Source organism: Pseudoxanthomonas sp. (assembly GCF_027498035.1).
Lineage (GTDB): Bacteria > Pseudomonadota > Gammaproteobacteria > Xanthomonadales > Xanthomonadaceae > Pseudoxanthomonas_A.
Window position 1 is genome coordinate 1,268,113 of record NZ_CP114978.1, and the last position, 57,671, is coordinate 1,325,783.

Annotated in this window: 45 protein-coding genes and 2 pseudogenes (2 of these 47 only partly in view); 24 read left to right on the forward strand and 23 right to left on the reverse strand. The window is 65.4% G+C overall.

Annotated elements, in window-relative coordinates; genetic code table 11:
* The 5 genes from O8I58_RS05525 to O8I58_RS05545 all read left to right on the forward strand — a co-directional run.
* Nucleotides 1–2,757 carry the 3' portion of a TonB-dependent receptor gene (locus O8I58_RS05525; protein WP_298321365.1) on the forward strand. 321 nt of this gene lie to the left of the window's left edge, so 2,757 of the gene's 3,078 nt are visible here — the last part of the coding sequence; its start codon lies off the left edge, out of view; the stop codon is at nt 2,755–2,757.
* A gap of 115 nt (nt 2,758–2,872) precedes the next feature.
* The gene (locus O8I58_RS05530; RefSeq protein ID WP_298321368.1) at nt 2,873–4,441 is read left to right on the forward strand and encodes a tetratricopeptide repeat-containing sulfotransferase family protein; all 1,569 of its coding nucleotides are present in this window, start codon (nt 2,873–2,875) and stop codon (nt 4,439–4,441) included.
* Entirely contained in the window at nt 4,441–6,012 is a 1,572-nt protein-coding gene (locus O8I58_RS05535; protein WP_298321369.1) for a tetratricopeptide repeat-containing sulfotransferase family protein, read from the forward strand. Before O8I58_RS05530 ends, O8I58_RS05535 begins: the two co-directional genes overlap by 1 nt.
* Nucleotides 6,013–6,156: 144 nt before the next feature.
* Nucleotides 6,157–6,834, forward strand: coding sequence for an energy transducer TonB (locus O8I58_RS05540; RefSeq protein ID WP_298321371.1), 678 nt, complete (start codon nt 6,157–6,159; stop codon nt 6,832–6,834).
* Nucleotides 6,835–7,139: 305 nt separating this feature from the next.
* Nucleotides 7,140–9,905, forward strand: coding sequence for a TonB-dependent receptor (locus O8I58_RS05545; RefSeq protein WP_298321373.1), 2,766 nt, complete (start codon nt 7,140–7,142; stop codon nt 9,903–9,905).
* A 121-nt stretch (nt 9,906–10,026) separates the two neighbouring features.
* Here the strand turns inward: O8I58_RS05545 and rlmH are convergent, their stop codons facing one another.
* The 9 genes from rlmH to O8I58_RS05590 all read right to left on the reverse strand — a co-directional run bounded on the left by rlmH (nt 10,027) and on the right by O8I58_RS05590 (nt 17,418).
* Nucleotides 10,027–10,497 (reverse strand): 23S rRNA (pseudouridine(1915)-N(3))-methyltransferase RlmH, encoded by a 471-nt coding sequence (gene rlmH / locus O8I58_RS05550; RefSeq protein ID WP_298321375.1) that lies wholly within the window; start codon nt 10,495–10,497, stop codon nt 10,027–10,029.
* Between the two features lie 13 nt (nt 10,498–10,510).
* Nucleotides 10,511–10,921: a ribosome silencing factor gene (gene rsfS / locus O8I58_RS05555; RefSeq protein WP_298321377.1), complete on the reverse strand. Its 411-nt coding sequence runs from the start codon at nt 10,919–10,921 to the stop codon at nt 10,511–10,513.
* A gap of 31 nt (nt 10,922–10,952) precedes the next feature.
* Nucleotides 10,953–11,612 carry a nicotinate-nucleotide adenylyltransferase gene (nadD, locus tag O8I58_RS05560; RefSeq protein ID WP_298321379.1) on the reverse strand — a complete coding sequence of 220 codons (660 nt, stop codon included), beginning with the start codon at nt 11,610–11,612 and terminating at the stop codon, nt 10,953–10,955.
* 40 nt (nt 11,613–11,652) lie between these two features.
* On the reverse strand, nt 11,653–12,684 hold the full coding sequence (gene holA / locus O8I58_RS05565; RefSeq protein WP_298321381.1) for a DNA polymerase III subunit delta: 1,032 nt from the start codon (nt 12,682–12,684) through the stop codon (nt 11,653–11,655).
* On the reverse strand, nt 12,684–13,292 hold the full coding sequence (gene lptE / locus O8I58_RS05570) for an LPS-assembly lipoprotein LptE (protein ID WP_298322773.1): 609 nt from the start codon (nt 13,290–13,292) through the stop codon (nt 12,684–12,686). Before lptE ends, holA begins: the two co-directional genes overlap by 1 nt.
* 101 nt (nt 13,293–13,393) lie before the next feature.
* The gene (gene leuS, locus O8I58_RS05575) at nt 13,394–16,027 is read right to left on the reverse strand and encodes a leucine--tRNA ligase (protein ID WP_298321383.1); all 2,634 of its coding nucleotides are present in this window, start codon (nt 16,025–16,027) and stop codon (nt 13,394–13,396) included.
* Nucleotides 16,028–16,121: 94 nt separating this feature from the next.
* Nucleotides 16,122–16,745, reverse strand: a complete 624-nt coding sequence (locus tag O8I58_RS05580) for a DUF998 domain-containing protein (protein WP_298321385.1) — start codon at nt 16,743–16,745, stop codon at nt 16,122–16,124.
* Nucleotides 16,742–16,957, reverse strand: a complete 216-nt coding sequence (locus O8I58_RS05585; RefSeq protein WP_298321388.1) for a helix-turn-helix transcriptional regulator — start codon at nt 16,955–16,957, stop codon at nt 16,742–16,744. The genes O8I58_RS05580 and O8I58_RS05585 overlap by 4 nt, the downstream gene beginning before the upstream one ends.
* Nucleotides 16,954–17,418, reverse strand: coding sequence for a hypothetical protein (locus O8I58_RS05590; protein WP_298321391.1), 465 nt, complete (start codon nt 17,416–17,418; stop codon nt 16,954–16,956). The genes O8I58_RS05585 and O8I58_RS05590 overlap by 4 nt, the downstream gene beginning before the upstream one ends.
* A 137-nt stretch (nt 17,419–17,555) precedes the next feature.
* Here O8I58_RS05590 and trxA point away from each other — a divergent pair, with 137 nt between their 5' ends.
* Nucleotides 17,556–18,416, forward strand: coding sequence for a thioredoxin (gene trxA / locus O8I58_RS05595; protein WP_298321393.1), 861 nt, complete (start codon nt 17,556–17,558; stop codon nt 18,414–18,416).
* Nucleotides 18,417–18,632: 216 nt separating this feature from the next.
* Nucleotides 18,633–19,109 carry a DUF4442 domain-containing protein gene (locus tag O8I58_RS05600; protein WP_298321395.1) on the forward strand — a complete coding sequence of 159 codons (477 nt, stop codon included), beginning with the start codon at nt 18,633–18,635 and terminating at the stop codon, nt 19,107–19,109.
* 30 nt (nt 19,110–19,139) lie between these two features.
* On the opposite strand, the gene O8I58_RS05605 is transcribed toward O8I58_RS05600, so the two are convergent.
* Nucleotides 19,140–20,441 carry a hypothetical protein gene (locus O8I58_RS05605; protein WP_298321397.1) on the reverse strand — a complete coding sequence of 434 codons (1,302 nt, stop codon included), beginning with the start codon at nt 20,439–20,441 and terminating at the stop codon, nt 19,140–19,142.
* A 61-nt stretch (nt 20,442–20,502) separates the two neighbouring features.
* On the opposite strand from O8I58_RS05605, the gene O8I58_RS05610 reads away from it, so the two are divergent.
* The 6 genes from O8I58_RS05610 to O8I58_RS05635 all read left to right on the forward strand — a co-directional run bounded on the left by O8I58_RS05610 (nt 20,503) and on the right by O8I58_RS05635 (nt 28,687).
* Nucleotides 20,503–21,174 (forward strand): DUF502 domain-containing protein, encoded by a 672-nt coding sequence (locus O8I58_RS05610; protein WP_298321399.1) that lies wholly within the window; start codon nt 20,503–20,505, stop codon nt 21,172–21,174.
* Nucleotides 21,171–21,950 (forward strand): queuosine precursor transporter, encoded by a 780-nt coding sequence (locus O8I58_RS05615; RefSeq protein ID WP_298321401.1) that lies wholly within the window; start codon nt 21,171–21,173, stop codon nt 21,948–21,950. Before O8I58_RS05610 ends, O8I58_RS05615 begins: the two co-directional genes overlap by 4 nt.
* 201 nt (nt 21,951–22,151) lie before the next feature.
* Nucleotides 22,152–22,937 carry a murein L,D-transpeptidase catalytic domain family protein gene (locus O8I58_RS05620; protein ID WP_298321403.1) on the forward strand — a complete coding sequence of 262 codons (786 nt, stop codon included), beginning with the start codon at nt 22,152–22,154 and terminating at the stop codon, nt 22,935–22,937.
* 34 nt (nt 22,938–22,971) lie between these two features.
* Nucleotides 22,972–24,018, forward strand: coding sequence for a L,D-transpeptidase (locus O8I58_RS05625; protein ID WP_298321405.1), 1,047 nt, complete (start codon nt 22,972–22,974; stop codon nt 24,016–24,018).
* Between the two features lie 202 nt (nt 24,019–24,220).
* Nucleotides 24,221–25,111: an ABC transporter ATP-binding protein gene (locus tag O8I58_RS05630; protein WP_298321407.1), complete on the forward strand. Its 891-nt coding sequence runs from the start codon at nt 24,221–24,223 to the stop codon at nt 25,109–25,111.
* Between the two features lie 3 nt (nt 25,112–25,114).
* Entirely contained in the window at nt 25,115–28,687 is a 3,573-nt protein-coding gene (locus O8I58_RS05635; RefSeq protein ID WP_298321409.1) for a M1 family aminopeptidase, read from the forward strand.
* 47 nt (nt 28,688–28,734) lie between these two features.
* On the opposite strand, the gene O8I58_RS05640 is transcribed toward O8I58_RS05635, so the two are convergent.
* Both O8I58_RS05640 and O8I58_RS05645 read right to left on the reverse strand, forming a co-directional pair.
* A complete protein-coding gene (locus O8I58_RS05640; RefSeq protein ID WP_298321411.1) occupies nt 28,735–29,193 on the reverse strand; it encodes a DUF2214 family protein in 459 nt (152 codons plus the stop codon).
* Between the two features lie 64 nt (nt 29,194–29,257).
* Nucleotides 29,258–30,856 (reverse strand): phytoene desaturase family protein, encoded by a 1,599-nt coding sequence (locus O8I58_RS05645; RefSeq protein ID WP_298321413.1) that lies wholly within the window; start codon nt 30,854–30,856, stop codon nt 29,258–29,260.
* A gap of 182 nt (nt 30,857–31,038) precedes the next feature.
* Between O8I58_RS05645 and O8I58_RS05650 the strand changes: the two genes are divergently transcribed.
* The 5 genes and pseudogenes from O8I58_RS05650 to O8I58_RS05670 all read left to right on the forward strand — a co-directional run bounded on the left by O8I58_RS05650 (nt 31,039) and on the right by O8I58_RS05670 (nt 39,574).
* A complete protein-coding gene (locus O8I58_RS05650) occupies nt 31,039–32,658 on the forward strand; it encodes a CHASE2 domain-containing protein (RefSeq protein WP_298321415.1) in 1,620 nt (539 codons plus the stop codon).
* A 156-nt stretch (nt 32,659–32,814) separates the two neighbouring features.
* Nucleotides 32,815–34,890 (forward strand): M13 family metallopeptidase, encoded by a 2,076-nt coding sequence (locus O8I58_RS05655; protein ID WP_298322775.1) that lies wholly within the window; start codon nt 32,815–32,817, stop codon nt 34,888–34,890.
* A 125-nt stretch (nt 34,891–35,015) separates the two neighbouring features.
* A pseudogene (locus tag O8I58_RS05660) lies at nt 35,016–37,104 on the forward strand (M13 family metallopeptidase).
* A gap of 123 nt (nt 37,105–37,227) precedes the next feature.
* Nucleotides 37,228–37,449, forward strand: coding sequence for a hypothetical protein (locus O8I58_RS05665; protein ID WP_298321417.1), 222 nt, complete (start codon nt 37,228–37,230; stop codon nt 37,447–37,449).
* Between the two features lie 97 nt (nt 37,450–37,546).
* Entirely contained in the window at nt 37,547–39,574 is a 2,028-nt protein-coding gene (locus tag O8I58_RS05670) for a M13 family metallopeptidase (RefSeq protein ID WP_298321419.1), read from the forward strand.
* 94 nt (nt 39,575–39,668) lie between these two features.
* Here the strand turns inward: O8I58_RS05670 and O8I58_RS05675 are convergent, their stop codons facing one another.
* On the reverse strand, nt 39,669–40,364 hold the full coding sequence (locus tag O8I58_RS05675) for a rhomboid family intramembrane serine protease (protein WP_298321421.1): 696 nt from the start codon (nt 40,362–40,364) through the stop codon (nt 39,669–39,671).
* Between the two features lie 210 nt (nt 40,365–40,574).
* Nucleotides 40,575–40,922, reverse strand: a complete 348-nt coding sequence (locus tag O8I58_RS05680; RefSeq protein ID WP_298321423.1) for an MGMT family protein — start codon at nt 40,920–40,922, stop codon at nt 40,575–40,577.
* A gap of 177 nt (nt 40,923–41,099) precedes the next feature.
* On the opposite strand from O8I58_RS05680, the gene O8I58_RS05685 reads away from it, so the two are divergent.
* Both O8I58_RS05685 and O8I58_RS05690 read left to right on the forward strand, forming a co-directional pair.
* Complete coding sequence (locus tag O8I58_RS05685) at nt 41,100–41,417, forward strand: hypothetical protein (protein ID WP_298321425.1); 318 nt, start codon at nt 41,100–41,102, stop codon at nt 41,415–41,417.
* A gap of 95 nt (nt 41,418–41,512) precedes the next feature.
* Nucleotides 41,513–41,791, forward strand: coding sequence for a hypothetical protein (locus O8I58_RS05690; RefSeq protein ID WP_298321426.1), 279 nt, complete (start codon nt 41,513–41,515; stop codon nt 41,789–41,791).
* 149 nt (nt 41,792–41,940) lie between these two features.
* Here the strand turns inward: O8I58_RS05690 and O8I58_RS05695 are convergent, their stop codons facing one another.
* Together O8I58_RS05695 and O8I58_RS05700 are read right to left on the reverse strand one after the other, a co-directional pair.
* The gene (locus O8I58_RS05695) at nt 41,941–43,065 is read right to left on the reverse strand and encodes an inorganic phosphate transporter (protein ID WP_298321427.1); all 1,125 of its coding nucleotides are present in this window, start codon (nt 43,063–43,065) and stop codon (nt 41,941–41,943) included.
* Between the two features lie 142 nt (nt 43,066–43,207).
* Complete coding sequence (locus O8I58_RS05700) at nt 43,208–43,834, reverse strand: DUF47 domain-containing protein (protein WP_298321429.1); 627 nt, start codon at nt 43,832–43,834, stop codon at nt 43,208–43,210.
* Between the two features lie 277 nt (nt 43,835–44,111).
* On the opposite strand from O8I58_RS05700, the gene O8I58_RS05705 reads away from it, so the two are divergent.
* Nucleotides 44,112–45,428 (forward strand): hemolysin family protein, encoded by a 1,317-nt coding sequence (locus O8I58_RS05705; RefSeq protein ID WP_298321431.1) that lies wholly within the window; start codon nt 44,112–44,114, stop codon nt 45,426–45,428.
* On the forward strand, nt 45,409–46,053 hold the full coding sequence (locus O8I58_RS05710) for an exopolysaccharide biosynthesis protein (RefSeq protein WP_298321433.1): 645 nt from the start codon (nt 45,409–45,411) through the stop codon (nt 46,051–46,053). Before O8I58_RS05705 ends, O8I58_RS05710 begins: the two co-directional genes overlap by 20 nt.
* 40 nt (nt 46,054–46,093) lie before the next feature.
* Here O8I58_RS05710 and O8I58_RS05715 read toward each other — a convergent pair.
* The 3 genes and pseudogenes from O8I58_RS05715 to O8I58_RS05725 all read right to left on the reverse strand — a co-directional run bounded on the left by O8I58_RS05715 (nt 46,094) and on the right by O8I58_RS05725 (nt 49,974).
* Nucleotides 46,094–48,218: pseudogene (locus O8I58_RS05715) on the reverse strand (EAL domain-containing protein).
* Complete coding sequence (locus O8I58_RS05720; RefSeq protein WP_298322780.1) at nt 48,215–49,102, reverse strand: phosphate/phosphite/phosphonate ABC transporter substrate-binding protein; 888 nt, start codon at nt 49,100–49,102, stop codon at nt 48,215–48,217. The pseudogene O8I58_RS05715 and the gene O8I58_RS05720 overlap by 4 nt, the downstream one beginning before the upstream one ends.
* Nucleotides 49,103–49,185: 83 nt before the next feature.
* Nucleotides 49,186–49,974: an RNA methyltransferase gene (locus O8I58_RS05725; RefSeq protein WP_298321435.1), complete on the reverse strand. Its 789-nt coding sequence runs from the start codon at nt 49,972–49,974 to the stop codon at nt 49,186–49,188.
* Between the two features lie 217 nt (nt 49,975–50,191).
* Here O8I58_RS05725 and O8I58_RS05730 point away from each other — a divergent pair, with 217 nt between their 5' ends.
* Entirely contained in the window at nt 50,192–51,028 is an 837-nt protein-coding gene (locus O8I58_RS05730) for an inositol monophosphatase family protein (protein ID WP_298321437.1), read from the forward strand.
* Between the two features lie 172 nt (nt 51,029–51,200).
* Here the strand turns inward: O8I58_RS05730 and O8I58_RS05735 are convergent, their stop codons facing one another.
* Entirely contained in the window at nt 51,201–52,223 is a 1,023-nt protein-coding gene (locus O8I58_RS05735) for a zinc-binding alcohol dehydrogenase family protein (protein ID WP_298322783.1), read from the reverse strand.
* A 109-nt stretch (nt 52,224–52,332) separates the two neighbouring features.
* On the opposite strand from O8I58_RS05735, the gene O8I58_RS05740 reads away from it, so the two are divergent.
* Nucleotides 52,333–53,319 carry a LysR family transcriptional regulator gene (locus tag O8I58_RS05740; RefSeq protein ID WP_298321439.1) on the forward strand — a complete coding sequence of 329 codons (987 nt, stop codon included), beginning with the start codon at nt 52,333–52,335 and terminating at the stop codon, nt 53,317–53,319.
* Here O8I58_RS05740 and murD read toward each other — a convergent pair.
* The 3 genes in view from murD to O8I58_RS05755 are tightly spaced (each overlapping or abutting the next) and all read right to left on the reverse strand, a layout consistent with a single transcriptional unit that may run on beyond the window.
* Nucleotides 53,232–54,620 carry a UDP-N-acetylmuramoyl-L-alanine--D-glutamate ligase gene (gene murD / locus O8I58_RS05745; protein ID WP_298321441.1) on the reverse strand — a complete coding sequence of 463 codons (1,389 nt, stop codon included), beginning with the start codon at nt 54,618–54,620 and terminating at the stop codon, nt 53,232–53,234. The genes O8I58_RS05740 and murD overlap by 88 nt on opposite strands.
* Complete coding sequence (murL, locus tag O8I58_RS05750) at nt 54,601–55,965, reverse strand: UDP-N-acetyl-alpha-D-muramoyl-L-alanyl-L-glutamate epimerase (RefSeq protein ID WP_298321443.1); 1,365 nt, start codon at nt 55,963–55,965, stop codon at nt 54,601–54,603. The genes murD and murL overlap by 20 nt, the downstream gene beginning before the upstream one ends.
* A protein-coding gene (locus tag O8I58_RS05755) for a bifunctional aspartate kinase/diaminopimelate decarboxylase (protein ID WP_298321445.1) crosses the window boundary here: on the reverse strand, nt 55,958–57,671 show its 3' portion. The gene runs 884 nt beyond the window's last position; 1,714 of the gene's 2,598 nt are visible here — the last part of the coding sequence; the start codon falls outside the window, past its right edge — the gene reads right to left on this strand; its stop codon occupies nt 55,958–55,960. Before O8I58_RS05755 ends, murL begins: the two co-directional genes overlap by 8 nt.

Genomic DNA, 57,671 nt, shown 5'->3' on the forward strand with positions numbered 1-57,671 from the left:
TCGAGCGCCAGTTCGAGTGACGCCAAAACCCTTGACGCGGTGACAGTGCGTGGCTCGAAGATGGTCAACCCCATCGACGTTTCGTCTGTCGAGTCAGCCACGATCCTAACCGCACAGCAGTTGGCCAAGATTCCTGTCGCCCGCGACACCACCTCAGTAGCCCTGTTGGCGCCTGGCACGGTCAAGGGTGACGGCGCCTTTGGCAATCTGGCTTCGTTCGGCGGCTCTTCGGTTGCGGAAAACCAGTACTACGTCAACGGCTTCAACATCACCAACTCCTTTCAGAGCCTGAACTTCGCCAAGATCCCCTTCGAGGCGATCGCCGAACAGCAAATCAAGACCGGCGGCTATGGTGCGGAATTTGGACGCTCCACCGGTGGCGTGGTGAACATGATCACCAAGAGCGGCAGCAACGAGTTCCATGCTGGCGCGAATGTGTTCTGGTCGCCCAAGGGCCTGCAGGCAGAAAAGGAAAGCTATTACTACAACAATCCGCTCGTCCCGAGTGACAACGGAAAGTTGGTTTACGACAACTCCGATGTCAGCACCAACGACACCGTAGGAACCGTGTGGGCTAGCGGTCCGTTGATTAAGGACAAGCTCTTCGGTTACGCCCTGGTGGCCTATGACAAGACCGACAACGTCCGAAGCTTGAGCAGCCTCGACAGCCAGAATGGCGAAAATGAAACTATCAAAAACCCGACTTGGCTGGTCAAGCTGGACTGGAACATCAACGACAACAACAAGCTCGAATTCACCGGTTTCAACGATAAACAGAAATACACCACGGACTACACGTCGTATCAGACTGGGGAATACGTCGGCAAGGGATTCAAGGAAAACGGCGGCACCAATCTGATTGGTAAATACACCGGCTATCTGACGGATACGTTTACCGTCTCGGCACTGTACGGACATGGGGAATTCGCCCGCAGCGAGCACCTGCAGACACTTGACGGGCAGCGCGTGGCCTACAGTGGAAATCTGCAGGAACCTGCCACTGGCTGCCCGATCATCACTGACGGACGTCCCGGCTATCGCCAGGATATTACGGGTGCATATGGTTCGACCTGCAACATTACTGGCGCTTCGCTTGAACGCGAAGACGCCAAGGACACTCGTGACCAGTGGCGCATTGACGCTGAATGGGCCTTGGGCGATCACCTGATCCGCTTCGGTTACGACGCTGACAACTATGAGTCCGTTGCAGGCACCTCATACGAAGGCGGCCATTCCTACCGTTATTCCACCAACAATGGTCCGGATGGTTTGCCGGACACCGGGGACGAGTTCGATATCGTTCGTGAGCGCATCGTCAATCAAGGCTCCACCGTCAAGGTCAAACAGCACGCTTTTTATGTCGAAGACAGCTGGCATATCACGGAAAACTTCATTGCATACCTGGGCGCTCGCTGGGACACGTTCGAAAATCTGAACGGCCAAGGCCAGAGCTACGTCAAGATCAACAATCAATTCGGCCCGAGGCTTGGCTTCACGTGGGACGTCAATGGCGACTCGAGTCTCAAGATCTACGGCAACGCCGGTCGGTACGCACTGCCATTGACGCCTTCGGTCGCCGTGCGTGGTGCAAGTGCTTCGCTGTTCACCCAGCAGAACTACTTGTTCACCGGCGTTGACCCACAGACCGGCGCCCCGTTGAACACCACCCCCCGAGGTGGCCTGCAGTACATCAACGGCGAGTTTGGCGAACCCAAGAATCCGCAGACCATCGCGGCCACCAATCTCGACCCGATGTATCAGGACGAGTTCATTCTTGGCTTCCAGAAGCAGATCACCGACAACCAGAACATCGGCGCGCGAGGCATTTACCGCAAACTGAAGGCTGCTATCGATGACAACTGCGACTACACCGCAATCCTGACGACCGAAGGCTTCACTCAAGGAGATGATGGGTCTTGGAGCAAGGATGGCCGCACGGCCGATTTGCCGAATTCAGGCTTCCCCTATTGCCGCCTGTTCAATCCCGGCAAGGATGCTGTATTCCTGACGGATCTTTATGGCGATGGGACGCTGAAAGAAACCACGGTTGCATCCGACCTTCTTTCTCCTCAGGCAAAACGCACATACAAGGCGCTCGAGCTGTTCTGGGACGGCAACTGGGAGAAGTTCTGGTTCCAGGCTTCCTGGACCATGGCTTGGAACAAGGGCAATACCGAAGGCGGCGTGAAGTCGGATATCGGCCAGAGTGACACGAGCACTACGCAGGATTTCGACTACAAGGAATTGATGGTCGATGCTTATGGCTACCTGCCGAACGATCGCCGTCATGCATTGAAAGTCTTTGGCAACTATCAGATCTCAGACGAATGGTCGGTTGGCGCCAATCTGATCGTTCAGTCCGGTCGCCCGAAGAACTGCCTGGGAACCTACTATCCGTATAACGGTGGAATCCACCCCTATGGATCGTCATTCTTCCGTTGCGCCACTACCGAAGCCGGTGGCGGCCCCGTGTCTGACGACGATGCCACGCCAAATCCTTACGCGGTTATTCCGCGCGGCAAAGCAGGTCGACTGCCATGGACCAACAGCATCGACATCAACATTGCGTATGCACCCAACTGGGCCAGTGGACTCCAGTTCAAGGTGGATGTGTTCAACGTGTTCAACAACCAGAAGGTCACGTCACTCAACGAAGTTCATGAGTTGAACGATGGGCAGAACTCTGCCAGCTATGGCCTGTACCACACCACTCAGGCGCCTCGCAGTGCACGTTTCATGGTGCAGTACGACTTCTGATTGCGATACGCTTTAGATCAGGTTCGACAAGGGACGGCTGCCGCAAGGCGGCCGTCCTCTTTTATGGGCCCTGGATCGCTATGATCTCGCACTCAAATACCAACATCTGAACCCCATGCAGCAGACACTGGATTCCCTCTGGAACGAAGGTCAGGCGCTCGAATCGGAGCGTAACCTTACGGGTGCCCGAGCGAAATATGAGGCTATCGTCGCCATCGACGCACGCCATATTGCAGCCCAATTGCGCATATCGCGGTTTGCACAGTTTTCTGACGACTATCGGCTGGCCCACCGACATGTATTGGATGCAGCCGATGCGATCCGCGCTGGCGCAAGCACGAAGCTTCTAGGATTCGTGACACAGCGGTTGCTGGATTTCTCCGAAGACAACGAAGTCGCGGCGCTGATCCTGTCGACAGACTGGAACGATCCAGAGGTACTCCGCCAATCACCCGCACTTTCGCAACATCTGTGGTTATGCGGCCGTTATCAGGATGCGCTTCGCTTCCTTGATGCGATCGAGCCAAAATTGGCTCCCAACGCGCTACTGGTTTTCACACGCGCCAGTGTGCTTCGATACTTGGGCCGGATGGAGGAAGCACTCACACAGTATGAGCGCGCGATTGCACTCGACCCGGCACTCGTCGATGCACATTGGGCATTGTCCACACATTCATACGATCCGCATCCGCCCCGCAGGCTTGAACGAATCCAGCAAGTAGCAGCCCATCGCCGACCCGCAGACCCCGATATTGCGCACTTGCACTACGCGCGCTTCCGTGAGCTGGAGCATTCGGGGCGACATGAGCAGGCGTGGGATGCATTGCAGGCCGGTGCTCGCATCATGCAGCGAACTACCAGGCACTCGGCCGCCGAAGATCGGTCGGCCCTCGAACGCCTGCGAATGCTCGGATGTGAGCCGACCCCGCATCCAGTATGTCAAGTCGAACAGCCTATTCCCATCTTCATCGTCGGCCTTCCCAGGACCGGCACGACCCTGCTAGATCGGATCCTTGGAAACCATGGTTGGGTCAGCAGTGCAGGCGAGCGCAATGATTTTTCCGCCGCCGTCAGCGAAGTTTCCAATCACTTCTTCAGCACGCTACTGCCAGAAGCCGATCCGGCAGCCTTTCTCGAAATCGACCTATCGATGGTTGGGCGACTGTACCTGCAGCGGCTTAAACGGCACGTTTCTGCCACCGCATTCGCAATCGACAAAAACCCCCAGAACTTGTTCAACATACCCCTGATCGTCCGTGCATTACCCCAGGCCCGCATCCTGATACTGGAACGCGATCCAATGGACACGGCGTTTTCAAACTATAAGGAGTTGTTCCAAGGTGGCGCCTATCCATATAGCTACGATGCTGCGTCACTCGCAGTGCGGGTGCGTGGCGCCACACGGCTGATGCATTGGTGGCAATCACAGAATCCTGAGGCTATCCGCGTGGTTTCCTACGAACAGCTGGTTCAATCACCGGACACCGCAATCGGGGATGTACTTTCCTTCATCGGCTTACCCCCAGCGCATGGCCTGACTGCCCTAGAGTCGAACAAGAGCGCAGTGGCCACGGCCAGCAGCTCGCAAGTGCGCGAGCCGATCAACACACGTAGCATCGGTGCTTGGAAACGTTATGCCACTCAGCTTGAGCCGCTACGCAAGCTACTGGATGGCGGAAACTGATGAACGGCATCCCACCTGCCAGCGTTTTTTCCGTCTTGCTCGAACGCGCCGAGGACTCTGCAACACGCGGCGATATTGCCCATGCCACGCAGCTCTACAGCCAAGCCCTCGATGCCAGGCCCGAGGATCCTTATACGCTGGTGCAACTGTCCTACATGCATTCGCTTTCCGGCCACTATCGGCAGGCCCAGGACTTCGCACTTCGCGCCCACGCGACAGCCACATGCGCTCCAAAAGTATTGCTTGAGTTGATCGCCCGGCTCCGCACCTTCAACGCCGTGCCTGAGTTGCTGGAATGCGTCGAGCGCATGCTTCCTGCCTCAAGGATGCCCATCCCACTGCTGATCAATACCGCCGCACACCTGAGCTATGTCAATCTTCCAGGGCAGGCTATCAAGCTGCTCGACGAAGCCAGGCGTGCCGATCCTGACTATCCGACCACACTGCTCGCGCGTACACAGGTCCTCACCTATCTGGGGCGCTTCCACGAGGCAGAACAGGATGCAGCGCGGGCGTTGAAACGCGCCCCAGAAATCGCACAGGGCTGGTGGCTACAGGCTGCGTTGAGGAAGCAACAACCAACCTCACACCACGTCAATGCCATCCGGGCCCAGCTCAATCGCCCGAACCGGGACCCAAGCGATATCGCTCTTCTCGCCTTCGCACTGCATAAAGAGTTGGATGATCTCGGCGACGTGACGGGCGCCTGGGAAGCTTTAATGCTGGCATGCAGGGCCAAGCGCTCAACGCTGCGCTACGACATCTCTGAGTCGCGCCAGCTCATGCAGGCATTGGCCGCATTCGAGCCTAGCGAAATTCCAACCACACCGAAGAAGGCAACCAGCGCGCCCACGCCGATTTTCATCGTGGGCATGCATCGCTCCGGCACCACCTTGCTTGAGCAACTGCTGGATGGCTCACCCAACGTGCACGGTATCGGCGAGCTGTACGACTTCACCAGCGCCATGCGCCACGTGACCGACCACCACTGTCGCGGCGTGGTGGACACCACTATCGCGGAGCGCGCCACCGGGGTCAATCTGACCGAAGCCGGACAGCGTTACCTGCACGGAATTGCATGGCGCCTGAGGGGAGAAGCATTCTTCACCGACAAGCTGCCTTCGAATTTCCTCAATATCGGCTTCATCGCATCAGCGTTGCCGAACGCGAAGATCCTGCACATGGTGCGCGATCCAGTGGAAACCTGTTTTTCCAACCTTCGGGAGCTTTTCTCGGACGCCAACCCCTATAGCTACGACCTGCAGGAACTTGCCGCTTACCATCGTCAATACAGGGCGCTGATGGCACATTGGCATCGGCGTTTCCCCGGGCGGATCCTGGACGTGGATTATGCGCACCTGGTACGTAAGCCAGAGGAAGTGCTGCGCAAGATCTGCGGCTTCTGTGGGCTAGACTTTGACCCGGCCATGCTCGAGCTTGCAGGGCGCCGACGCGGCGTCGTGACCGCAAGCGCGGTGCAGGTCAGAAACCACATTGAAGCACGCGAGGTGCCCAAATGGGCACCTTATGCGGAGTTTCTCGCGCCGCTCATCCAAGCCTTGGGCCCCTAGACCTGAGCGATGAGCCGCCAGCTTGCACGGCAGCTGGCGACGGTGCATCGTCGAACCTGCGTGGAAGGCGATTGGTGGCATAACCCCATTCGAATGCCCTCGCACGTTCGTCCTTGAAGCATGTCCCTACAACGGAGGTGGTCCATGGTTCGCACTCTGCCCTACGGCCCGGAAACTGGCCTCAATCCCGCCCGCATCGCTGGTATCTCGGTGGCCATCCTGGTCCACGTGGCGGCATTCCTGTTGCTCCTCATCCCGGCTACGTTGCCACCGCTGGTCCAGCACCTTGATGTGCCCAAGCCCCAGTTCGAGATCATCGAGAAACCCAAGCCAAAGCCGATCGAGGTGCCGATCGACACGTCGAAGCTGATCCAGCCACCTCCGCTCGTGCGTCGTCAGGAAAAACCGCAGGCACCGGTCGCTCCTCCGACACCCATCACCATCGACACACCCAGCAGCATGCCCGCGATTGCCGAAGCAGTGGTGCCAAGCGAGCTTGGACCGGTCACGGACAATGCTTCGATCACGGCGCCCACCGGGCCGATCTCGGCCTCGCATCTGGCTTACGTGCGGGCACCGGCTCCGGCGTATCCACGCTCGGCGATCATGGCGCACGCAGAAGGAACGGTCATCCTGCGGGTACTGGTGGATGTCGATGGCACCCCGCTTGAAGTCGTCATCGAAACCAGCAGCGGCAACCGCGAGCTGGACCGCGTGGCGCGTACGCAGGTACTGAAGAGCTGGAAGTTCCAGCCCGCCATGCAGGATGGTCGCGCCGTGCAGGCATATGGACGTGTACCGGTGGATTTCAGCCTGCGCTGACGCTCCGCCGCATTGCTGCGTCACCCCGAAGCGCCAGCCTGTGCTGGCGTTTTTTTTCGTCTTCCGTTTGAAATTCAGCGCACTGGCGCATGCGTAACGGATCACATTGGTCCTTCCCGGGCTGCAGAAAAATAACAAATACATACACACGCCTGAATGCACCTGATGGAACTCACACTCCATCACATGAATGGCGAATCTTTACCTCCCGGTCACGCGCGAAGAACTTTCATGCAGCATCCGGCATACGTGTCGGTATCTGCAATCTTTAGCGGTTCTTGAAGTTCTTACGTAGGAGAGAGCAAGTGAACACCAGCCTTCATCCGCGCCCGCGGCTCCGTCGGCGTGCGCTCAGCATCGCCATTCCCTTCGCCCTCTGCGCCGCACTCCCCCTTGCCGCGCAAGCACAGGAAGACACCTCGCAGGACGCCACCAATCTCAGCAAGATCACGGTGACCGGCTCCAATATCCCCCGCACCAGCACCGAAACCGCATCGCCCGTGCAGGTGATCAGCCGCCAGGAAATCGACCGTACCGGCAAGACCTCGATCGGCGAATACCTGCAGAGCCTCACCGTGGATGGCGCCGGCTCGGTGCCCAAGACGTTTGGCAACGGCTTCGCCATGGGCAGCACCGGCATTTCGCTGCGCGGCCTGGGCGCAGGCTCCACGCTGGTCCTGATCAACGGCCGTCGCATCGCTTCGTACGGCCTTGCCGATGACGGCCAGAAAGTCTTCACCGACCTATCCAGCATCCCGATGGATGCGGTCGAGCGTGTGGAAGTCCTCAAGGACGGCGCTTCTTCGATCTATGGTTCCGACGCCATCGCCGGCGTGGTCAACGTGATCCTGCGCAGCGATTTCGAAGGCGCCATTTTCACCGGCTCCTATGGCACCTCGGGCGATACCGACGGCAACACCCGCAAGGGCACACTGACCGCCGGTACCGGCAACCTGGACAAGGATGGCTGGAACGCGTTCTTCAGCCTGGATGTCAGCAAGACCGATGGCATCAGGGTCAGCGACCGCAGGAATCGCAAGTGGATCGGTACTGGTGACATCCGTCCGTGGGGCTATTCGTCGGCCAATGGCGCAAGCCAGTACCTGGGCGGCGGCCTCAATGGCGGCCTTCCGACCAATGCCCCGGATGGCGCGTATGAGAATGCCGACGGTAGCTGGACACGCCTGGGCGGCTGCGAGCAGTTCAGCAGCGTGCCGCAGGAAGGCAACAACACCTGCCTGTGGGACCTGGGCCAGTTCCGCGATCTGACCCCGGACGAGAAGGCGATCAACTTCTTCAGCCGCGGCACGTTCCGCATCAACGACAGCGCCGATCTGTACACCGAATTCGGCTACTCGAAGAAGACGGTCGACTTCCAGAACACCCCATCCGGCACCTCGGGTGCCTGGGGCTATCCCGGCGGCCCGGTCAATGCGTCCAGCGGCGATGGCGCGATCGTGCTGGGTCCGGATCATCCACAGAACCCGACCGGCCAGGATGCGCGCCTGCGTTACTCGGCCTTCGATGTCGGCCCGCGCCAGACCCACAACGAGAACGAGTTCATGCGCTTCCTGGTCGGCGTCAAAGGCAGTGCCGGCGATTGGGACTACGACGTGGGCTACCTGCATTCGCAGAGCGAGTTGACCAATACGCGCAAGGGCTTCCTGAGCTACAGCGCGGTGCGATGCGCGCTGGAAGATCCGAACTGCGCCGGTGGCACCTGGTTGCTGGGAACACGGGCAGGCGAAAATCCACAGTCGCTATATGACTTCATCTCACCCACGATCAGCGCACGCGCCAAGAGCCGCCTGGACATCATCGATGCCAGGGCCAATCGCTCGCTGATGGATCTGGGCGGCGGTTCGCTCGGCCTGGCGGTCGGCGCCGAATTCCGCCGCAACGAAGTCTCGCTCACACCGCAGACCGGCACCGAAACCGGCGACATCATCGGCCTGGGCTACTCGGCCTATGACGGCGTGGAGAAGACCAGCGCGGTCTATGCAGAATTGGTGGCACCGTTCACCGATACCTTCGAAGCCACGGTGGCCGGCCGTGTCGATCACTACCAGGGTGGCGATACTGCCTTCACACCAAAAGTCGGCCTGAAATGGACGCCGGCCGAATGGATCGCGCTGCGTGCCACGTATGCAGAAGGCTTCCGCGCACCAAACCCGGCTGAATCGGGCAAAGGCGGTTCGGCGGGTTTCTCCAACATCGTCGATCCGGTGCGCTGCGCAGCCGATGCCACGCTGTGCGGCGCGCAGAGCGTAGCCATCATCACCACGCCCAATCCGGATCTGGATCCGGAGAAATCCAAGAGCTACACCTTCGGCATCGTGCTGCAACCGACGTCCAGCACGACGCTGACGCTGGATGCTTGGCAGATCAAACGCACCGACGAGATCGGCGGTGGCGACCCTCAGCAGGCCATCGCGGCTGGTGACGTGATCCGTGGCGACAATCTGGTCAACGGCATCCCGGGCACCGGCCAACTGCTGGCCATCAACACTGCCTACGTCAATGCGGACTCGACCAAGGTCAACGGCCTGGACCTGGATGTCCGCCAGCGCTTCGATCTGGGTGAAGCCGGTCAGCTGCGCCTGGACCTGCAATGGAGCCACATCAACAAGTTCGAGAAGACGGTCGGCGACACCACCTACGAGTACGCCGGCACGCATGGCAACTGCGATGTGACCAACTGCATCGGCACGCCGAAGGACCGCATCAACTTCGGTGCCACCTGGGACATCAACGACTTCAGCATCAGTGCCGTGGCCAACTACCGCAGTTCGATCGACAACAAGACCGCCAAGGGCGAAGACTGCGCGAGCAACTACGCCGATGGCAGCCCCGCGCCGGGCGGCTGCAAGCTGGCCTCGTTCACCACCGTGGACCTGTCGGGCAACTGGCAGGCGACCGATGCGTTCTCGGTGTTTGCTTCAGTACAGAACGTGGCTGACCGCATCGCGCCGCTGGACCCCCTCAGCTACGGCGGCTTCAACTACAACCCGCTGGACTACAGCGGCGCCATTGGCCGCTTCTTCACCCTGGGTGCGCGTTACACGTTCTAAGCGGAACGCAACACAGGCCCGCATCTACAAAGACGCGGACTGCAACAGCAGGAAAGCCCCGGTGCGATGCATCGGGGCTTTCTTCGACGTGTTGCTGGTACGTCCGGCAAAGCCGGTAGCGTCAGGCGCGGTGGTACGGATGATTGGCCAACATCGCCGCGGCGCGGTAGAGCTGCTCGGCCACGATCAGGCGCGCCATCATGTGCGGCAGGGTCAGTGGACCAATGGACCAGGTTTCATGCGCGGCGGCGAGCACCTCGGGCGCGTGGCCTTCCGGGCCGCCGATCAGAAACGCAAGGTCGCGCCCCTGCCCACGCCAGTGCTCCAGGCGCTGGGCCAGCTGTTCGGAGGAATGCTGCCTGCCGGTGACTTCCAGCGCGACGATGTGCGCGTTCTTGGGCAACGCGGCCAGCACGCGCTGGCCTTCGTCCTCGATCGCACGCTGGGCGTCGCGGTTCTTGCCGCGCAGGCCAGGCGTGACTTCCACCAGTTCGAACGGCAGCCAGTGCGAGAGCCGCTTCTGGTATTCGGCAAACCCCTGCGCGACCCAGCTGGGCGCGCGTTCACCGGTCGCGATCAGGCGGGCTTTCATCGCCCCGCGCCGATCAGCGCGACGCGTCGTCGGATTCGTCTTCCGGTGGCTGGTCGCCGACGGTCCACAGGCGCTCCAGCGCGTAGAACTCGCGCACACGCGGCAGCATGACGTGGACGATGACATCACCCAGGTCGACCAGCACCCACTCCGCTTCGCGCTCGCCTTCCACGCCCAGCGGCATCACGTCGAGCTTCTTGGCGAACTTCACCACTTCGTCGGCAATCGACTTCACGTGGCGGGTCGAGGTGCCCGAAGCGATCACCAGGAAATCGGCGACGCTGGACTTGCCGCGCACGTCGATCTCGACGACATCCTTGGCCTTGAGTTCACCCACAGCCGCATGCACGGTGGCAAGCAGGTCCGGAACGGACGGCGGCGGGCTGGGCAGACGGGTCTTGATGACTTGGGCTTGGCTGGACAAAAGAGCAACTTGATAAGCGGACAGGCCGCGATTATAGCCCCGTCGCCCCATACAGGCCGTGGCCGGTGATGAATGCGGCGACGGGCGGCGGCACCAGGCTCTGCCAGGACGCGCCCGAGGCGATCCGCTGGCGCACGTCGCTGGCCGACTCCGACTGCAGCGGCTGATGCAGGCAGAGCACCCGCCCAGCCGGCGAATGCTTCAGGGCATCGGCTTCATCGGCCCAGCACGCGGCCACGCGCTCACCCAGTGCCGGCGGCAGTTGACCCAGCAAGCTGCCGAAGCGATCGGCCACCACGAAGTGGGCCAATCCGAATAGATCCTCCCAGGCATGCCAGGTGGGCAGGCCCAGGAAACTGTCGGCGCCCAGCACCAACGCCAGCGGCGCCTCGGGACCGAGTTCGGCGCGCAGGCTGCGCAGGGTGTCGACCGTGAAGGAGCGCCCGGGGCGGTCCAGTTCGCGCCGATCCACGCGCAGGCCGGGCTCCCTGGCAACGGCGGCTTCCAGCATGGCCAGGCGCTGCTGCGCATTGGCGCCCGGCGGCGGGCGATGCGGCGGATCGGCGGCGGGGATCAGGGTGACCGGCACCGCCAGCGCGGCGCCCGCCAGACGCGCGATGGCCAGATGCCCGTTGTGGAACGGATCGAAGGTGCCGCCGTAGATCAGGGTCAGCGCGCGCGGAGATGACATGTTGGACACAGAGCGCGTCGGCCGCGGGATCAGGCGTGGCTCACGCCACCAGCTTCACCGCGGACGCATCAGCGATGGCCAGCAACAGGCGCTCCAGCGCCACCCAGGCATCGCCATCGGCGCGCCCCTTGGCCATGCGGTCGATGCGCGAGGCCTCGGCCACGAACCGGTCCCAACGCGCGGAACTGGCATGGCGCTGCAGCGCGCGCTTGAACGGCGCCTGCCGGCTCTCCCAGATGCCCTGCCCCTTCATTTCCGCGGCTACATTGCCGCCACGTTCGGCGACCCGCGCCAGCTGCGCGGTGCTCAGGACATTCCTGACCACCATCGGCATCAGGGCCGCGACCACTTCGCCCTCGGCACGCAGGCCGACCAGCATGCGCGAGGCCTGGGTGGCGTTGCCGGACAAGGTGGTCTCGATCAAGCGGAACACGTCGAAGCGCGCCGCATCGGCGACCAGCGACTGCATCGTGGCCAGGTCCAGGGCCTGGCCATCGGCCAGCAGGGCGAGCTTGTCGATTTCCTGCGCGGCCGCCAGCAGGTTGCCTTCCACGCGCTCGACCAGCAGCGCGATGGCGTCGCGATCGGCGCGCAGGCCGCGCGAACGCAACCGCGCCTGAACCCAACCGGAGAGTTCGTGCGGCTTGATCGCCCAGGCCACCGACAGCACGCCGATGCGCTCGATGGCGTCGGCCCACTTGCCGCGATGGGCCTTGCTCCACTCGCCAGCGGTGATCAGCAGCACCACATCGTCCGGCGGGCGCGCGCAGAAGGCGCTGATGACCTCGGCACCCTCCTTGCCTGGCTTGCCGGTGGGCAGGCGCACTTCGACGATGCGACGGGCGCTGAACAGGCTGGGGGCATCGAAACTGGCCTGCAATCCGGCCCAGTCGATATCGCGCCCTTCCAGGTCGAAGACTTCACGCTCGGCGATGCCGAGTTCACGCCCGCGGGTCCGGACGGCATCGGCCGCCTCCAGCACCAGCAGGGTTTCCGGCCCGGCGATCAGGTAGGCCGGCGCCAGCGCAGCATCGGCAATCTGCGCAGCCAGCCGGTCAGGAGCCAGTTCCATTACGGGGTGGTGACAGGCGTGGTCGTCGCGGGCGTGAGGGCGTCATCCGTCGCGGGCGCCGGATCAACCGGCGCCGTGGACGTGGCCGGATCCCTGGCGCCGCCAGGGCGGCCAACGCCACGCACGACGCCATCGATACGGCGCAGGATCGACGCAGCCATCTCACGACGCAGCTCGTCGGCCAGGATCTCGCGTTCGGAAGTCGTACCGGTCAGGTTGGTCGACTGGGAGACGTAGTCGCGGGACAGCTCAACGACCTGCTGCGGCACCAACTCGGAACCATCGGCGCGGCGAAACTCGAACACGGTGGCGTAGCGCAGGCTGTATTCCAGCGCGCGGCCGTTCTGATCCAGCGCAATCGCCCGATCGCCCCAGCGCTCGGACTTGATGTCCAGGGTCGCCACGTCCGTCGTGGCGTCTTCCGCTGCCGGGGTGGCCCCTGCCGCCTTCAAGCCGACGGCCAGGTCTTCCGCCAGGGGGCTGTAACGCGTCTTGGACACGACCCGGACCGGGCCCAGATCCGCCGGCAGCGCGATCTTGCTGCGCAGGTGGAATCCGCAGGCGGAAAGCGAGACGGCCAACAGGGTGACGGCCAGCAGCCGCAGCATCGGGGTTGGATTCATGGCGGGGAGTCTGGACGAGGCCGGCGGGTGCGGCAACTGGACGGCTGCCGAGCCTGCATGATCGCGCGTGAACGCCGCTTGAGACTTCACGCGGCGACCAGGTTGACGATCTTGCCCGGCACGACGATGACCTTGCGGATCTCCATGCCTTCCAGGAACTTGGCGGTGTTCGGCTCGGCCTTGGCCAGCGCTTCGATCAGGTCCTTGGGCGCATCGGCCGCCACTTCGATCGTGCCGCGCAGCTTGCCGTTGACCTGGACCGCCAGCACCACCGAATCACGCACCATCGCCGCAGCGTCGGCCTGCGGGAAGCTCAGGTCTTCCAGCAGCGTCTCGCCGTGGCCCAGCAGCTGCCACAGCGCGTGGCTGGAATGCGGGGTGATCGGGTTGAGCAGGAGTGCCGCGGCCTCCAGGGCTTCCTGGCGCACGGCGCGGGCCTGCTCGCTGGCGTCATCGAACTTGCCCAGCGCGTTGGACAGCTCCATCACCGCAGCGATGGCGGTGTTGAAGCCATGCCGCTTGCCGTAGTCGTCGCCGACCTTGGCGATGGTTTCGTGGGTCTTGCGGCGCAGCGCCTTCTGCTCGGCGCTCAGTGCGGCCACGTCCAGCGCCGGTGCGGCACCGGCGTCGGCATGCTTCTGCACCTGGGTCCACAGGCGGCGCAGGAAACGCGACATGCCTTCCACGCCGGCTTCGTTCCACTCCAGCGACTGTTCCGGCGGTGCGGCGAACATGGAGAACAGGCGCACAGTGTCGGCGCCGAACTTGTCCACCATCGACTGCGGGTCCACGCCGTTGTTCTTGGACTTGGACATCTTTTCGACGCCGCCGATCTGCACCGGCTGGCCATCGCTGGCCAGCACCGCACCGGTGATGCGCCCGCGCTCGTCACGCTGCACGTCCACCAGGGCCGGGTTGATCCAGTCCTTGGAGCCGTTGGCGTTCTCGCGGTAGTAGGTTTCGGCGATCACCATGCCCTGGGTCAGCAGGTTGGTGGCCGGCTCATCGCTGTCCACCATCCGCGCGTCGCGCATGAGCTTGTGATAGAAGCGGAAATACATCAGGTGCAGGATCGCGTGCTCGATGCCGCCGACGTACATGTCCGCCGGCATCCAGTAGTTGGCGCGCTTGTCGACCATCGTCGCCGCGCCCGGGCTCGTGTAACGCGCCACGTACCAGCTGGACTCCATGAAGGTGTCGAAGGTGTCGGTCTCGCGCTCGGCCGCGCCGCCGCAGTCCGGGCAGCGGGTCTTGCGCCATTCCGGATTGGCCTTCAACGGCGACTTCACCCCGTCCAGGGCCACGTTTTCCGGCAGCAGCACCGGCAACTGGTCGTCCGGCACCGGCACCGCGCCGCAGTTATCGCAATGGATCACCGGGATCGGGCAGCCCCAATAGCGCTGGCGGCTCACGCCCCAGTCGCGCAGGCGGTAATTCACCCGACGCTGGCCCTGGCCCTTGCGCTCGAAACGCTCGGCCAATGCTTCGAAAGCACCGCGGAAATCCAGCCCGTCGAACTCCGCAGAGTTGATCAGCTGGAACTCGCGCGCCTTGTCCGAATACCAGTCCTGCCACACGCTCGCGTCGTAGCTCGACTCGGCGTCGTTGCGCGGCTCCTTGAGCTGGATCACCTGCACGATCGGCAGCGCGTATTTGTTGGCGAATTCGAAATCGCGCTGGTCATGGCCGGGCACAGCCATCACCGCGCCGGTGCCATAGCCCATCAGCACGAAGTTGGCGACCCACACCGGCACGGTTTCGCCGGTCACCGGATGCACCGCCTTCAGGCCGGTGTCCATGCCGCGCTTTTCCTGGGTTTCCAGTTCCGCTTCGGACACGCCGCCCAGCTTGAGCTGCTCCAGGAAGGCCGCCAGCTCGGGGTTCGATGCCGCAGCCTTCAGCGCCAGCGGGTGCTCACCGGCAATCGACACGAAGGTCACGCCCATCAGCGTGTCCGGGCGCGTGGTGAAGACCATCAGTGGCTCGTGGCCACCTTCGACGTTGAACTGGATTTCCAGGCCTTCGGAACGGCCGATCCAGTTGCGCTGCATGGTCTTGACCGAATCGGGCCAGCCTTCCAGCGTGTCCAGGCCGTCCAGCAGCTCCTGCGCATAGTCGGTGATGCGCAGGAACCACTGCGGGATCTCGCGCTTTTCCACCAGCGCGCCCGAGCGCCAGCCACGGCCGTCGATGACTTGCTCGTTGGCCAGCGTGGTCTGGTCCACCGGGTCCCAGTTCACCACCGAGGCCTTGCGGTAGGCGATGCCCTTGCGCAGCAGGCGGGTGAACATGCGCTGCTCGTGCACGTAGTACTCGGGCGAACAGGTGGCGAATTCGCGGGTCCAGTCGATCGCGTAGCCAAGCGACTTCAGCTGGGTGCGCATGTGTTCGATATTGGCGTAGGTCCACTTGGCCGGCGCGGTCTTGTTCTTGATCGCGGCGTTCTCGGCCGGCAGGCCGAAAGCATCCCAGCCCATCGGCTGCAGCACGTTGTGCCCGGTCATGCGCTTGTAGCGGCTGATGACGTCGCTGATGGTGTAGTTGCGCACGTGGCCCATGTGCAGGGCACCGGACGGGTACGGCAGCATCGACAGGCAGTAATACTTGGGCTTGTCGGAGGTTTCGCTGACCTCGAAAGCCTTGCTGGCGTTCCAGAACTGCTGCGCGGAGGTTTCGACCGCTTTGGGGTCGTAGGCGTGGGTTTCGGGAACGGCGGACATGGCAAAGGGCTGCGAAGGCGGCTACAAAGCCGCGAAGCGTACCGCAGCGCACCACTGGCTGCACCCCGCGCGGCCTCCGCACCGGGTCCGGCGATCAGCCGTGCAGGGTGGCCGCCAGTGGCCGCGGCGGGCCGCTGATCCCCGCCAACGCGCACCAGCCGAACCAGGCCAGCACCGAGATCCGCTGCGACAGCCCATCGGGCAGGAACGCCGGCAGCACCAGCGCGAAGGCCACCACCAGCGCCGCCAGCACCGGACCAGCCAGGGCCAGCCCGCGCCATTCAGGCTGACCACGCAGGCCAACGGCCAGCAGCAGCGCAGACGCCAGGCTGGTCGCCCACCACAGGCCCCAGGCCGTGGCGTGCAGCTGGGTTTGGGTGCCGCGCAGCTGCTGTGGTTCCAGCTGGAACAGGCCCATCGCCGCCAGCCCCAACGCCGACAGGAACATCAGCTGCGCGCCGATCCGTTGCGGCCAACCAGCCTTCAATGGCAGCCGCAGGCGCAGCCCCAGCGCGACCATCGCGCACAGCGCCCCCGGCAGCACGAAACCCAGCAGGTTGAACAGCTGCGCGTTCGGAATGCCCTGCGCACCCAGCAGCGCGATCGGATGGATCAGCTGCGAATAGCCCTGGTCTTTCAGCGCCGCGCCAAAGCCCAGCACCGCGCCCAGCCAGAGCAGGACGGCCACCGGCGCACACCAGCGCCACCAACGCTTCAAGATTCTTTCCAACGGAAGACTGCCTCCAAGCCAACACCAAAGACACGTGCAATACGGAACGCCAACTCCAACGAGGGTGCATAACGCTCCGCCTCGAGCGCAATGATGGTCTGGCGGGTCGCACCACAGGCGTCAGCCAGCGCTTGCTGGGTCATCTCACCATGCTCGAAGCGAAGTCGACGGATCTCGTTGACGACGGGAGTACCGGTCACCTGCGATCCCGCCAGTAAGCATGCACGCGGACCGCACTCATCACCACGAGTGACGCCCCCAGACACAGCAGCAGGCAGTTGGCGAGCCAGATCGGCGGCACCAAACGAAAAAAGTCTTGATAGGTCTTCAGCCCCGCCACCGTCGAGGCCAGTACCACCAGAATGCCCAGCAGCGCGAACCCCGCCTCAAGGCCTTTGTGCGTGATCGCACGGTCGCGCTCATCGACGTAGACCCCACGGAATCGATGCTTGAGCCAGATTGCCGCAGCCGTAAAAAACAGGAAGAAGCGTGCCGCGACCTTGTTGACATGCGCGGCATGCGACGACTCGAAACGGTGTTCTGAAAAGAACACCTGCCAGAATAGATATCCAGTCACCCAAAAAAATATCGCCAAACCCAGGTAGGCCAGCCGCTCCTGCGCTTCCATCCTTCTGACGACTGCCGGCAATTCCATGTTCATGTCAAAAACCCCTTCCTTTATGTAAAAAATGTCATACATCCGCATCTTCAATTAGATGTCAACTATTTTTTACATCACTCTTGCGCCGTCCAAGTTTGCCACCATGTCTGGCCGAGCCTCCCAAGAAACCAATTTCGATGTCCGAGCTGCCCCACGTCTTCACCGCCACCACCGACACCTTCGAAACCGAAGTCCTGCAGAAATCCATGACCACCCCGGTGCTGGTGGACTTCTGGGCGACCTGGTGCGAGCCGTGCAAGACCCTGGGCCCGATCCTGGAAAAGCTGGCCGGCGAGTTCAATGGCGCGTTCGAACTGGCCAAGGTCGACGTGGATGCCGAACAGCAGATCGCCGCGGCGTTCCAGATCCGCTCGGTGCCGACCGTGTTCCTGGTGCGCGACGGGCAGATCGTCGATGGCTTCCCCGGCGCGATGCCCGAAGGCCAGCTGCGCGCCTTCCTGCAGCAGCACGGGGTGGAGCCGGCCGAAGCCGCCGCCAACGAAGAACCCGAAACCCTGGCCCCGCTCAGCCCGGCCGAGCAGGTCGCCGCCCTGCGCGAAGCCATCGCCGCCGAACCGGACAAGGACGAGCTAAAGCTCGACCTGGCCCTGGCCCTGCTGGGCACCGGCGAGGCCACCGAGGCCGAAGCCCTGCTCGATGCCCTGCCCGCCAACCTGTCCACCGACGACCGCGCGGTGAAGGCCCGCGCCCGCCTGGGCTTTGCCGCGCTGCTCAAGGGCGCACCGGCGCCGCACGCGCTGGAGGCCAACCTGGCCCAGGACGAAACCGACCTGCGTGCCCGCCACCTACTGGGCGTGCACAAGCTGGTCGCCGGCGATGCCGAAGGCGGCCTGGAGCAGTTCATCGAACTGCTGCGCCGCGACCGCACCTGGGAAGACAACCTGGCCAGGAAATCCCTGATCGATGCCTTCCGCGTGGTCGAGGACGAAGACCTGGTCGGCAAGTACCGCCGCAAGATGTCCGCGCTGCTGTTTTGACCGGCCACACCGATTTTTTGTAGAGCGGAGCTTGTGGCAATCCCCTTTTGGGGACTCCGCTGGGGCTTTCGATGCGATCTGGCCGAAGAGCAGCGGAGCAAGCTCCGCTCTACAGAGAAGCGCCGCACTGATTATGGGATTGCCGACCGGCCAATCCATCCATACCCATCCGTATGTTAGCCTCGCATCCCGCCTGCCCACGCGATGCGCCTGCCCATGAAACCTTTCACCCTGCGCCACGGCCTGAACCTGTGGCCGCCGTTCCTGTTCACCGGCATCCATGTGGCGGCGATCGACAGCGACTGGCGCTACGCGCGGGTGGAACTGCGCATGCGGCCCTGGAACCGCAACTACGTCGGCACCCATTTCGGCGGCAGCCTGTTCGCCATGACCGATCCGTTCTGGATGCTGCTGGTGATGCAGGTGTTGGGGCGTGATTATTTCGTCTGGGACAAGGCCGGCGAGATCGAGTTCGTCAAACCCGGGCGTGGCACCGTGACTGCCGACTTTCGCCTGGACCAGGCCACGCTGGACGCGGTGCGTGCCGCCACTGCCGACGGCGCCAAGCACCTGCAATGGTTCGACCTGGATGTGATCGACGCCCAGGGCGACACCGTCGCCCGCGTGCGCAAACAGCTCTACGTGCGGCTCAAGCCCGAGGCCCGCGCCAAGGCCGGAACAACAACCACCTGACCCAAGCTGCACACGCAGTAACGGCCCCGGTCAGCGCGCGGTGCGAAGCCGCGGGGCCGGCAGCGGGATTTCCCAGCGGTCCTGCCCGTCCTGCGGCGAAAACAGCGCCATCGACAGCGTGCCGCGTTCGCTATCCAGCGTCAGCGGACGCCCGCGCTGCAGCTCCGGTGGCAGGTCATCCAGCCCGGCCTTCGGGTGGGTGCGCAGCCACAGCGCTACCGAGACCAGACGCAGACGCGCCATGCCATCCTGCCCGCGGCGGCTGTAGTCATCGAAATTGGAAGGCCCCATATCGGCCAGGGTGCAACCCACCGCATTGGCGAGACAGCGGAACTCCCACCTACCGCCCTGCACGGCCGGCGTGGTGACCGGCTGGTCCGCGGCAACCTGGGCCTTGCCCCCTTCCTCGCACGGCCAGGCCGTGCCCACGGCCATGCGCGCGACGGTCTTGTCCCGGTTGAACAGCCAATGCCCCCGGGTCGCACCGGTGCCCTGCACCGATTGCCAGGCGCTGTCGCCCACCCCGGACTGCACGAACGCGAACTCGCGCTGCATCACCTTGCAGACGTTCGCCGCGTCCGTCGGCAGCGGTGCGAACGCAGCAACGCATTCATCGGGAAGCTTCGCGTCGTCGGGCAGTGCGGCCAGCATCTCGGTGAACAGGTTAGCCGTGCCCCGCAGCATCGCCAGCGAGATCATGCCGCCGATCAGGTAATCCGGGTCCTTCCCCAGCATGCGTGCGGTGCGGGCATCGCGGCAGACGCCGGCCAGCGCCTCCTGGCGATGTCCCCGCACGAACGTCAGCGCATGTCCGGTCTGCGGCGCGGACAACAACTGATAGGCAGGGAACGGCAGCATCGGGTCCAACGGAAATGGATTTCGCACGTAGCCCGCGTCGTGAAGCGCCTCCACGCGCGCCGCCAGCGGCGCATTGCTCGCCACCGCTGCGGCATATCCGGCCTGGTTGCCGCGGACCCGTGCCAGGCAGTCCTGGTCCTTCCAACCGCACAGCTGCAGGCCCGGCGGGTCGACCAGGCCCTCGCGCGGCCAGCGATCCTCGGCGGTCGACTTGAATGCACCGGGTGCCTTGGCGAAGCGGGCCAGATCGGCCTTCAGCACCGCCGCCTGCGCATCGGCCGGCACCGCATAGGGCAACAGCCACAGCTGCGTGAATCCATTCGTGCCGGTCGGCGGCTTGCCCGGCTGCAGGGCCTGCAGGGCTTGCTGCTCGGCCTTGGTTGGCCCCATCGCCCGCGACAGCCCATAGACCGCCACCAGCGCGAACCCGATCGCCAGCACACCCGCCGCGAACCACTTGAACACACGCACCATCGAACCGCTCCTTTCTCCAAGCGACCCTCCGTCCCGGATGGTCGCGCCCTACAATAACGCCATGTCCAGTCCCTCCCCCCGCCCCTCCCTGCAGAGCCTGTTCCTGACCGGCCTGCTGACCCTGCTGCCGATCTGGCTGACCTGGGTGGTCATCAAGTTCGTCTTCGTGCTGCTGTCCGATGCCAGCAAACCGCTGGTCGAACCCATTTCACGCAGCTTCGCCCAGGACTTCCCGGTAGTCGCCTCGTGGCTGACCGGGCAGTCGGTGCAGGCCGTCATCGCGCTGGTCGCCACGCTACTGGTGATCCTGCTGGTCGGCTTCCTGGCACGGCGGGTGGTCGGGCAGACGCTGCTGCGCTGGTTCGAAGCCCTGATCCGCCGCGTACCGCTGGCCAGCACCATCTACACCAGCGCGCGCCAGCTGCTGGACATGCTGCAGACCAAGCCGGGCAGCACCCAGCGCGTGGTCCTGATCGACTTCCCGCACCGGGAAATGAAGGCCGTCGGCCTGGTCACCCGGGTGATGCGCGAGGAAGGCACCGGTCGCGAACTGGCGGCCGTCTACGTGCCGACCACGCCCAATCCCACCGGCGGCTACCTGGAAATCGTGCCCGTGGACCTGCTGACGCCCACCGACTGGACGGTGGACCAGGCGATGGCGTTCATCATTTCTGGTGGTGCCTCCGCCCCCGACTCCATGCCCTTCACCCGCACCGGCGACCGCATCGCGTGAGCGTGGTGACACGCACGCTGGACGACCGCGCGGTACGGCTGTTCATCGCGCTGGCGGCGTTCCTGTGCGTCAACGCGGTGCTGGCCGAGTTCATCGGGGTCAAGATCTTCGCCCTGGAAGACACGCTTGGCATCGCACCGCTGCAGTGGAACCTGTTCGGTGAAAGCGGCTCGCTGAGCTTCACCGTCGGCACGCTGCTGTGGCCGTTCGTGTTCGTACTGACCGACACCATCAACGAGTTCTTCGGCCGCAAGGGCGTGCGCTTCATCTCGTGGGTCGCCGTGGCGTTGATCGTCTACGGCTTCCTGTTCGCGTTCCTGGCCATCAGGACCGCGCCAGCGGGCTGGTGGGTCGGTGCGGCGGCGAACCAGGGCGTGCCCGACTACCAGGCTGCGTTCGCCGCGATCTTCGGCCAGGGCATGTGGTCGATCGGCGGCTCGATCGTGGCGTTCCTGCTGGGCCAGCTGATTGATGTCTGGGCCTTCCACCGTATCCGTAACGTCACCGGTGAAAAACACGTGTGGCTGCGTGCCACCGGCTCGACCGCGGTTTCGCAGATCGTGGACAGTTTCGTAGTGATCTACATCGCCTTCGTGCTCGGGCCGCAGCACTGGTCGATGCAGCGCTTCCTGGCCATCAGTACGGTCAACTACGGCTACAAGATGCTGGCTGCGGTGGCGATGATCCCGCTGCTGTACCTGATGCGCCATGCGATCCGCCTCTATCTGGGCCACGAACGCGAAGAGCAGCTGCGCATGGAAGCGGCTGCGGATTGATCCGTTTTGTGTAGAACGGAGCTTGTGGCAATCCCCTTTTGGGACTCCGCTGAGATCTGACCGAAAAGCAGCCGAGCAAGCTCGGCTCTACAGGTCGAGGCTCGGATTCCAGTGAATGCACGTAACTCACTGATCCGTCGAGAGACAGGCGCACCGCCACCGCTCAGCAACGTGACGATGGCGTTGACCTAGAATGGCCGCATGAAGCCTCTTCAGCTCTTCGCGCTGGCCGTGCTGGCCGCCGCGGCACCGGTAGCCGCGCGCTCGCCGGAAGCCGGCGCCGCCAACTACAAGAGCGCCAGCCCGCTCGCACCGGCGCCGGCATTGAATGCCGCCGCGCCCGACGGCCTGCCCGACCTGTCGCAACTGGCACCGGACGCCGATCCCGACGTGCTGGCCCTGGGCCTGTCGGCGATGCAATGCGCGCAAGCGCACGGCACCGGCAGCGATGCGCACCGGCTGGCGGTAATCGACTACAGCCGCTCCTCGCTGACCCCGCGCCTGTGGGTGTTCGACCTGGCCCAGCACAAGCTGCTCTACAAGGAACTGGTCGCGCACGGCCAGGGCTCTGGCGGTGACCTGCCCAATCGGTTTTCCAACGAGGACGGCACCCACGCTTCGAGCCTGGGCCTGTTCTTCACCCGCGACACCTACCAGGGCAAGAACGGTTATTCGCTGCGCATGGATGGCCTGGAGACCGGCTTCAACGATGCCGCCATGAGCCGGGCCATCGTCATGCACGGCGCGCCGTACGTGAGCGCCGAGGCCGGCAAGAAGATCGGCCGCCTGGGTCGCAGTTGGGGTTGCCCGGCAGTGCGCACGGCGATGGCCAGGCCGATCATCGATGTGATGAAGGATGGCCAGTTCGTGTTCTCGTATTACCCGGAGCAGGCCTGGCTGACCCGCTCGTCGCTGGCCCAGTGCGCGATGGCGCGCCTGCATGGCATGCCCCACGCCAGTCCCGACAAGGCCGTCGTCACGCGTTAGGCTTGCCCTTCTGACATGGCCATGGAGGCCTGCGATGCGGCGATCTGCGCGTGTGTGGTTGGGCCTTCTGCTATGCGTTGCGCTACCGGCCGTGGCCGCAGTGCCGTTCTGGGGGGCCAAGCAATCCAGCCCCATCGACACCTCGCCCGCCACGCTCAAGCCCGGCGAATGGGTCTGGGGTGGCGACGACAAGAACGCCGGCCCGATGGCGGTGATCGTCAGCCTGACCGAACAGCGCGCCTACGTGTATCGCAACGGCATCCTGATGGCCTGGACCACGGTCAGTACCGGCAAGGCCGGGCATGAAACCCCGACCGGCGTGTTCACCATCCTGCAAAAGGACAGGGACCATCGCTCCAGCCTCTACAACAGCGCGCCGATGCCCTACCAGCAGCGCCTGACCTGGGACGGCATCGCCCTGCATGCCGGCGGCCTGCCCGGCTATCCCGAGTCGCACGGCTGCGTGCACCTGCCCAGCGCGTTCGCCGAGAAGCTGTTCGGTGCCTCCAACATGGGCATGACCGTGGTGGTGGCCGAGGAAGGCTCGGCGCCGGTGTCGCTGGTCCATCCCGGCGCGCTCAGCCCGATCGATCCGACCACCGGCAAGGACGTCGACATTCCGCTCCTCGAAGACGGCCGCGCTTGGCGCTGGGAACCGGGCCGTGCACCGGACGGCCCGCTGTCGATCGTGCTCAGCCGCAGCGACCGGATCCTGTTCGTCTACCGCAACGGCACTGAAGTCGGCCGCACCCGCATCACCCTCAACAGCCCCACGCCGCGCACCGGGACGCATGCCTACATCGTCGCGGCCGGTTACGTGCCGCCCGCCATCGGAACCGTAACCGCGCAGTCGCCGATGCCTGCCTGGATCACCATCGGCGTGCCGGGCCGCGAAGACGAAGCCGGCGCCGCACTGCCCACCGAGGAAATCAACCAGGTCGTGATCCCCGATGGCTTCAAGGCGCAGGTCTTGCCCTTCGTGCAACCCGGCACCGTGCTGGTCGCCACCGACGCCAGCGTCGTGCCGCAGACCACCGGCGCCCATGTGCAGGTGATCGACTCGGATCCGCCGGAGAAATAAGCGGCGCGGCGCCGGGTGCCCTGCCTGCACCTACGCAATTGACGTAGGGCGGGTCTTGACCGGCCGTCGCGGTGCCGGTTGAACCTTGCGGCGGGTCAAGACCCACCCGCCCGTGCGAGGACGGGTGACTTCCGGGGGATATACGACGCCCGGGCGATGTCCCACGATCCGGTGCATCTCCAATGCGCTGAAGGGAATCACGATGCTGCAGATCCGCGGACTGTCCAAGACCTACGCCAACGGCGTGCATGCGCTGAAGGACATCGACCTGGACATCCCGCGTGGCATGTTCGGCCTGCTCGGGCCCAATGGCGCAGGCAAGTCCTCGCTGATGCGCACGATTGCGACCCTGCAGGAACCCGACGCCGGCAGCATCACCCTGGATGGCCTGGACGTGCTGGCCGACAAGACCGGCGCGCGCCGCCGGCTTGGCTACCTGCCGCAGGAGTTCGGCGTGTATCCCAAGGTCAGCGCCGAGGCGATGCTCGACCATTTCGCCGTGCTCAAGGGCGTGACCGCGCGCGGCGAACGCAAGACGCTGGTCGAGGCACTGCTGCAGCAGGTCAATCTGTGGCAGGTGCGCAAGCGCAAGCTGGGTGGGTTCTCCGGCGGCATGCGCCAGCGCTTCGGCATTGCCCAGGCACTGATCGGCCAGCCATCGCTGATCATCGTCGATGAACCCACCGCCGGCCTGGACCCGGCCGAGCGCAATCGCTTCCTCAACCTGCTGGCCGAGATCGGCGAGAACACGGTGGTGATCCTGTCCACCCACATCGTCGAGGACGTGACCGACCTGTGCCCGCGCATGGCGATCATCGCCGGCGGCCAGGTGCGGCTGGCGGACGAGCCGCGCAAGGCCATCGCCTCGCTCGATGGACGGGTCTGGAAGAAGACCCTGGACAAGGGCGAGCTGCCCGCCCACGAGGCCGCGTTCAACGTGCTGTCCACCCGCCTGGTCGCCGGTGCGCCGGTGATCCACGTACTCAGCGACGCTGCCCCCGGCGAGGGCTTCGTCGCCGCGCCAGCCGATCTGGAAGACGTGTACTTCGGCGAATTGCGCCGTGCTGCCGCCCCCGCCCACGCGGAGGCCTGAGCCATGCTGCTTCAGCTGCTGAAGATGGAGCGCAGGCTCCTGCTGCGCAATGGCGTGTTCTGGGTAGTGCTGGCGGTGTTCGCCGGCATCGGCTTTGCGATGCTGGCCTCGGACAACGTGTCCTATGGCGGTGGCGTGGGCAACGTGATGCGCAACGCGCCGGCGGTGACCACCGTGGTGCTCGGCGCCTTCAGCGTGATGAGCGTGCTGCTGACCACGATCTTCGTCGGCGGCATCGCATTGCGTGATTTCGAACAGCGCACGGCGGAACTGTTCTTCGCCACGCCGATGCGCAAGGGCGTGTACCTGGCCGGGCGCTTCGGCGGCGGCTTCCTGGCCAGCCTGGCCATCATGCTGGGCGTCGTCTTCGGCATGTGGCTGGGAAGCAAGATGCCGTGGCTGGACCAGGCGCGACTGGGACCAACGCCGTGGAGCGCCTACGCATGGGGCTTCGGTGTGCTGGTGGTGCCGAACCTGCTGTTCCTGTCGGCGCTGCTGTTCGCGCTGGCCACCGCGACACGCTCGATGCTCTACACCTACATCGGCGTGATCGCGTTCTTCGTGCTGTGGATGCTGTCCGATTCGCTGGGTTCGGACATCTCCACGCGCTGGATCGCCGCGCTGGTCGATCCGTCCGGCGGTGCCGGCATCGCCGACCAGATCCGCTACTGGTCCAGTGACCAGCTCAACCACCAGCTGCCACCACTGAGTGGCCTGCTGCTGGGCAACCGGGCGCTGTTCCTGGGCCTGGCCGCGCTGCTGCTGTGGGCGACCTACGCGTTGTTCCGGATCGACCGCGAAGGGCTGGTCCTGCGCAAGCGCAAGGCGGTCGCGCCGCTGGCCGAACAAAGCCATGCGGTCGTCCTGCCCGTCGTGCAGCTGCGCACCGGATTTTCGGCGCGACTCACCCAGTTCCTGCACCAGGCGCGCTTCGACCTGCGCCAGACCCTGCTGGGCGCGCCGCTGCTGGTGATCGTACTGGTGTGGCTGCTGGTGGTCGGGGTGATCTTCTATTCCGGCGGGCGCATGTACGGCACCGCGGTGTACCCGGTGACCGGGCAGATGCAGCAGCTGATGAACGGCAGCATGAGCCTGTTGCTGATCATCGTGCTGACCTTCTATGCCGGCGAACTGGTCTGGCGCGAACGCAGCCAGGGCGTGGCCGAAGCCACCGATGCCTACGCCACACCGGACTGGATTCCGCTGGCATCCAAGCTGGCCGCGCTGGCCTGCGTGGTGGTGCTGTTCCATGTCATCGGCGCGTTGCTGGGCATGGGCTACCAGCTGGTCCACGGTTACACGCGCCTTGAACCGCTGCTGTACCTGCAGGCCATGCTGCTGGACTGCGTTGCGTACCTGCTGATGGCGGCGCTGGCGGTGTTCCTGCAGGCCGTGAGCGGCAACAAGTTCATCGGCTACCTGCTGATGATCATGGTGCTGGTCGGGCGCATGGCGCTGGGCATGCTGGACTTCGACCACCTGCTCTACAACTTCGGTCACGCCAGCCCGACGCCGTATTCGGACATGAACGGCTGGGGCCATTTCATCGGTCCGAACCTGTGGTTCCGGGCGTACTGGGGCGCGCTGTGCATCGCCCTGCTGGCCCTGGCCTACATGCTGTGGCCGCGCGGCACCACGCTGCACTGGCGCGAGCGCCTGATGCAGCTGCGTCGACGCCTGCGTGGCCCGGCCGCAGCCGTGCTGGCGGTGTCGCTGCTGGCCTTTGTCGGGCTGGGCGGCTGGATCTTCTACAACACCAACGTGCTCAACCGTTATGTGCCCGGCGACCTGGCCAAGCAGCGCAGCGCCGACTACGAAAAAGCCTACCGCCAGTACAAGGACCTGCCGCAGCCGCGCGTCATCGCCATCCGCACCGAGGTCGACATCACCCCTGCCACGCGGACCGTGCACCTGCGCGGCCATTACCGGATGCGCAACAACACCGCCGCGCCGATCACCCAGCTGCACGTCAGCCTGGATCCTGAAGTGCGGGTCAACAAGCTCGACTTCCCCGCCCACCACGTCAAGCAGCGCGACGACATCCAGGGCTACACGATCTACACCCTGGACCAGCCGCTGGCGCCGGGCGCGGAGATGGATTTCGACTTCGACCTGACCGACGTCCCCGATGGCTTCCGCATGGATGGCCAGGACACCCAGGTGGTCTACAACGGCACGTTTTTCAACAACTTCGCCGCGCTGCCGCAGTTCGGCTACGACCCGAACCAGCAGCTGTCCGACCGCAACGACCGGCGCAAGTACAAGCTGCCCGAGCTGCCGCGGATGAATCCGATCGGCGACACCAAGGCCTATGCGGATAACTACCTGGGCCCGAACGCAGGCTGGGTGGATTTCGAGACCACCGTGTCCACCACCGATGGCCAGATCGCGCTGGCGCCGGGCACGCTGCAGAAGGACTGGCACAAGGATGGCCGCCATTACTTCCAGTACAAGGGCGAGACCAAGCTGCTGGCGTTCTTCTCCTGGCTGTCGGCCGACTGGCAGGTCAGGCATGACCATTGGAACGACGTGGCGATCGACGTCTATTTCGATGCCAAGCATCCGTACAACGTCGACCGCATGATCCAGTCCACCAAGAAGTCGCTGGATTACTACACGCGCAACTTCTCGCCCTACCAGTTCAAGCAGCTGCGCATCCTGGAATTCCCGGGTTACCAGCGCTTCGCGCAGTCGTTCGCCGGCACGATTCCATACTCGGAGGCGATCGGCTTCATCGCCCGCGTCGAGGACGCCGACGACATCGACTACCCGTTCTACGTGACTGCGCATGAAGTCGCGCACCAGTGGTGGGCACACCAGGTGGTGGGCGCCAACGTGCAGGGCGCGACCATGCTCAGCGAATCCCTGGCCCAGTACTCGGCGCTGATGGTGATGGAGCACGAATACGGCCCGCAGAAGATGCGCAAGTTCCTCAAGTACGAACTGGACAGCTACCTGCGCCAGCGCCCGGCCGAACGCGTGGCCGAGCAGCCGCTGGCACTCAACGAGAACCAGCAATACATCCACTACAACAAGGGCTCGATCGCCTTCTACGCGCTCAAGGACATGATCGGCGAGGACACCTTGAACCACGTGCTGGCCGGATTCCTGCGCGAGCACGCCTTCAAGGCCGCACCCTATCCAACCACGCGCGACTTCATGGCCGACCTGTACGCGGGCACCGATGCGAAGTTCCACCCCTTCATCCGCGATCTGTTCGAGCGCATCGTGTTCTGGGAGAACCGCACCACCGATGCCACGGCCCGCAAGCTTCCCAATGGCAAGTACGAAGTCACCCTGAAGCTGCACGCAGCCAAGCAGGTCGCCGACGGCAAGGGCAAGGTCACCGCCGAAGCAGTGGACGAATGGGTCGACATCGGCGTGTTCGCGCGCAAGCCCGGCGCCAAGGAAGCCGACGAACAGGTGTTGTACCTGGCCAAGCACCACGTCACCCAAGCCGAGACCACGCTCAAACTGGTCGTGGAGCAGCTGCCATACGACGCCGGCATCGATCCGTACAACAAGCTGATCGATACCGATTCGGAAGACAACCGGCGCAAGGTGACCCTGCAGTAGTCGGGGTAACGCGCCGGCGCGGCTATCCCGCGCCGGCGTATTGAAGGTCAGAAGTTCAGGCCGCCGTAGCGCGCCATGCCGGCGGCCAGCACGAAGATCAGCGCGACCAGGCCGAGCTGCATGCGAATCGCACCACGCAAACGCGCGACCTCATGCGGCGATGGCAAATAGCTGGCGTCATTGCGCAATGCCTTGCGCCAATGCAGGAAGCGCAGGGTCGGCCAGGCCGACACCAGTGCAGCCAGGATGAAGCAGGTCAGCTTGGCGTGGAACCAGGGGTTGTGCAGGTAGAAATCCGCACCCTTGGCACCGCCAAACACGCGCCACAGGCCCGCGCCCAGCAGCAGGCCGGCATTGATGCCGTAGCCGCTATCGAGCTTGAACAGACGCTGCATACCTGCAGCATCCAGCGGCCGGGAGAGCAGCACCGACTCGGCGGCGAGCATGGCGACCAGGCCGAACACCAGCAGGTGATGCAGCGAAGCAAGCGCGAAATCCATCCACATGGCGACGACTCCGAGGGGCGGGTGCGCGCGATGCTAGCGCGCCGGTGCAGGCCTGCGCATCGGCTCAGACCAGGTCCCCGATCACCACCCGCGCCGCGTTATGCCCCGGCGCGCCGGTCACGCCGCCACCGGGGTGGGTGCCTGATCCACACAGGTACAACCCGGGAATCGCGCCGCGATACCCGGCCTGCCCCAGCGCTGGCCGCGCCGAGAACAGCTGGTTGAGCGACAGCGCGCCGTGGAAGATGTCGCCGCCGATCAGGCCGAAATCGCGTTCCAGGTCCAGCGGACTCTTGATCTGGCGGCCCAGCACCGATGCGCCGAACCCCGGCGCGTAACGCTCGACCGTGGCGATCATCAGGTCGGCAACTTCTTCGCGATGATCATCCCAGCTGCGGCCATCGGAAAGTTCCGGCGCGACGTGCTGGCAGAACAGGCTGGCGACGTGCTGGCCGGGCGGCGCCAGCGAATCATCCAGCGTGGAGGGAATCAGCATCTCGACGATGGGTTCGCGCGACCAGCCTTGCGCCCTGGCATCCAGATACGCGCGATCCATGTAGTCCAACGACGGCGCCAGGATGATGCCGGCGGTGAGGTGGTCGCCCTCGCCCGGCAGCGCGGTGAAGGACGGCAGCCGCGACAGCGCCACGTTCATGCGGAAGGTGCCCGAGCCACAGCGCCAGTTGGCCATGCGCTCGCGCGTCGGTGCCGGAACATGCTCGGTGCGCAGCAGGCGTTCGTAGAGCAGCTTGGGATTGACGTTGGCCACCACGCAGCGCGCGCGCAATGTCTCGCCGGTGTGCAGGCGCACGCCGGTCGCGCGACCGCCTTCAACCAGCACCTCGTCCACGCCGGCATCGGTGCGGATGGTCACGCCGGCCGCCCGCGCCGACGCTGCCATCGCCTGGGTGATCGCGCCCATGCCGCCGATGGCGTGACCCCAGGCGCCCTTGACGCCGTTGACCTCGCCGAACACGTGGTGCAGCAACACATACGCACTGCCCGGCGTGTATGGGCTGGCGTAGTTGCCGACCACGCCGTCGAAGCCGAACAGCGCCTTGATCGGTGCGCTTTCGAACCAGCGGTCCAGGTATTCGGCCGCCGAGATGGTGAACAGGTCCAGCAGCTCCTGGCGCAGCGTCGGCTCAAGTGCATGCAGGCGCTTGCCGAGTTTCGCGCCGCGCAGCAGTTCGGGCAGCGCCTTCCACCAGCCTTGGTCGGTGATGTTGGGCGGCGGCTGCAGGGCCAGCGCGCGCAGCACGTCGGCGATGGCCTCCAGCCGGGCCTCGTAGGCCGGCAACGCTTCGGCATCGCGCCTGGAGAACTTGGCAACCTGCGCCTGTGTTTCGCCGCCACCGGTCAGCAGGTACTGGCCATCGGGCAGTGGCAGGAAATTGTTGCGACGACGCTGGACGATGCGCAGACCGTGGCCATGCAGGTCCAGGTCGGCGATGACCCTGGGCTGCAGCAGCGACACAGTGTAGGACGCCACCGAGTTGCGGAAGCCTGGGTGGAATTCCTCGGTCACCGCAGCGCCACCGACCACGCCACGGCGCTCCAGCACGGTGACCTTCAACCCGGCCCTGGCCAGGTAGGCCGCACAGACCAGGCCGTTGTGGCCCGCGCCGACCAGCAATACATCGCAGGCTGGGCGGCCCGTCATCGGCGTGGATTCCGTGACCGCTTGTACAGTGTGCCGCTGGCTTGCATACACTCGCGCCGATCAGGGGAAAGACTGCCATGGGACACCATTCCAACCCGGCCCGCATGGGACGCGCAGGTTAGCGTGAACGCACGCTACGCCCCAACCGCCGGACCAGCACGATGCAGCGACTGAACAGGTCGATGCGCCGCTCGCCTGCGCATGTCGGCGCGCGGGCGCTGACCGCACTGGGCGCAATGGCACTGGTGCTGCTGCTGGCCTTGTCGAACGTCACCGCGCCCCTGGACGATGCGCTGTTCGATCTGATGGCCGGCTCCGGCAAGCGAACCGGAAGTTCCCAGCTCGTCGTGGTGACCATCGACCCGGAAAGCCTGGCCCAGCACGGCCCGTGGCCCTGGCCACGACGCGACCTGGCGCGCCTGGTGGATCAACTGTCGGCAGCCGGTACCCGGGCGGTCGGCCTGCAGTTGCTGCTGGCCCAGGACAGCCTGTACGACCCGCAGGGCGACGCGCTGCTGGCCCAGGCCATGACCCGCAACGGCGCCGTGGTCCTGCCCGTCATCGCCGACCTGTCCGACGGCACCCAGGCCGCCACCGCGCTCCTGCCCGCGCAGGTGCTGATCGACGCCGCGGCGGCACTCGGGCATACCGACGCGGTGGCCGACGACCGTGGCATCGCCCGCCGGATCGCACTGCATGCCGGGCTGGGCTCGCCGCAATGGCCGGCCTTTGCGCTGGCACTGCGGGACGTGACCAGCTCCAGGGCCAGCCGCGACTCGCTGCGCGCCGCACGCGCCCGTGGCCGCGCCGCGCCACGGCTTGATATCGCGGCCAGCGACGATCACTGGGTCCGCGCCGACACCGTACTGGTGGCCTCGCCCCGGATCACCAGCGACATCGTCCATGTCACCGCCGCGAGCGTGTTGAGCGGCCAGGTCGGCGCGTCGCTGCTGGGGGGACGAATCGCGATCATCGGCCGCACCGACCTGCCGGCCGAACAGCGCCTGTCCCTGCCCGGTGCACCCAACAGCCTGCCGCTCGTGGATTTCCAGGCCAACGCGCTGGCGCGACTGCTGGAAGACCGTGCGATCTGGCCGATGCCGATCGGCCCGCAAGTCCTGCTCTCGGTGATCCTGGTCACCCTGCCCCTGCTGCTGCTTGGCCTGCCCGGCCTGCGCCGGCTCTGGGCACCGATGGGCGTGGCCATGACCCTGGTGTTGCTGGTGTCGTGGACGCTGCTGCTGGCCGGTGCGTGGTTTCCGCCCTTTCCGGCGCTGGTGGTGCTGGCCGTCGGCCTGGCGATCGGCACGGCCTCGGCCTGGCGCCGGATCCGCCAACGCAGCTTCACCGACCTGGCCACCGGCGTGGCCAACCGGCTGTGTTTCGATGCCCGCCTGGAAAGCGACACCCGCCGCGCCCGACGCAACGGCCAGCCGCTGTCGCTGCTGCTGGTGGAAGCCCGCGGCGCCGCATCGCAGGCACCCGGCAGCGAGAGCCTGGCCACGACCCTGGCCGCCGGCCTGCGGTTGCGCGCCCAACGACCGCGGGACCTGGTCGCACGACTGGATGCCGTCCGCTTCGCGGCGCTGCTGCCCGGCACCGCGCCGCATGTCGCCGCGGCCCTGGCCACCGCCTTGATGGTCGACCTGGAGGCGCGCCTCGGCCAGCCCAGGCCCGGCATCACGGTCCAGGCCGTGCGCATGGGGCTGGCCAGCCTGAAGGCCGAAGACAGCCGCGGCACCGACCTGCTGCTGCGTGCCACCCGCGACCTGGTCACCATGCGCGACCCGACGGCCCGATAGGTCGTGCCCCGGCCGCCTGCCGGCCATGACCTTCGACACCGGTCCCGATACGGAGCCCGCGTTAAAGTCAGCCGGTTGTCCCGCGGACCTCTCCGCCGGACGCGGTATGTCGGCACATCCAACGGAGTCCACGTGAGCACGCCCAAGACCAAGATCCTGCTGCTGTCCCTGTCCATCGCCACCGCGCTGGCGGCCTGCAAGAAGCCCGAAGACACGGCTGCCGCGCCCGCTGCCGACACCGCCGCGCCCAAGGCGCTGACCGTGGACCAGTCCAAGCTGCCGCCCTTCAGTGCCTTCCAGCCCAGTGACCTGGACAAGACCGCCAACGTCTGTACCGATCTCAACGCCTATGCCAACGACAGCTGGCTCAAGGCCAATCCGGTGCCGGGCGACCGCACCAGCTGGGGCACCTTCGAGGTCCTCAGCGAACGCTCCGAAGCCATCCAGCACCAGCTGGCAGAACAGTCCGCGGCCGACACCGCCGCCACCGGCGTGGAAAAGATCGTCGGCGACTTCTGGGCCACCGGCATGGATGAAGCCAAGATCGACCAGCAGGGCATCGCCCCGATCAAGGACGAGCTGGCCGCCATCGATGGCCTGACCGACCAGGCCAAGATCACCGACTATCTGCGCACCAGCGCGGCCAAGGGCCAGAACGAACTGTTCGGCTTCGGCGCCAGCCCGGACTTCAAGAATTCCGAGATCAACATCGCCTACGCGATGCAGGGTGGCCTGGGCCTGCCCGATCCGGAGTACTACACCAGCGCCGACAACAAGGCCAAGCTGGACGCCTATCAGGCGCACATCGCCAAGACCCTGGAACTGGCCGGCATCAGCGCCGATGCCGCCGCCACCCAGGCCAAGCAGGTCATCGATTTCGAAACCCGCCTGGCCAAGGTCTCCAAGACCAGCACCGAGCTGTCGCGCCACGTCGAGCTGTCCTACAACCCGGTCAGCCTGGCCGATGCCGACAAGCTGACGCCCAACTGGTCCTGGACCGAGTTCTTCAAGTCGCAGGGCGTGGCCGCGCCGCAGATGTTCTCGCTGGCCATCCCGGCTTTCCACGAAGAAATCTCCAAGATGCTGGCCGACACCGCGCCGGATGCATGGCAGGCCTACCTGCGCTTCCACGCCATCGACAGTGCCAGCCCGTTCCTGAGCCAGCCGTTCGTGGATGAGAACTTCGCGTTCTGGAACAAGACCCTGCGCGGCCAGAAGGAGATCCGTCCGCGCTGGAAGCGCGTGCTGGGCACCCTCAACCGCCAGGCCGGCGAGACCCTGGGCCAGCTGTACGTCAAGACCGCGTTCCCGCCCGAGTCCAAGGCACAGATGGAAACCCTGGTGGGCAACCTGCGCACCGCGCTCAAGGCCCGCATCGAAAAGCTGGACTGGATGAGCGCCGAGACCAAGCAGAAGGCGATCGCCAAGTGGGAGACCTTCACTCCCAAGATCGGCTATCCGGACAAGTGGCGTGACTGGGCGGGCCTGTCCACCAGCCGCGACAGCTACCTGGGCAACGTGCTGGCCGCGCAGGAATTCAACTACAAGTTCGACCTGTCCAAGATCGGCAAGCCGGTGGACAAGACCGAATGGGGCATGACCCCGCAGACCATCAACGCCTACTACAACCCGCAGCAGAACGAGATCGTGTTCCCGGCCGCGATCCTGCAGCCGCCGTTCTTCGATCCCAAGGCGGATGCGGCGCTGAACTACGGCGGCATCGGCGCGGTGATCGGCCATGAGATGACCCACGGCTACGACGACCAGGGCGCGCAGTTCGGCCCGAAGGGCAACTTCGAGAACTGGTGGACCGACGCCGACAAGCACGGCTTCGAATCGCGCACCGGCAAGCTGGTCGCGCAGTTCGACGGTTACACCACTGCCGATGGCGGCAAGGTCAAGGGCGACCTGACCCTGGGCGAGAACATCGCCGACCTGGGCGGCCTGAACACCGCACTGGACGCGCTGCACGTGGCCAACGGCGACACGCCGGACCCGAAGACCGACGGCCTGACCCAGGACCAGCGCTTCTTCCTCAACTGGGCCACCGTGTGGCGTCGCAACTTCACCCCGGAAGAAATGGCCGTGCGCCTGAAGACCGATCCGCACGCTCCGGCCAACTTCCGCGCCATCGGCGCCCCGTCCAACATGCCCGCCTTCGCCCAGGCGTTCCAGTGCAAGCCTGGAGACGCAATGGTGCGTGAAGGCGAGAAACAGGTCGTGATCTGGTAACAGCCCCCAAGGCTATCCTCCGCAGCGGCATGGCCTGACAGGCACGCCGCTGTTTTTTATTGCAGCCCTTCGTGCCCAACCGTGGCACTTCCTACAGCGGCCAAGCTGGCCGGAGTCCAAAATCCGTGAACGCACCGAAACTCATCACCCTGTCCCTGGCTGTCAGCCTGGCGCTGTCGGCCTGCAGCAAGCCTGCCGAAGACGCCAAGCCAGCAGACGCGACCGCAGCGGCACAGACCGCTACCGCGCCGTCCTTCGACGTGTCCGAGCTGGACAAGGACATCAACGCCTGCGGCGACTTCAACAGCTTCGTCAACGCCAAGTGGGTCAAGGCCAACCCGATCCCCGATGACCGCACCAGCTGGGGCGCCTTCAACAAGCTGGCCGAGGACAGCCTCAACACCCAGCACGACATCGCCGAAGCCGCAGCCAAGAACACCAAGGCAGCCACCGATTCGGTCGAACGCAAGATCGGCCTGCTGTACGCCGCGGGCATGGATGAGGCGGCCATCGACAAGGCCGGCTACACCCCGATCCAGCCGACCCTGGACGCCATTCGGCGCGCTCAAGACCAACCAGGACGTGTCCAAATATATCGTCCAGCGCTACGCCGAAGGCGACAGCCAGGTGTTCGAGTTCGGCGCTGGCGCCGACTTCCAGCACGCCGAAACCCAGATCGCCTACGCCAACGAAGGCGGCCTGGGCCTGCCGACCAAGGACTACTACACCGATCCCAAGTACGCCGACATCCGCGATGGCTACCTGGCCTACATCGCCAAGTCGTTCGAGCTGACCGGCACCCCGGAAGCCGAGGCCAAGGCGCAGGCCCAGCAGGTGTTCGACCTGGAAAAATCACTGGCCGCCGCTTCGCTGTCGCCGGTGGAAGGACGCGACCCGAAGAACCAGTATCACTTCGTCACCGTAACTGAAGCCAGCAAGGTCACCCCGCATTTTTCGTGGGAGACCTTCTTCAATGCCCAGGGCGTGAGCATCGACCACGGCTTCTCGCTGTCGCAGCCGAAGTTCTTCGCGGCCTTCGACAAGCTGCTGGCCGATGCACCGACCGCGCAGTGGCAGGCCTACCTGCGCTTCCACGCCATCGACGGCGCGGCCAATGCCCTGAGCAAGCCGTTCGTGGACAACAGCTTCGAGTTCTGGGGCAAGACCCTGTCCGGCCAGCCGCAGCAGAAGCCGCGCTGGAAGCGCGTGCTTGGCGCGGTGAACTCCTCGATGGGCGAAGGCCTTGGCCAGCTGTACGTGGCCAAGGTGTTCACGCCCGAGGCCAAGGCCCGCGCCACCGAACTGGTGGACAACGTGCGCAACGCACTGAAGGCCCGCATCGAGAACCTGGACTGGATGAGCCCGGAAACCAAGACCAAGGCCATCGCCAAGTGGGACACCTTCCTGCCCAAGATCGGCTACCCGGACACCTGGCGTGACTGGTCGGGGCTGGAGATGAAGCAGGGCGATTACTACGCCAACCTGCAGGCCGCGGCCAAGTTCAACTACCAGTACGACATCGCCAAGATCGGCAAGCCGACCGACCGCAAGGAATGGGGCATGACCCCGCAGACGGTCAACGCCTACTACAACCCGACCGACAACACGATCAACTTCCCGGCCGCGATCCTGCAGCCACCGTTCTTCGATGCCAAGGCCGACGACGCGCTCAACTACGGCGGCATCGGCGCGGTGATCGGCCACGAGGCCAGCCATGGCTTCGACGACGAAGGCAGCCAGTTCGATGGGGCCGGCAACAACAAGGACTGGTGGAGCACGGACGACAAGGCCAAGTTCAAGGCCCGTACCCAGAAACTGGTGGACCAGTTCAACGCCTACACCCCGATCAAGGACAAGCCGGACCTGCACGTCAACGGCGAGCTGACCCTGGGCGAGAACATCGCCGACCTGGGCGGCGTCAACGTGGCCTACGACGCGCTGCAGGCTGCGCTGAAGCAGCATCCGGACGAAGCCGACAAGCAGATCGACGGCTACACGCCGGACCAGCGCTTCTTCCTCAACTGGGCGCGGGTGTGGCGCGGCGACATCCGCGAGAAACAGGCCATCGTCTACCTCAACGCCGATCCGCACGCCCCGATGTCGCTGCGCGCCGTGGCCGCGCCGTCCAACATGCCGCAGTTCGCGACCGCGTTCTCGTGCAAGGCCGGTGATGCGATGGTCCGCCCGGACGACAAGCGCGTGGTCATCTGGTAACTGCCGGCAACGCGGTTTCAATGCTGTCTCGAAGGCCCGGCTTGTCCGGGCCTTCGCTTTTTCATCACCATGACGGTCATGTATTGGCTAGGCTGGCCGGACATCTCAGCGAAGGACCGCACCATGGCTGTTGAAGACCTCGCCGAGGGCGTATTCCGTTTTTTCGGCAGGATGCTCGTCGAGGTGGTGGTCGAAATCGCGATCAAGGGCACCGGCTATGTCGTGCTGGGCAGTTTGCGCCCGCGCGCGGAACCTTCCGAGACGGCGGCCACGGTCACCGGCCTGTGCCTCTGGGTGCTGCTGATCGGCATCGGCATCGGGCTCTGGCACGCATCGACCCGGTGACCGCCTGATCGGCCGCTGCACGCGTGTGAAGATGAACACCGGTGCACACCGCCACATTGCTAGAATCCGCGCCTTCGACCGCCGGAACTCACCTCAGATGACGCAGCTGCGCCACGCCCGTACACCTACCCTGCTTGCCCTGGCGCTGCTTGTCGCGCTGGGCAGCGGCGATGCCCTTGCCGCCACCAAGAAGAAGAAAGCGCCGGCCAAGAAGGCCCCGGCGGTCAGCGCCGAATGCACCAACTTCTACAACGCCGCCAACGCCGACTGGCTCAAGGCCAACCCGCTGCCGGCCGGCGTGGGCGCGATCTCCGCCCTGGGCGCGATGCGCGACTACAACCTGCAGCAGCAGAAGGTGCTGCTGGACGGCGCCATGCAGTCGCCGCAGGGCAACGTGCAGAAGCTGCTGGGCGACTTCTGGGCCAGCGGCCTGGATGAAGCCGCGGTGGAAGCCGACGGCGCCAGGCCGATCGCGCCGCTGCTGGGCCGCATCGACGGCATCAAGAAGGCCAAAGACATTCCCGCAGCCATCGCTGCCCTGCACCAGGTCGGCATCCCGGTGGCGTTCAACTTCAGCCCGGACGTGGACCTGCAGGCCCTGGACCGCCACATCGGCTACTTCATGCAGGGCGGCCTGGGCCTGCCCGACCCGGCCTATTACACCCGCACCGATGCCGAGACCCGCGAACTGCTGGGCCGCTATCGCGCCTATGTGAAGCAGATCCTGGCCCTGACCGGTACGCCGGCCAATCAGCTCGACGCGCAGTCGGCGCTGGTGATCGACCTGGAAACCCGCCTGGCGTCCGCCTCGCGTCCGTTGGAGCAGCTGGCCAACCCGTTCAGCAACTACAAGCCGCTGGCAATCAAGGACCTGAAAAAGCAGTACCGCAACCTGCAGCTGGATGAGTTCCTCACCGCGCAGGGCGTGAAGGACGACACCGTCTCGCTGGCCGACCCGGCGCTGTTCGCGCAGGTCGACAGCCTGGTCAAGAGCCTCTCGCCGGACGAGTGGAAGGCCTACCTGCGCTGGCGCGTGGGCGATGCCATGGCGCCTTACCTGGCCAAGTCCTGGCGCGAGGCCTCATACAACTTCCGTGGCCGCGTGCTGGAAGGCAAGCAGGACCCGGACCCGCGCTGGGTCGAGGTGCTTGCCGCCATCAATACCGCCGCCGGCCCGATGCTCGGCCGCGAGTACACCGCCCGCTACCTGTCCAAGGACACCCGCGACCAGGCCGAAACCATCGCCACCGGCGTGCGCGATGCGCTGGGCCGTGCGCTGGAGCGCAACGCCTGGATGAGCAACGACGCCAAGGCCGAAGCCAAGGCCAAGCTGGCCAAGCTGGACATCGAGATCGGCGCGCCCAAGCGCGACCTGGACTACACGGTGCAGCCGATGGGCCGCGGCAGCTTCGGCGGCAACATGCTGATCGCCAGCACCTGGCGCCATCGCGAGGAAATGAAGCGCATCGGCAAGGGCAATGCCGAGCGTCGCTGGAACGTGCTGCCGCAGCAGCCGGCACTGGCCTACGACCTGGCCCAGAACCGCCTGATCGTCACCGCCGCGGTGCTGCAGCCGCCGGTGTTCGACGCCAAGCGCGACCTGTCGGCGCTGTACGGCTCGTTCGGCGCGCTGGTCGGCCACGAGCTGACCCGCGGCTTCGACGCCAAGGGCCGCATGATCGATGCCGCCGGCCAGCTGCACGACTGGTGGACCCCCGCCGATGCCAGCGCCTGGAACGCGCTGGGCGCGCGCGTGACCAGCCAATACAACGGCTACACCTATCCCGGCCTGACCGCGACCAACGTCAACGGCGCCTTGACCCGCGATGAAAATCTGGCTGACCTGTCTGGCGTCGAGCTGGCGTGGGATGCCTATATCAATGCCCAGGTCGCCCCGAACACCGGCGCCAAGCAGACCTTCTTCCGCAGCTGGTCGCAACTGTGGGCCCAGCAGGTCGCCCCGCAGGAAGCCACCGTGCGCCAGGCCACCGATTCGCATGCCCCGGGCCCGATCCGCAGCAACGCACCGTTGCAGGAGCAGCCGGCGTTCGGCAGCAGCTTCGAGTGCAAGGCCGGCAGCCCGATGGTCCGTCCGGAAGCCGACCAGATCGGCATCTGGCGCTGAGTCGACCCCAGCGCTGAGGTGGAAACGAAGAACGCGGCCTTGAGGGCCGCGTTCTTCGTTTGGGAGTCTGCAGGTGTTTCCGTGGTCTTTCGCGTTACTTCACCACACGGAAGGTCGCCGTACTGCGCTTGGAACCATTGCCGCCGCGTCCACCACGCCCGTTGTTGCCGCGCTTGAACGGCGGCTGCCCACGCCAGTAGCGGATCAGCAGCCAGCCGAACAGCATGCCGCCCAGGTGGACGAAGTGCGCCACGCCCGGCTGCCGGCCGGTGTAGGCGAAGAACAGCTCGGCCACGCCGTAGATGATCACCAGCGTGCGCGCCTTGATCTCCATCGGGATGGGAAACACGATCATGCGCTGGTTCGGGAACAGCATCCCGTAGCCCAGCAGCAGCGCGAACACCGCGCCCGACGCGCCCAGCACCGGATTCGGGAACTGCCCCTGCGACAGCAGGAAGGTGCCGACGATCACCTGCAGCACGTTCGCACCGACCAGGCTCACCAGGTAATAGGTCGCGAAGCGGCGCGAACCCCAGACCGCTTCCAGCGGCGAGCCAAACATCCACAGCGCCAGCATGTTGAAGAAGATGTGGCCAAAGTTCGCATGCATGAAGCCGGCAGTGAGCAGCTGCCAGGGCAGGAAGCCCGCGCCCGGCATTACCTCGCCGGCACCGATCGGCCACAGCAGCATGCGCGCGGTGACCGCGTCGGGCAGCACCATCTGCAGCAGGAATACCACCACGTTGGCAATCAGCAAGGCCTGGGTGGCCGGCTGCAATCGGGGAAACATCAGGGAAACCTCATGCGTGGGGAAGCGCGCTGCATGATACGTGCGGGCGACTGAGTGGCTGTACAAGAGCGGGCTTACGCTCCTGATAGGAGCGGGCCCGCGGCCGCGAGTGCCTGGCCGGCAAGACCCCATCGCGGCCATGGGCCGCTCCTAAGACGACGCCAGAAGTGGCGATGAGATCAACCGCACGGCGGGCGCCGCAGCACCAGCTCAGCCCGGTCCCCAGATCTGCTCGTCGACCGATGCCGCCGCCTTCTGCCCGATCACCTTGCCCTTCACCACCTTCACCCCTTCGGCGCGCAGTCGCTGGCTCTGTTCGCGATAGCCCTTTGAGCCTTCCGGAAAGGCGATCTGGCCGCTGGACAGCAGGATGCGATACCACGGCAGATCGGGTGACCCGTACTTGCGCAGCACCTGCGCCACCAGCCGCGCCCTGCCCGGCAGGCCCGCGCGGCGTGCGATCTCGCCGTAACCGGCGACCTGCCCGGCCGGGACCGCGCGGATGGCCTTGAGGATGGCTTGGGCGCGGGATTCGGGGGTGGAGAGGTCGGTGGCCATGGGGTGGATTCTAGGCTGCGTTTGTTTTGCTGTTGCCACGGGGTCTTCGGTCGTTTGTGTATCGCCAGAGCTAAAGCACAGGCAAAGGCTTTCGTGCGGCTTCGCCACCCGAGCTACTTTTGTCTCGGCAAAAGGTAGCCAAAACCGCCAGCGCCTCTTTGGCCGATTCCGTCTGCGGTGCTCGGCTCGCTTTACGGCTCGGGAGAATCAAGCGCGAACGGCCAGAGCGAAGTCCAGATCCAAAGCGACAGCGACAGCGACAGCGACAGCGACAGCGACAGCGACAGCGACAGCGACAGCGACAGCGACAGCGACAGCGACAGCGACAGCGACAGCGACGAGCATCGCGCGGAAACCTTTCAGATCGTCGTTCCCGCGAAAGCGGGAACCCAGGGACGTTGCTTGCTCATAGGAAGAGCCGACCTTTACCGCCACGGCTTGTACCAGATGAATCAAAGTCCCTGGATTCCCGCTTTCGCGGGAATGACGACTTAAGGATGACTGCAAGAGGTTTGGCTACAGGCGTACCAGGCTACGCAGCGCAGCGCGGCTCTTTTCTTCGGATCAGATGTGCGCTTATCCGATGAGTGTTGCTGTTGCGCTTTTTTTATCGCGCTTGTCGTTTTCGCTCTTTTTCTGCTTTTTTATTTGCTGTTGCTGTTGCTGTTGCTGTTGCTCAGATTTTGATCTTCAGCGCCTTCAAAGCGAGCCGAGCACCGCAGGCGGAAATGGCCGAAGAGGCGCGGATGTCTGAGCGCAGCGAGTTCCGCGCCGTGCCGTTTCCGGCGAGGAGCACAGGGCACCGATGCACAGCATCGGCGAGCGTCCGGCGCCAGCGGTTTTGGCTACTTTTTCCAAGACAAAAGTAGCTCGTGTGGCGAAGCCGCGCGAAAGCCTTTGCTTGTGACTTGTGACTTGTGACTTGCGTCCATCATCAAAACAGGCACATACACCCCCCAAAAACAAAAACGGGAAGCACCCAGTGCTTCCCGCTTCAGCTACACAATGAAAACAGGCCTTAGGCCCATCCCACCATCTGCAATCCCTTCAACATCCCCCACGCAATCGCACCCGCGGCAGGAATGGTCAGAATCCACGCCCACACGATGCGTTCGATCACGCTGAATTTCAGCGCCTTGGGGTTCTTCGCATAGCCCACGCCCATGATCGCAGTGGAGATGCTGTGGGTGGTCGAGACCGGCATGCCGAAGTGCGCGGCCGTGGTCAGGATCGTGGCCGAACTGACTTCCGCAGCGAAGCCGTGGATCGGGTGCAGCTTGACCATCTTGTGGCCCAGGGTCTTGATGATCTTCATCCCGCCCGATGCCGTACCGGCCGCCATCACCACCGCACAGGTCAGCACGATCCACAGGGCCACGTCGGCCTCGGTCGCCGCCGGGTTCGGGTGCAGGAAGGCCAGCCACGGCGGCAGGTCGTTCAGCGCGCCGGCGTGCTGGGCGCCCATCAGGGTCAGGGCGATGATGCCCATGGTCTTCTGCGCATCGTTGTGCCCGTGCGCGTAGCCCATGTAGGCGGCCGAGGCGATCTGCGCCTTGCCGAAGAACGCGTTGACCCAGCGCGGGCGCGCCAGCCGGTGCAGGATGCCGCCGGCGCGGGACATGCCGGCAATGATGGCCCACAACAGCAGCATCACCGCCACGCCCAGCACGAAACCGGCGATTGGCGAGGTGATCATCGGCACGACGACCTTCCACAGCAGGCCCTTGTTCTTGGCCCAGTTGCCCACGCTTTCCGACCAGATCAGCGCAGCCCAGTCGTTGTGGGCCGCCGCCAGTGCCGCGCCGCACAGGCCACCGATCAAGGCATGGCTGGACGAGGACGGCAGGCCCTTCCACCAGGTGATCAGGTTCCAGACGATCCCGCCCAGCAGCGCGCACAGGATCACCTGCGAGCTGGCGGCAACCACGTCGGTGTTGATGATGCCGGTGGCGATGGTCGCCGCCACGGCGGTGCCGGTGAGCGCGCCGATCAGGTTGGTCACCGCCGCCAGCGCCACGGCCCAGCCCGGCGCCAGCACCTTGGTGGCCACCACCGTGGCGATGGAATTGGCGGTGTCGTGGAAGCCGTTGATGAACTCGAACACGAGCGCGGCCAGGATCACCACAATCACTAGTGTCAGCATTGCACGCGCCCCCTTGAGTCAAGGGGGCTGTTTCGACGCGTAGCGTCGAAACGGGGGATATGGGAAGCGAGCCTGAGAGCAGCGGCAACACCGCTGCTCTTGGTCCCGAAGCCGGACAACATGCAGGTCAGCAGCATGGGAATCAGGAGTTCTTCAGGACGATCTGGTAGACCACCGCGCCGGCTTCCTGGCAACGGTCGATCGCTTTCTCCAGGATCTCGAAGAACTCCTTCAGCAGGAACATCTGCAGGCTGTCCAGGCGGCCGGAGTAGATGTCGCGGTACAGCTCCAGCATCAGCCGGTCGGCTTCGTTCTCCAGCGCGCGCAGCTTTTCGTACAGCGCGGTGACGTTGTCCAGGTTCATCTTGGGCAGCGCGGTGACCATTTCCTGGACCACGCCGGCGGCCTGTTCCAGCATCGCCGCACGCGGGGCGAAATCGATGTGTTCCAGGTGGGCCACGGCCAGCGAGTAGCGGTCGGCGAACTTCTCCACCTGCTTGGGGATCTTGTGCAGGGCCGAGCCCAGCGCCTCGATGTCCTCGCGCTCGATCGGGGTCATGAAGCTGTCCACCAGCGCCTGACCGATCTTGTCCGAAGCCTGACGCTCGCGCTGGCGGGCCAGCTTGAAGGCATCCAGCGCCGGCTGCCGGTTGGACTCCTTCATCATGGCGTGCAGCGCCTTGGTGCTTTCGTGGGCGGCGTCGGCGGCTTCGTCGAGCAAGGTATAGAACTGCTGGCCGGAGCCGAAGATGGTCTGCAGGGAAAACATGCGTGGGCGCATCCACCGTCGCGGGAGGGACGGCAATCAGGGGCGAATTATGACGGTTTCATGTCCTTTCGACGCAACCCGGGTGTCCCGGACCGTCGCCAATCGCTTGATTCGGCACGGTTCACCCGCATTGCAGGGATTCGCCACACCTTTGCTAGACTGCCCTCCGCGCCCTGCGAAGGGCGCACCCTATGGAAGACGACCCCACGCCCCCTGCCGCGACCGCGGCCATTCGCCGGACACGCTCCGCCTCTTCACCTGATCGGAAGGGCGCACCGTGCTCGAGCTGCTGATCGTCTGTTTCCTCATTGTCCTCAACGCCTTCTTCGCCCTGTCGGAGATGTCGCTGATGACCTCGCGCAAGCTGCGACTCAAGCAGATGGCGCAGGAAAGCCGCGGCGCACGCGTGGCCCTGGCCCTGGCCGAGCATCCCGACAACCTGTTGTCCACCGTGCAGATCGGCATCAACCTGATCGGCATCCTGGGCGGCGTATTCGGTGGCGACGCGATCGGCGCGATCATCGCCGGCTGGCTGAACGGCTGGTTCCCCGGCATCGAGCAGTACGCCACCAAGATCGGCGTGGCCACCGCGGTGACCCTGATCACCGCCGGCTACGTGATCTTCGGCGAACTCATCCCCAAGCGCCTGGCCCTGACCAACCCGGAAAAGATCGCCGCGGTGGTGGCCATCCCGGTGGACTGGCTGCTGCGCTTCGCTCGCCCCGTCGTCTTCGTGCTGGGTGCGATCAACCGCGCCGTGCTGCGCCTGCTGGGGATCAAGGATGACGCGCGCAATGCGGTGACAGAAGAGGAAATCCGCATGCTGGTGAGCGAAAGCCACGAGCAGGGCGTGATCGACGACGACGAACGCAACATGGTCAACCGGGTGCTGCGCCTGGGCGACCGCACCGCCGACAGCCTGATGACCCCGCGCAAGCGCATCGTCTGGCTGGACGTGGCCGCACCCTACGCGGAAAACCTGGAAACCATGCGCGAGTCACAGTATTCGCGCTTCCCGGTGTACCGCGAGAACGACCAGGATGTGGTCGGCATCCTCGAGGTCAAATCGCTGCTGGACCGCATCGCCGACCATTCGCCGGAGCTGTTCACCGAGCTGCGCGAACCGCTGTTCGTGTCCGAATCCACCCACGCGATGAAGCTGCTGGAAATCCTGCGCGAAGAACAGCAGTCGCTGGCCCTGGTGGTGGACGAATACGGCGAGATCCAGGGCATGGTCACCCTGAGCGACCTGATGAACGCCGTGGTCGGCCGCCATCACCAGCTCACCGAGAACATCGACCCCAAGGCACTGGTGGTGACCCGCGACGATGGTTCACTGCTGGTCGATGGCTCGCTGTCCAACGACGACCTGCGCGAGGTCCTGGGTGGCGTGCCCCTGCCAGACCAGGAGGAACACGACTACAACACCGCCGCGGGCATGGTGATCGAACACTTCGGCCGCATCCCGCACGTAGGCGAACACTTCGACTGGGCCGGCTGGCGCATCGAGGTGGTGGACCTGGACGGTGCGCGCGTGGACAAGCTGCTGCTGCAGAAACTGGCTGGCGATGACGATGACGACATCGTCGGCTGATCCGCAGGATCCCCGCGACGGCGCGGAATCCACACGCAGCCTGCTGGATGACATGGCCCGCGGCGATCCGGCCGAGCGCCTGCGCCTGGTCGACCTGCTGGCCGACCTGCAACAGAGCGCCTTCGGCATGCTGTTGTTCATCGGCGTGCTGCCCTCCTTCATCCCGATCCCTGGCGTGGCCGGCGGCATCAGCGGGCCGCTGGTGATGCTGGTCGGCGCGCAGCTGCTGCTGGGCCTGCGCAAGCCATGGCTGCCGCGCTTCATCGCCATCCGCGGACCGGCCCGGCATTCGGTGGTGCGCTTCCGCGACGTGCTGGCCAAGCCGCTGCGCTGGCTGGAAAAAGTCGTGCGCCCGCGCTGGCCGGCGATGCTGGACAGCCGCCTGGCCAGCGCGTTCACCGGCCTGCTGCTGTTGCTGCTGGGCGTGCTGCTGGCGCTGCCGATCCCGTTCACCAACTACCTGTTCGGCCTGTTGCTGCTGGTCTACGTGTTCGCGTTGCTGGAGCGCGACGGCATGCTGCTGCTGGGCGCCTGGATCCTGGGGATCGTCGCGATCGTGGTGTTCGGCGTGTCGCTGAAGGAACTGGCCCAGGTGGCCCTGCATTCGGTCGACAAGCTGTTCTGAGCGAAGCGGTGCCTTCCTGTAGGGCGGGTCTCGACCCGCCCTACGTCAGCAGCTGGACGAACTCGCTTTCGTTGAGCGGATAGCCCAGCCAGAAGCCCTGCGCCAAGTCGCAGCCGCGCTCGCGCAGCAGGTCGAACTGGCCCTGCTTCTCCACGCCCTCGGCCACCACCGAGATGCCCAGCGAATGGGCCATGGCGATGATCGCGGTGGTCAACGCCAGGTCGTCCGGATTGCGTTGCAGGTCGGCGATGAAGCTGCGGTCGATCTTGACCCCGTCCACCGGCACGCGGCGCAGGTGGCTCAGGCCGGAGAACCCGGTGCCGAAATCGTCCAGCCATACCTTGACCCCCGCCCGGTGCAGCTTGGCCAGCATGGCGCTGGCATGGGCCTCGTCGCCGATCACCGCCGTTTCGGTCAGTTCAATGTGCAACCGGCCCGCCGCCATGCCGGTATCGCGCAGCGCGTCGGCCACCAGTTCGGGCAGGTCGCCGCTGCGCAACTGGCGCGGGGACACGTTGACCGACAGGAATGGCGCAACCAGTTCACCCTCCACCACGTTCCAACGGGAAGCCGCGGCACACGCCGCACGCAACACGCGCGGGCCGATCTGTTCGATCAGGCCACTCTGTTCGGCGACCTCGATGAACACCGTGGGTGAAATCGCGCCCATCTCCGGATGCTGCCAGCGCAGCAGCGCCTCGGCGCCGACGACGCGATTGTCGGAAAGCCGATAGATGGGCTGGTAGAGCAGGCTCATCTCGTCGCGGTCCCAGGCGCCACGCAGCTCCGCCTCCAGGCGTACCCGGCGCACGACCGCCTGGTCCATCGCGCGGCTGTAGAAGCGATAGCAGTTCTTGCCGGCGACCTTGGCCTGGTACATGGCCATGTCACCGGTTCTTCATCAGCCCCGTGGCGCCGCTGGCGTCTTCCGGGAACAGGGTGATACCGATCGAGGTCCCCAGGAACACCTGGCGCCCCTGCACCGTCAGCGGCTGTCCCAGCAGGCGCACCATCTCCTCGGCCAGGGCCTCGGCCGCGGCGCGGACATCGCCGTCCTGGATCAGGATCACGAACTCGTCGCCGCCGAAACGCGACACCAGCGCGTCATCACCGCCCAGGCGCTGGACCGCATCGCGGATGCGTGCAGCGAAATGCAGCAACACCTCGTCGCCGGCTTCATGGCCCAGCGAATCGTTGACGCGTTTGAAATCGTCGATGTCGGCGAACAGCAACGCCAGTTCACGGCCGGCGCCGCGCACCTGCTTCATCCGGTGGTCCAGGCTCTCGCGGAACGCAAACCGGTTGGTCAGGCCGGTCAGCGCGTCGGTGTAGGCCATGCGCCGCACATCGCGGTCATGCCGCGAGATGCTGTCGCTCATCTCGGAAAACGCCCGCACCAGTTCGCCGACCTCATCCTGGCGATTGCTGGCCTGGCGCGGCACGTCGTAATCGCCCACGCCGATGGCCCGTGCCGACTGGGCCAGCGCGCGGATCGGCCGCACCAGCCAGCGCTGCGCGTACCAGACCATGCCCGCCCCCACCAGCAGCAGCGTCCCCAGCAACGCGGCGATCCAGCCGATATGGTGGCGACCCAGCACCTCCAGGCGCTCGCGCAGCAGCGCTGCGGCCTGGGCCTCGCTGGTCCGCGCATTGGCCAGGGAATAGCCCACTCGCACCCCGCCCAGGCGGGCATTGCCCAGCTCCACCACCTGCGCCACTTCCACGGTGCTGTCGGTCCACTGGGTCAGCCTGTCCTGGCTGGCCAGCACGCGCGCGGCCAGCGGGTCGCGCATCGGCTGCCCGTAGGAAGCCATGTCCCAGGAGCCGTCGTTGACCATCTTCCCTTCGTTGTCATAGACCAGCACGTAGGCCACGTCGGGCTGGCGGCTGGCTTCACGGACCATGGCGCCAATGGCGTCCAGGTCCGAGTAATACATGGGATTGGCCAGCGAATCGGCCAACTGCTGGGCCATCGCCGCGCCACGCCGGGTCAGGCCTTCGGCCGCCATGGCGTGCACGGCCTGTCGGCCGAGCCGGTCCACTTCGACCTGCATCGCGCGCTGGCGCTGCAGCAGCACGCCCATCAGCGCCAGCACCATGACCAGGGTCAAGCCCATCACCAGCGCCAGCTGCGCCTGTAGTCCGAAACGCCGGCTGGACTTCATTCGATCTGCTCGCGCACGCGCGCCCCGGCTTCGCGCACCCGGTCGAGCCCCTGCAGCGACGCTGCGTCCAGCTGCAGGAACCGGGTGGTGCCGAAGAAGCGTTTCATCGCCGCTGCGGCCTGAGGGTCCTGGGCCGCGTCCAGCAGCACCTGGCGCAGGCGTTCGCGCACCTCCGGGGCCAGGCCCGGCCGCACCATTTCCAGCGCGCGCGGGTAGTCAGGCGTCTGCGCCAGCACGCGCATGTGGCTGCGGAACGACCCGGGCATGCGCCGTGGATCCTGCCAGTCCAGGTTGCTCAGGGCACCGGCATCGACCATGCCCTTGTCGACCCACGCCGCGATGTTCAGCTCGGACCGGGCGAACACGTAACCGACAGAATCCTTGTCCGGCCGGTCCTGCGGCGAGAGCAGGATCTCCATCGGCAGTCCCGCCGCCAGCATCGTCGCGGCGGGCATCACGTAGGCACTGGTCGAACCCACGCCCTGCAGCGCCACCGCTTTGCCGCGCAGGTCCGCGACCGAGATGATGCCCGAATCGGCACGGGTGAACAGGATCGTGTGGTAGATGCTGGCGCCGCCGCGCTCGGTCAACAGCAGCGGCTGGGCACCGGAGCGACGCTGCAGTTCCACGCCGGTGCCGGACGTCTCGGTTACCCAGTCCACGCGGCCACGGCGCAGGTAGCTGCTCATCTGCCGGGCATCGCGCGCCATCAGGATGCGGCCGCTGGTGATGCCGACATCGGCCATATGTGCCACCACGTAATCCAGCAGCGGCTTGAGCTGGACGTAATGCGCCTTGGGATCGTCGCTGATGCGGCCCAGCACCAGCACGTGCGGATCATCATCGCCCGGGACCGGTGCGGCATGGAGCGGCGCAACCGACAGGACGAACACCAGCAGGACGCCGACGAGCCAGTTGCGCAACACGGGAAATCCGCTGGAAAGACGCGCCAGCCTAGCCGAAATATTTACGGTCCGACAATCTTGTCCGCACCGCCATCATGGGCCAGGCGCGCCATGCGCTGGGTATCGGCCAGGATGCCGCGCAGCAGGCGCACTTCCTTCTCATCCATCTCGGTCCGCAGGAATAACCGGCGCAGCTTGCGCATGGCTGACTCCGGCGCGCGGCCCTTGTGGAAGTCGATCTGGTCCAGCGTCTCGGCCAGCTGCAGGAACATGCCTTCCAGCTGGGCGTGGGTGGCCGGCGCCACGCGCGGCTCGCCTGCGTCGTCGTGACCAGTGGGTTGCGCTGTCTTCAGCGCCAGGCGCGTTTCGTAGGCCAGCACCTGCACCGCAGCCGCCAGGTTGAGCGAGCTGTAATCGGGATTCGCGTCGATATGGACGGCGGCATGACACAGCTGCAGTTCTTCGTTGGTCAGGCCGGTGCGCTCGCGACCGAACAACAGTGCCACCGGGCCTTCGCCAGCCACCTGGGCCAACCGGGCCGCGGCCTGGCGCGGGCTGTGCTCTTCCAGCTGGACGCGGCGGCTGCGGGCGGTACAGCCCAGCACCAGCTGGCAATCGGCCACGGCGGCGGCGACGTCATCGGTGACGATGGCATCGGCCAGCAGGTCGTCGGCACCGGCAGCGCGGCGGAAAGCCTCGTCGTGCGGGTATTTCTCGGGCTGCACCAGCACCAGCTGGGCCAGGCCCATGGTCTTGAGCGCGCGCGCGGCGGCGCCGATGTTGCCCGGGTGCTGGGTGCCCACCAGGACGAAGCGGATGCGGGCGGCGGCAGAGGTATTGAAGGAATCCATGGCGCGGATTCTAGGCGGTTGCGTGTGCCAAGGCACCGCACGGCTTGGACGAAGTCCGGTTCCGGCACCGGCATGTGCCCCATCCGTACACCTCCGGACAGCCGCCATTTCAGGCCAGGTGGCCGTCGATGGTAGAATCTCCGGTCCGGCCGCCGCGCCGGGATGCTCTTTCCATCTGCCGCGTTCCACACGTATCGCCTGACCGAGGTCGTTTTGCATGCTTAATCCCGTCGTCACCGTCATGACCAAGGCCGCGCGCATCGGGGGCAATGTCCTGCTTCGCAGCATCAACAAGCTCGACGCCCTGAACGTGATCCAGAAGGACCGCATGGATTACGCCAGCGAAGTGGACGCCGACGCCGAGAAGGCGATCATCAAGGAACTGCGCCGCGCCTACCCTGAGTACGGCGTCGTCGGCGAGGAAGGCGGCATCATTCCCGGCAAGAACGGCCGCTACCACTGGGTCATCGACCCGCTGGATGGCACCAGCAACTACCTGCACGGCTTTGGCCACTACTGCGTGTCGATCGCGCTGGTGGACAACGGCGAGCCGACCGACGCGGTGATCTTCGACCCGTTGCGCAACGAGCTGTTCACCGCCAGTCGCGGCGCCGGCGCCCAGCTCAACGAGCGCAAGATCCGCGTGTCCGACCGCAAGGAACTGACCGGCGCGATGATCCACACCGGCTTCCCGCCGCGTGAACGTGCCCGCGTCGGCGCGCAGCTGGAGTGCGTGCGCGAGCTGCTCAACCACGCCGAGGACATCCGCCGCACCGGTTCGGCCGCGCTCGACCTGGCCTACGTGGCCTGCGGCCGCGCCGACGCCTACTTCGAGGCCGGCGTGAAGGATTGGGATATCGCCGCCGGCGTGCTGCTGGTCCGCGAAGCCGGCGGCAAGGTCTGCGACTTCAAGGGCGCCACCACCGGCCGCATGGATGGCGTCGGCCCGGAAACCCGCCAGTTGATCGCCGGCAACCTGCGGGTGGCCGATGCGCTGCAGAAGACGGTGTCGGCATCGGGGTATGCAGCGGCGTTCGACGCGTTCCGCGGCTGATCGGAGCGATTCACCGACATCGTTGAATGCCATTGCACAAAGCCCCGACCATCGGGGCTTTGTAGTTCATGCCGGGCATCGACTGCAGGGCTCTACGACTGACCTGCTTGCAAAACAGCGCGCAGGACCACGTGGGCGACATCCGTTCACGGCCGTGCGCCCGGCCCTGCGCTCAGGTCGACGGATCTGCCACGACCACCTTGCCGAACCGCCCACCAGCCTCGACCAGTTGATGCGCCTGCCGCAAGGACGCTGCGTTGAAGGGCGTCAGTGTCGTTGCAAGCGTGGTCCGCAGCACGCCCAGGTCGATCAACTGGCTGACCTCCTCAAGAATCCGATGCTGGACCACCAGGTCGGCGGTCTGCAGCATCGGTCGGGTGAACACCATTTCCCAATGCAGCGACAGGCTCTTGGCCTTGAGCGAGATCGCATCGAACACGTCGTGGTCATCGATGACGCCCAGCTTTCCGTGAGGCTGCATCAGCTCAACCACGTTTTGCAGATGCTGCGCGGTATGGGTCAGCGACGCGACGTGCGTGACCGAAGCCCCAAGCGCGCGGACCTGCGCCGCCAGCGGCTGGCGGTGATCGAGCACCTCATGCGCCCCCAATGACCGGCACCACGCAGCGCCCTCCGGGCGTGAGGCCGTGGCGATGACGGTCAGCGACGTCAGCCGGCGTGCAAGCTGGATCAGCATGGAGCCAACGCCGCCAGCGCCACCGACGATGAGCAGGCAGCTCGTTGCATGCGCGCTGGCCTCCTGGCGCGGTACGGCAAGCCGTTCGAACAGCAGTTGCCATGCCGTCAGCGCCGCCAGCGGCACGGCCGCTGCCTGGGCGAAATCCAGGCTGCGCGGCTTGGTCCCGACGATGCGCGCGTCCACAAGCTGCAATTCGGCATTACTGCCCGCCAGGTGGAAGGAGCCGGCATAAAACACCTCGTCACCATGCCTGAACTGCGTGACCTCGGATCCCACCGACTCAACGACGCCACTGGCATCCCAGCCCAGCACATCGACCGCCTGTGGCACCGCCACCAGGCCCCTGCGCACCTTGGTATCCAGCGGATTGACCGACACCGCCCGCACACGCACCAGCAGCTCATGCGGCCCCGGCGTGGGGACGTCGCGCTCCACCTCGTACAACGCCAGGGGGTCACTGGCTGCGCTGCCTTTCCGATATGCAATGGCTTTCATTGAACGACTCTGTTCCAGGGAGTCGAAAAGGTTAGCCACCGTCCGCATTGGCAAAAAGGCGGGTAATTTCCTCTTTATCATGACCTGCATGTCATGAATCGCGGTGCGTATGAACTCCCTCAATGGTGTGCTGCTGTTCGTCCACGTCGCAGAAGCGGGCAGCTTCGTCGGCGCCTCCCGGCTGTCGGGCATCTCCGCCTCGGCGGTCAGCAAGAGCATGGCGCGCCTGGAACAGCGCCTCTCGGCCAGACTCTTCCATCGCAGCACGCGCAGCGTCTCGTTGACCCCGGAGGGACAGCTGTATCTCCAGACCTGCCGGCAGGTCCTGCGCGACCTGCAGTCAGTCGAAAGCAAGCTGGCGCTGTCCATCGAGCATCCACAAGGGCGCTTGAAGATCAGCCTGCCCATGGTCGGCGGCTTCCTGTTACCGGCGCTGTCCGACTTCAGTGCCCGTTACCCCGAGGTGGCGCTGGATCTGGACTTCAGCGACCGCCTGGTGGATGTGATCGCCGAAGGTTTCGATGTCGTCGTACGCACCGGCCCGCTCCGCGACTCAAGGCTGAGCGCCCGCCCGCTGCTCGAGTTCGGCACATGCATTGTCGGGTCACCGGCCTATTTCCAGCGCAAGGGCATCCCCGGACACCCGCTCGCGCTGGTGCAGCACGATTGCCTGCACTACCGCTTCCCGCACTCGGGCAAGACCGAACGCTGGCGCCTGGGCCCCGAAGGCCAGTTCGACGCACTCGGCCTGCCCGACACCATGATCTGCAACAGCCTGGAGGCGCGCATCCATTACGCCCGACAGGGGCGCGGCATCGCCTGGGTGCCGGATTTCTCCGTCGCCGCCGCGCTGGACGATGGCAGCCTGGTGAGTGTGCTGGAGGATTTCGTCCACCATCGCGACACGTTCTCGATGGTCTGGCCGTCCGGTGCGCAGGTTGCGCCCAGGCTCCGCGCGTTCATCGACTTCATGGGCGCGGCCATGGCAGGCAACGCCAGCGGCCAGCGTCAGCCCACGCCCAATCCAGGAATCGCCACGATCGCCTCGGGGTCGAATCCGGCGATCCGCGCGAAATCCTTGCCACGCTCCACGTAATCGCGATACATGCCAAAACTCGGTGCCCCCGGCGACATCAACACCACGCCCTGCCCGCCCAGCATTTGCTGCGCGATGTGCATCGCGCCGGCCAGATCCGGTGCGGCAGCAAGCTGGAATTGCCCGGCGCCCATCACACCTTCCAGCAAGGCGTGAATCCGCGGCCCATTGCCCCCCATCGTGACGATGCCCAGCGGCGCGTGTTCGCCCATGGCATCGGCGAAGTCGTGCCAGTCCAGGCCACGATCATGCCCACCGACCAGCAGCGCAATGCGCTGGCCGGCGAAACATTCCAGCGCCGCCAGCGTGGCATGCGGGGTGGTGCTGATCGAGTCGTTGACGTAGGTCAGCCCGTCGCGCATGCCGATGGTCTGCAGGCGATTGGGCAGCGGCTGGAAGCTCACCGCAGCCGGAGCCAGTGCCGCGGCGTCGTAACCCAGCGCTTCGATCGCCGCCAGCACCGCGCACAGGTTGCCGCGATTGTGCCGCCCCGGCAGCGGCACGGTACGGGTGTCGAACACCTCGGTATCGCCGCGAAACAGCACATCGCCACGCAGATGCCAGCCATCGGCATGGTTGAACCAGACAATGCGGCTGTGCGGCAGCTGCAGCTTCGACAACACCGGGTCGGCCGCATTGAGGACGGCGATGCGCGGATGTGCCTCGGTCACCAGTGCCAGCTTGTCTTCGATGTAGCGCTGCTGGCTGCCGTGCCAGTCCAGGTGCTCGGGGAAGATGTTCAACACCACCGCCACCTCCGGCGGCACGCCACCGTCGGCCACCGCACGGGTCTGGTAGCTGGACAGCTCGATCGCCCATAGCTCCGGCGAAGGCTGCGGGTCCATCACTTCCAGCAGCGGCAGGCCGATGTTGCCGGCCAGCGCGGTGCGATGCCCGCCCGCCCGCAGCAGGTGTGCAAGCAAGGCGGTGGTGGTGCTTTTTCCCTTGGTGCCGGTCACGCACACGGTGCGCGCGTCCGGATGCTCGCCGAACCACAGCGCGGTGCCGCCCAGCAGTCGCGCACCCGCGGCCTGCGCTTCCAGCGCCTCGGGCGAATACGGACTGATACCGGGCGACTTGATGATTACATCGAAGCTACCCAGCCCCGCGCCGGTGATCTGTGTATCGGTGTGCAGCAGCGGATCGCCGAGCGCGGCGGCCTGCCCCGCTTCTGCCTCACTGCAGAACAAGGTCAGCGGCAGCGACGGCAGCCGGCTGCGCAGTAGCGCGTGCGCGGCGCGACCTTCACGGCCCCAGCCCCACAGCGCGACCCGCCGGCCTTCAAGCTGCGAAATTCGCACGCAGCGGTTCCCACAACGCAGCCGGGATGCGGTGCTCGCCTTCGGGCTGCAGCAGCGCGGGAATCTGCAGTTCGGCCGCATCCAGCTGCGGCGCGATCTCGCGGTTGAAGCGCGCGACCAGCGCGTCCTCGCGCCATTCCGGACGCTGGCCCAGCGTGGCCATGGCCGCACGCGATTCGCGGCCTTCGCCGACGCATTCGAACGGCTTGTGGTCCTGGTATTCCAGCAACGCGTCGAAGCCGCCGGTCTGCGCGGTATCGTCCAGCAGGTTGCGGCCGAAGATGTTCAGCAGCCGTGGCTTGGGCATGAACGGCGCCAGCGCCAGGAACACGAAATGGCACTTCGGGCACACGCCGCACCAGCGATTCACCGGGCGCTCGCCCAGGATGTGGAAGTTGCGGTTGCAGCTGGAGAAATGCGCGTCGTAATGGTCGTTCTTGGCGAACTGACGGGCCACGGCCAACTCGGAGAACGGCCGCAGCAGCGAGTAGTACTGCAGGTCGGCCGCGACATGGCGCTGGACGTGCGCACCAAACAGCGACTCGAACGCCCAGCCCTTGGACCACTGGTGGTTCACCTCGCCGGTGCCGGCGATCATGCTGCCGACGCTGGCCGAACGCTCGTTGGAGAACACCACCTGGTCCACGCCACGCAGCAGCGCGGCCAGTACCAGGATCGCCGAGTTGATCGCGGTCACCGGGATATGCCCGTTCCACGCGCCCTGGCGATTGAACTCGAACAGCTCCGGCGCAATCGCACGGCCGATGTTGAGCGTCGGCAGGCCGGTGCGTGATGCGCACGCGGCGATCAGCTGCGAACCACCGATCCAGCTCACGGTCTGGGCGATGCCGGCACCGCGCAGGGCTTCGATGGAGACCAACGAATCCTTGCCACCGCCGATGGCGACCAGCGCATGCGAGGCCAGCCCCAGCGCGGGCGCGGTGGCTTCGTCGGCCGCGCCGCTGGCGGGGAAACGGATACGCCCGTGCAGGTCCAGCCCATTGCGATAGGCGAACTCGCCCAGGCCATGGGTGTAGATGTCTTCCATCAGCGCGGCGGTGTCGGCATCGATGGGGTCGCCTTCGATCACCACCTCCGGCGGCACCGCGGCCTTGTAATAGCTCACGCCAGCAATCAGGTGCAGCAGGCGCAGCGCACGCTGCACCGCCTGCCCAGGCGCGCCCTCCAGATTGAACGGCGCACCGGGGAAGCTGACCGTCTCGATCAACTGCGGGCCGTCATCGAAGGCGTACACCAGGCGCGCCACACCGGTGGCCGCATCCAGCGAACAATCAACGAAGCGGAACGCCTTGACGGCATCACGCTGGAACTTCACTTCAGACATCCAGGACCTCTTCCTTCGGCAGTCCGCGCAGGTTGTAGTGGCTGGCCATCACGTAGCCATAGGCGCCCGCGTCGGCGACCAGCATGACATCGCCCGGCGCGGTCGACGCCGGCAGCGGACGCCGGTGGCCCAGCACGTCGCTGGATTCGCAGATGGGGCCGACAATGTCGAACGGCGCATCGGCGGCCAGTTCCAGCTTCGACAGGTTCACCACGTCATGCCAGGCGTCGTACAACGCCGGGCGGGCCAGGGTGTGCATACCGGCATCCAGGCCCACGCGGGTGATGCCCTGCTTGGCCACCACCTGGGTGGCGAAGGTCAGCAGCACGCCGGCTTCGGCCACCATGTAGCGGCCCGGCTCGATGGCCAGGCGGAAGCCCGGATACGCCGCCTTGATCTCGGCCAGCCCCGCACCCCAAGCGACCAGGTCGAACGGCTCGTCATCGGCCGTGTAGGGAATCGGCAGGCCGCCACCGATGTCGATCACCTCCACCGTGCCGATCTGCTCGGCGATGCCGCCCAGTTCGTCGCAGACCTGCTTCCAGTGCTGGGCGGTGTCCACGCCGCTACCCAGGTGGGCATGCAGGCCGACGATGCGCACGTTGGTCGCCGCGGCCAGCGCGATGAACTCAGCGACGCGTTCGAACGGGAAACCGAACTTGGAGTCCTTGCCACCGGTGCGCACCTTGGCGTGGTGGCCATCGCCACGCCCCAGGTCCACGCGCAACCAGAGGCTGCGGCCATCGAACACCTGAGGCCACTGCTGCAGCAGTTCGACATTGTCCACGGTCACGGTCACGCCCAGGCCGAACGCCTCGGCGTATTCGGTGTGCGGGGCGAAGCTGGGCGTGAACAGCACCCGCGCCGGCGACAGATCCGGCAGCACCTCGAAGATGCGGCGCAGTTCGCCCAGCGACACGCATTCCAGGCCGAAGCCTTCTTCCACCACCGCCTTCAGGATGGCTGGATGGGTATTGGCCTTGACCGCGTAATAGCGCTGGTCGATGGCGGTGATCGCGTTGAGCGCCCTGGCCCGCGCGCGCACCGTCGGCAGGTGATAGACGTAGGCCGGCGTGGAGGCCTCGGCGATGGCGAGCAGGCGCTCGCGCTGGCTGCGCCACCACGGGGTTTCGCGTGGACGGATGGTGCCGGCGATCTCGCGCCAGCGTGGGCCGAACACGCTGGTTTCTTCCACTGGCATGGCGCCACTGTCGATCAGCTCGCCGTGCAGGATCGGCAGCAGGCCGTCGGCATCGGATTCGTCGATGACGAAGGTCAGGTTCAAGTCGTTGGACGACTGGCTGATCAGGTGCACGCGCTCCTTGCCGAAGGTCGCCCACACATCCGACAGCTTGTGCAGCAGCGAGCGCATGCCGCGACCGACCAGGGTGATGGCCGCGCACGGCGCGATCACCTTGACCCGGCAGATCTCGGCCAGGTCGGACGACAGCGCGGCCAGCACGTCGGTGCTGACCAGGTTCTCGGACGGGTCCAGCGACACGGTGACGTTGGTCTCCGACGAACCGATCAGGTCCACCGACAGGCCGTGCTTCCTGAAACGGTCGAACACATCGGCCAGGAAGCCGACCTGCTGCCACATGCCGATGCCTTCCATCGACACCAGCACGATGCCGTTGCGGCGGCTGATCGCCTTGACGCCCGGCACGGTCAGCGCATTGCCGTCGATGCTGGTGCCCGGCAGCTCG

What these genes read in the sequence shown, in the direction of transcription:
- O8I58_RS05530 (WP_298321368.1), top strand. Translation starts at nt 2,873, where the DNA reads ATGCAGCAGACACTGGATTCCCTCTGGAACGAAGGTCAGGCGCTCGAA.
- O8I58_RS05535 (WP_298321369.1), top strand. Translation starts at nt 4,441, where the DNA reads ATGAACGGCATCCCACCTGCCAGCGTTTTTTCCGTCTTGCTCGAACGC.
- O8I58_RS05540 (WP_298321371.1), top strand. Translation starts at nt 6,157, where the DNA reads ATGGTTCGCACTCTGCCCTACGGCCCGGAAACTGGCCTCAATCCCGCC.
- rlmH (WP_298321375.1), bottom strand. Translation starts at nt 10,497, where the DNA reads ATGAAAGCCCGCCTGATCGCGACCGGTGAACGCGCGCCCAGCTGGGTC.
- nadD (WP_298321379.1), bottom strand. Translation starts at nt 11,612, where the DNA reads ATGTCATCTCCGCGCGCGCTGACCCTGATCTACGGCGGCACCTTCGAT.
- holA (WP_298321381.1), bottom strand. Translation starts at nt 12,684, where the DNA reads ATGGAACTGGCTCCTGACCGGCTGGCTGCGCAGATTGCCGATGCTGCG.
- lptE (WP_298322773.1), bottom strand. Translation starts at nt 13,292, where the DNA reads ATGCTGCGGCTGCTGGCCGTCACCCTGTTGGCCGTCTCGCTTTCCGCC.
- leuS (WP_298321383.1), bottom strand. Translation starts at nt 16,027, where the DNA reads ATGTCCGCCGTTCCCGAAACCCACGCCTACGACCCCAAAGCGGTCGAA.
- O8I58_RS05590 (WP_298321391.1), bottom strand. Translation starts at nt 17,418, where the DNA reads ATGAACATGGAATTGCCGGCAGTCGTCAGAAGGATGGAAGCGCAGGAG.
- trxA (WP_298321393.1), top strand. Translation starts at nt 17,556, where the DNA reads ATGTCCGAGCTGCCCCACGTCTTCACCGCCACCACCGACACCTTCGAA.
- O8I58_RS05600 (WP_298321395.1), top strand. Translation starts at nt 18,633, where the DNA reads ATGAAACCTTTCACCCTGCGCCACGGCCTGAACCTGTGGCCGCCGTTC.
- O8I58_RS05605 (WP_298321397.1), bottom strand. Translation starts at nt 20,441, where the DNA reads ATGGTGCGTGTGTTCAAGTGGTTCGCGGCGGGTGTGCTGGCGATCGGG.
- O8I58_RS05610 (WP_298321399.1), top strand. Translation starts at nt 20,503, where the DNA reads ATGTCCAGTCCCTCCCCCCGCCCCTCCCTGCAGAGCCTGTTCCTGACC.
- O8I58_RS05620 (WP_298321403.1), top strand. Translation starts at nt 22,152, where the DNA reads ATGAAGCCTCTTCAGCTCTTCGCGCTGGCCGTGCTGGCCGCCGCGGCA.
- O8I58_RS05625 (WP_298321405.1), top strand. Translation starts at nt 22,972, where the DNA reads ATGCGGCGATCTGCGCGTGTGTGGTTGGGCCTTCTGCTATGCGTTGCG.
- O8I58_RS05630 (WP_298321407.1), top strand. Translation starts at nt 24,221, where the DNA reads ATGCTGCAGATCCGCGGACTGTCCAAGACCTACGCCAACGGCGTGCAT.
- O8I58_RS05635 (WP_298321409.1), top strand. Translation starts at nt 25,115, where the DNA reads ATGCTGCTTCAGCTGCTGAAGATGGAGCGCAGGCTCCTGCTGCGCAAT.
- O8I58_RS05640 (WP_298321411.1), bottom strand. Translation starts at nt 29,193, where the DNA reads ATGTGGATGGATTTCGCGCTTGCTTCGCTGCATCACCTGCTGGTGTTC.
- O8I58_RS05645 (WP_298321413.1), bottom strand. Translation starts at nt 30,856, where the DNA reads ATGACGGGCCGCCCAGCCTGCGATGTATTGCTGGTCGGCGCGGGCCAC.
- O8I58_RS05650 (WP_298321415.1), top strand. Translation starts at nt 31,039, where the DNA reads ATGCGCCGCTCGCCTGCGCATGTCGGCGCGCGGGCGCTGACCGCACTG.
- O8I58_RS05665 (WP_298321417.1), top strand. Translation starts at nt 37,228, where the DNA reads ATGGCTGTTGAAGACCTCGCCGAGGGCGTATTCCGTTTTTTCGGCAGG.
- O8I58_RS05670 (WP_298321419.1), top strand. Translation starts at nt 37,547, where the DNA reads ATGACGCAGCTGCGCCACGCCCGTACACCTACCCTGCTTGCCCTGGCG.
- O8I58_RS05675 (WP_298321421.1), bottom strand. Translation starts at nt 40,364, where the DNA reads ATGTTTCCCCGATTGCAGCCGGCCACCCAGGCCTTGCTGATTGCCAAC.
- O8I58_RS05680 (WP_298321423.1), bottom strand. Translation starts at nt 40,922, where the DNA reads ATGGCCACCGACCTCTCCACCCCCGAATCCCGCGCCCAAGCCATCCTC.
- O8I58_RS05695 (WP_298321427.1), bottom strand. Translation starts at nt 43,065, where the DNA reads ATGCTGACACTAGTGATTGTGGTGATCCTGGCCGCGCTCGTGTTCGAG.
- O8I58_RS05700 (WP_298321429.1), bottom strand. Translation starts at nt 43,834, where the DNA reads ATGTTTTCCCTGCAGACCATCTTCGGCTCCGGCCAGCAGTTCTATACC.
- O8I58_RS05710 (WP_298321433.1), top strand. Translation starts at nt 45,409, where the DNA reads ATGACGACATCGTCGGCTGATCCGCAGGATCCCCGCGACGGCGCGGAA.
- O8I58_RS05725 (WP_298321435.1), bottom strand. Translation starts at nt 49,974, where the DNA reads ATGGATTCCTTCAATACCTCTGCCGCCGCCCGCATCCGCTTCGTCCTG.
- O8I58_RS05730 (WP_298321437.1), top strand. Translation starts at nt 50,192, where the DNA reads ATGCTTAATCCCGTCGTCACCGTCATGACCAAGGCCGCGCGCATCGGG.
- O8I58_RS05735 (WP_298322783.1), bottom strand. Translation starts at nt 52,223, where the DNA reads ATGAAAGCCATTGCATATCGGAAAGGCAGCGCAGCCAGTGACCCCCTG.
- O8I58_RS05740 (WP_298321439.1), top strand. Translation starts at nt 52,333, where the DNA reads ATGAACTCCCTCAATGGTGTGCTGCTGTTCGTCCACGTCGCAGAAGCG.
- murL (WP_298321443.1), bottom strand. Translation starts at nt 55,965, where the DNA reads ATGTCTGAAGTGAAGTTCCAGCGTGATGCCGTCAAGGCGTTCCGCTTC.